Origin of the sequence: Rhizobium sp. ERR 1071 (genome assembly GCF_007828675.1) — a bacterium.
Taxonomy (GTDB): Bacteria; Pseudomonadota; Alphaproteobacteria; order Rhizobiales; family Rhizobiaceae; genus Rhizobium; species Rhizobium dioscoreae.
Genome location: NZ_VITM01000016.1, coordinates 1 through 55,689, shown reverse-complemented (window position 1 = coordinate 55,689; position 55,689 = coordinate 1). Strand labels below are relative to the sequence as shown.

56 protein-coding genes and 3 tRNA genes (1 of these 59 only partly in view) are annotated in these 55,689 nt (G+C 60.8%); 24 read left to right on the top strand and 35 right to left on the bottom strand.

Going from position 1 to position 55,689, the window contains the following annotated elements; all coding sequences use genetic code 11:
* The 12 genes from FBZ99_RS30420 to FBZ99_RS30365 all read right to left on the bottom strand — a co-directional run.
* On the bottom strand, window positions 1-82 hold the 5' end (the start) of the coding sequence (locus FBZ99_RS30420) for a YeaH/YhbH family protein (protein WP_069615950.1). 1,190 nt of this gene lie to the left of the window's left edge; the window shows 82 of its 1,272 coding nt (coding positions 1-82); its start codon is at window positions 80-82; its stop codon lies off the left edge, out of view.
* An 18-nt stretch (window positions 83-100) separates the two neighbouring features.
* The gene (locus FBZ99_RS30415) at window positions 101-2,047 is read right to left on the bottom strand and encodes a PrkA family serine protein kinase (protein WP_069615949.1); all 1,947 of its coding nucleotides are present in this window, start codon (window positions 2,045-2,047) and stop codon (window positions 101-103) included.
* A gap of 334 nt (window positions 2,048-2,381) precedes the next feature.
* Window positions 2,382-2,457, bottom strand: a tRNA-Phe gene (locus FBZ99_RS30410).
* A 195-nt stretch (window positions 2,458-2,652) separates the two neighbouring features.
* Window positions 2,653-2,868 (bottom strand): DNA gyrase inhibitor YacG, encoded by a 216-nt coding sequence (gene yacG / locus FBZ99_RS30405; RefSeq protein ID WP_075851761.1) that lies wholly within the window; start codon window positions 2,866-2,868, stop codon window positions 2,653-2,655.
* A 5-nt stretch (window positions 2,869-2,873) separates the two neighbouring features.
* Window positions 2,874-3,494, bottom strand: coding sequence for a Maf-like protein (locus FBZ99_RS30400; protein WP_095435914.1), 621 nt, complete (start codon window positions 3,492-3,494; stop codon window positions 2,874-2,876).
* An 89-nt stretch (window positions 3,495-3,583) separates the two neighbouring features.
* Window positions 3,584-3,802, bottom strand: a complete 219-nt coding sequence (infA, locus tag FBZ99_RS30395; RefSeq protein WP_004117876.1) for a translation initiation factor IF-1 — start codon at window positions 3,800-3,802, stop codon at window positions 3,584-3,586.
* Between the two features lie 141 nt (window positions 3,803-3,943).
* On the bottom strand, window positions 3,944-4,426 hold the full coding sequence (locus tag FBZ99_RS30390) for an arsenate-mycothiol transferase ArsC (RefSeq protein WP_145636614.1): 483 nt from the start codon (window positions 4,424-4,426) through the stop codon (window positions 3,944-3,946).
* Between the two features lie 5 nt (window positions 4,427-4,431).
* Window positions 4,432-4,905, bottom strand: coding sequence for a UPF0262 family protein (locus tag FBZ99_RS30385; protein WP_069615945.1), 474 nt, complete (start codon window positions 4,903-4,905; stop codon window positions 4,432-4,434).
* Window positions 4,906-4,908: 3 nt separating this feature from the next.
* Window positions 4,909-6,207, bottom strand: a complete 1,299-nt coding sequence (hisD, locus tag FBZ99_RS30380) for a histidinol dehydrogenase (protein ID WP_113354484.1) — start codon at window positions 6,205-6,207, stop codon at window positions 4,909-4,911.
* Between the two features lie 58 nt (window positions 6,208-6,265).
* Window positions 6,266-6,709 carry a DUF2948 family protein gene (locus FBZ99_RS30375; protein ID WP_145636612.1) on the bottom strand — a complete coding sequence of 148 codons (444 nt, stop codon included), beginning with the start codon at window positions 6,707-6,709 and terminating at the stop codon, window positions 6,266-6,268.
* A 442-nt stretch (window positions 6,710-7,151) separates the two neighbouring features.
* On the bottom strand, window positions 7,152-8,444 hold the full coding sequence (murA, locus tag FBZ99_RS30370) for a UDP-N-acetylglucosamine 1-carboxyvinyltransferase (RefSeq protein ID WP_113354483.1): 1,293 nt from the start codon (window positions 8,442-8,444) through the stop codon (window positions 7,152-7,154).
* 145 nt (window positions 8,445-8,589) lie between these two features.
* Window positions 8,590-8,808: a hypothetical protein gene (locus FBZ99_RS30365; RefSeq protein WP_113354620.1), complete on the bottom strand. Its 219-nt coding sequence runs from the start codon at window positions 8,806-8,808 to the stop codon at window positions 8,590-8,592.
* 221 nt (window positions 8,809-9,029) lie between these two features.
* Between FBZ99_RS30365 and FBZ99_RS30360 the strand changes: the two genes are divergently transcribed.
* A tRNA-Thr gene (locus tag FBZ99_RS30360) sits at window positions 9,030-9,104 on the top strand.
* On the opposite strand, the gene FBZ99_RS30355 is transcribed toward FBZ99_RS30360, so the two are convergent.
* Window positions 9,083-9,523: a hypothetical protein gene (locus FBZ99_RS30355; RefSeq protein WP_145636610.1), complete on the bottom strand. Its 441-nt coding sequence runs from the start codon at window positions 9,521-9,523 to the stop codon at window positions 9,083-9,085. The genes FBZ99_RS30360 and FBZ99_RS30355 overlap by 22 nt on opposite strands.
* Here FBZ99_RS30355 and FBZ99_RS30350 point away from each other — a divergent pair.
* Both FBZ99_RS30350 and FBZ99_RS30345 read left to right on the top strand, forming a co-directional pair.
* Window positions 9,503-10,057: a hypothetical protein gene (locus FBZ99_RS30350; protein ID WP_145636608.1), complete on the top strand. Its 555-nt coding sequence runs from the start codon at window positions 9,503-9,505 to the stop codon at window positions 10,055-10,057. The two genes, FBZ99_RS30355 and FBZ99_RS30350, sit on opposite strands and share 21 nt — an antisense overlap.
* A gap of 126 nt (window positions 10,058-10,183) precedes the next feature.
* A complete protein-coding gene (locus FBZ99_RS30345) occupies window positions 10,184-11,248 on the top strand; it encodes a D-alanine--D-alanine ligase family protein (RefSeq protein WP_145636606.1) in 1,065 nt (354 codons plus the stop codon).
* Window positions 11,249-11,283: 35 nt separating this feature from the next.
* Here the strand turns inward: FBZ99_RS30345 and FBZ99_RS30340 are convergent, their stop codons facing one another.
* Window positions 11,284-11,631 carry a CAP-Gly domain protein gene (locus FBZ99_RS30340; protein WP_113332530.1) on the bottom strand — a complete coding sequence of 116 codons (348 nt, stop codon included), beginning with the start codon at window positions 11,629-11,631 and terminating at the stop codon, window positions 11,284-11,286.
* 118 nt (window positions 11,632-11,749) lie between these two features.
* Window positions 11,750-12,628, bottom strand: a complete 879-nt coding sequence (locus tag FBZ99_RS30335; RefSeq protein WP_113354480.1) for an AraC family transcriptional regulator — start codon at window positions 12,626-12,628, stop codon at window positions 11,750-11,752.
* A 182-nt stretch (window positions 12,629-12,810) separates the two neighbouring features.
* Between FBZ99_RS30335 and FBZ99_RS30330 the strand changes: the two genes are divergently transcribed.
* From FBZ99_RS30330 to pdxA, 3 genes are all read left to right on the top strand, one after another.
* On the top strand, window positions 12,811-13,662 hold the full coding sequence (locus FBZ99_RS30330; protein WP_113354619.1) for an oxidoreductase: 852 nt from the start codon (window positions 12,811-12,813) through the stop codon (window positions 13,660-13,662).
* A gap of 199 nt (window positions 13,663-13,861) precedes the next feature.
* On the top strand, window positions 13,862-15,046 hold the full coding sequence (locus FBZ99_RS30325; RefSeq protein WP_113354479.1) for a four-carbon acid sugar kinase family protein: 1,185 nt from the start codon (window positions 13,862-13,864) through the stop codon (window positions 15,044-15,046).
* Entirely contained in the window at window positions 15,043-16,056 is a 1,014-nt protein-coding gene (gene pdxA / locus FBZ99_RS30320; RefSeq protein ID WP_113354478.1) for a 4-hydroxythreonine-4-phosphate dehydrogenase PdxA, read from the top strand. The genes FBZ99_RS30325 and pdxA overlap by 4 nt, the downstream gene beginning before the upstream one ends.
* An 8-nt stretch (window positions 16,057-16,064) precedes the next feature.
* Here the strand turns inward: pdxA and FBZ99_RS30315 are convergent, their stop codons facing one another.
* Window positions 16,065-16,979 carry a LysR family transcriptional regulator gene (locus FBZ99_RS30315; RefSeq protein ID WP_145636603.1) on the bottom strand — a complete coding sequence of 305 codons (915 nt, stop codon included), beginning with the start codon at window positions 16,977-16,979 and terminating at the stop codon, window positions 16,065-16,067.
* Window positions 16,980-17,091: 112 nt separating this feature from the next.
* Between FBZ99_RS30315 and FBZ99_RS30310 the strand changes: the two genes are divergently transcribed.
* The 3 genes from FBZ99_RS30310 to FBZ99_RS30300 all read left to right on the top strand — a co-directional run bounded on the left by FBZ99_RS30310 (window position 17,092) and on the right by FBZ99_RS30300 (window position 19,384).
* The gene (locus FBZ99_RS30310) at window positions 17,092-17,838 is read left to right on the top strand and encodes an SDR family oxidoreductase (RefSeq protein WP_113354618.1); all 747 of its coding nucleotides are present in this window, start codon (window positions 17,092-17,094) and stop codon (window positions 17,836-17,838) included.
* 99 nt (window positions 17,839-17,937) lie between these two features.
* Window positions 17,938-18,411, top strand: coding sequence for a VOC family protein (locus FBZ99_RS30305; RefSeq protein ID WP_113354476.1), 474 nt, complete (start codon window positions 17,938-17,940; stop codon window positions 18,409-18,411).
* Window positions 18,412-18,640: 229 nt separating this feature from the next.
* Complete coding sequence (locus FBZ99_RS30300; protein ID WP_113354475.1) at window positions 18,641-19,384, top strand: metallophosphoesterase family protein; 744 nt, start codon at window positions 18,641-18,643, stop codon at window positions 19,382-19,384.
* Window positions 19,385-19,440: 56 nt separating this feature from the next.
* Here FBZ99_RS30300 and FBZ99_RS30295 read toward each other — a convergent pair whose 3' ends face one another.
* The 5 genes from FBZ99_RS30295 to FBZ99_RS30275 all read right to left on the bottom strand — a co-directional run bounded on the left by FBZ99_RS30295 (window position 19,441) and on the right by FBZ99_RS30275 (window position 25,697).
* On the bottom strand, window positions 19,441-22,599 hold the full coding sequence (locus FBZ99_RS30295) for an efflux RND transporter permease subunit (protein ID WP_173002422.1): 3,159 nt from the start codon (window positions 22,597-22,599) through the stop codon (window positions 19,441-19,443).
* A gap of 23 nt (window positions 22,600-22,622) precedes the next feature.
* Complete coding sequence (locus FBZ99_RS30290; RefSeq protein ID WP_113354474.1) at window positions 22,623-23,771, bottom strand: efflux RND transporter periplasmic adaptor subunit; 1,149 nt, start codon at window positions 23,769-23,771, stop codon at window positions 22,623-22,625.
* 60 nt (window positions 23,772-23,831) lie between these two features.
* On the bottom strand, window positions 23,832-24,440 hold the full coding sequence (locus tag FBZ99_RS30285) for a TetR family transcriptional regulator (RefSeq protein ID WP_113332469.1): 609 nt from the start codon (window positions 24,438-24,440) through the stop codon (window positions 23,832-23,834).
* 228 nt (window positions 24,441-24,668) lie between these two features.
* A complete protein-coding gene (locus FBZ99_RS30280; protein WP_145636601.1) occupies window positions 24,669-25,148 on the bottom strand; it encodes a hypothetical protein in 480 nt (159 codons plus the stop codon).
* Between the two features lie 117 nt (window positions 25,149-25,265).
* The gene (locus FBZ99_RS30275; protein WP_004117925.1) at window positions 25,266-25,697 is read right to left on the bottom strand and encodes an OsmC family protein; all 432 of its coding nucleotides are present in this window, start codon (window positions 25,695-25,697) and stop codon (window positions 25,266-25,268) included.
* Between the two features lie 359 nt (window positions 25,698-26,056).
* On the opposite strand from FBZ99_RS30275, the gene FBZ99_RS30270 reads away from it, so the two are divergent.
* Together FBZ99_RS30270 and dgoD are read left to right on the top strand one after the other, a co-directional pair.
* Window positions 26,057-26,851, top strand: coding sequence for a FadR/GntR family transcriptional regulator (locus FBZ99_RS30270; RefSeq protein ID WP_145636599.1), 795 nt, complete (start codon window positions 26,057-26,059; stop codon window positions 26,849-26,851).
* A gap of 30 nt (window positions 26,852-26,881) precedes the next feature.
* Window positions 26,882-28,030, top strand: coding sequence for a galactonate dehydratase (gene dgoD, locus FBZ99_RS30265; RefSeq protein ID WP_145636597.1), 1,149 nt, complete (start codon window positions 26,882-26,884; stop codon window positions 28,028-28,030).
* A 324-nt stretch (window positions 28,031-28,354) separates the two neighbouring features.
* Here the strand turns inward: dgoD and FBZ99_RS30260 are convergent, their stop codons facing one another.
* The 6 genes from FBZ99_RS30260 to FBZ99_RS30235 all read right to left on the bottom strand — a co-directional run bounded on the left by FBZ99_RS30260 (window position 28,355) and on the right by FBZ99_RS30235 (window position 32,588).
* Window positions 28,355-29,071, bottom strand: a complete 717-nt coding sequence (locus FBZ99_RS30260) for a Bax inhibitor-1/YccA family protein (protein WP_112341769.1) — start codon at window positions 29,069-29,071, stop codon at window positions 28,355-28,357.
* 22 nt (window positions 29,072-29,093) lie between these two features.
* A complete protein-coding gene (locus FBZ99_RS30255; protein WP_113354470.1) occupies window positions 29,094-29,864 on the bottom strand; it encodes an anti-sigma factor family protein in 771 nt (256 codons plus the stop codon).
* Complete coding sequence (locus FBZ99_RS30250) at window positions 29,851-30,390, bottom strand: sigma-70 family RNA polymerase sigma factor (protein ID WP_113354469.1); 540 nt, start codon at window positions 30,388-30,390, stop codon at window positions 29,851-29,853. The genes FBZ99_RS30255 and FBZ99_RS30250 overlap by 14 nt, the downstream gene beginning before the upstream one ends.
* 64 nt (window positions 30,391-30,454) lie before the next feature.
* Window positions 30,455-31,378 (bottom strand): bestrophin family protein, encoded by a 924-nt coding sequence (locus FBZ99_RS30245; protein ID WP_145636595.1) that lies wholly within the window; start codon window positions 31,376-31,378, stop codon window positions 30,455-30,457.
* A gap of 130 nt (window positions 31,379-31,508) precedes the next feature.
* A complete protein-coding gene (gene msrA, locus FBZ99_RS30240) occupies window positions 31,509-32,258 on the bottom strand; it encodes a peptide-methionine (S)-S-oxide reductase MsrA (protein WP_113354467.1) in 750 nt (249 codons plus the stop codon).
* A 120-nt stretch (window positions 32,259-32,378) separates the two neighbouring features.
* Window positions 32,379-32,588 (bottom strand): SlyX family protein, encoded by a 210-nt coding sequence (locus FBZ99_RS30235; RefSeq protein ID WP_113354466.1) that lies wholly within the window; start codon window positions 32,586-32,588, stop codon window positions 32,379-32,381.
* Window positions 32,589-32,822: 234 nt separating this feature from the next.
* Between FBZ99_RS30235 and FBZ99_RS30230 the strand changes: the two genes are divergently transcribed.
* Genes FBZ99_RS30230 through FBZ99_RS30210 form a run of 5 tightly spaced genes read left to right on the top strand, consistent with a single transcriptional unit; the run spans window position 32,823 to window position 37,863 of the window.
* Window positions 32,823-33,656 (top strand): metallophosphoesterase family protein, encoded by an 834-nt coding sequence (locus FBZ99_RS30230; protein WP_145636593.1) that lies wholly within the window; start codon window positions 32,823-32,825, stop codon window positions 33,654-33,656.
* Window positions 33,653-34,816 carry an ABC transporter ATP-binding protein gene (locus FBZ99_RS30225; protein ID WP_145636591.1) on the top strand — a complete coding sequence of 388 codons (1,164 nt, stop codon included), beginning with the start codon at window positions 33,653-33,655 and terminating at the stop codon, window positions 34,814-34,816. Before FBZ99_RS30230 ends, FBZ99_RS30225 begins: the two co-directional genes overlap by 4 nt.
* Window positions 34,809-35,732, top strand: coding sequence for a carbohydrate ABC transporter permease (locus FBZ99_RS30220; RefSeq protein WP_145636588.1), 924 nt, complete (start codon window positions 34,809-34,811; stop codon window positions 35,730-35,732). The genes FBZ99_RS30225 and FBZ99_RS30220 overlap by 8 nt, the downstream gene beginning before the upstream one ends.
* Window positions 35,729-36,565 (top strand): carbohydrate ABC transporter permease, encoded by an 837-nt coding sequence (locus FBZ99_RS30215; protein WP_145636586.1) that lies wholly within the window; start codon window positions 35,729-35,731, stop codon window positions 36,563-36,565. Before FBZ99_RS30220 ends, FBZ99_RS30215 begins: the two co-directional genes overlap by 4 nt.
* A gap of 32 nt (window positions 36,566-36,597) precedes the next feature.
* Window positions 36,598-37,863: an ABC transporter substrate-binding protein gene (locus FBZ99_RS30210; RefSeq protein ID WP_145636584.1), complete on the top strand. Its 1,266-nt coding sequence runs from the start codon at window positions 36,598-36,600 to the stop codon at window positions 37,861-37,863.
* A gap of 71 nt (window positions 37,864-37,934) precedes the next feature.
* Here FBZ99_RS30210 and FBZ99_RS30205 read toward each other — a convergent pair whose 3' ends face one another.
* Window positions 37,935-38,918, bottom strand: a complete 984-nt coding sequence (locus FBZ99_RS30205) for a LacI family DNA-binding transcriptional regulator (protein ID WP_145636582.1) — start codon at window positions 38,916-38,918, stop codon at window positions 37,935-37,937.
* A 251-nt stretch (window positions 38,919-39,169) separates the two neighbouring features.
* Here FBZ99_RS30205 and FBZ99_RS30200 point away from each other — a divergent pair, with 251 nt between their 5' ends.
* Window positions 39,170-40,084 carry a YncE family protein gene (locus tag FBZ99_RS30200; RefSeq protein WP_113332532.1) on the top strand — a complete coding sequence of 305 codons (915 nt, stop codon included), beginning with the start codon at window positions 39,170-39,172 and terminating at the stop codon, window positions 40,082-40,084.
* A 186-nt stretch (window positions 40,085-40,270) separates the two neighbouring features.
* On the opposite strand, the gene FBZ99_RS30195 is transcribed toward FBZ99_RS30200, so the two are convergent.
* Window positions 40,271-41,857 (bottom strand): aldehyde dehydrogenase (NADP(+)), encoded by a 1,587-nt coding sequence (locus FBZ99_RS30195; RefSeq protein WP_145636580.1) that lies wholly within the window; start codon window positions 41,855-41,857, stop codon window positions 40,271-40,273.
* 224 nt (window positions 41,858-42,081) lie between these two features.
* On the opposite strand from FBZ99_RS30195, the gene FBZ99_RS30190 reads away from it, so the two are divergent.
* Window positions 42,082-43,596, top strand: a complete 1,515-nt coding sequence (locus tag FBZ99_RS30190) for a mechanosensitive ion channel family protein (protein WP_145636578.1) — start codon at window positions 42,082-42,084, stop codon at window positions 43,594-43,596.
* On the opposite strand, the gene FBZ99_RS30185 is transcribed toward FBZ99_RS30190, so the two are convergent.
* Window positions 43,593-44,204: an NAD(P)H-dependent oxidoreductase gene (locus tag FBZ99_RS30185; protein ID WP_145636576.1), complete on the bottom strand. Its 612-nt coding sequence runs from the start codon at window positions 44,202-44,204 to the stop codon at window positions 43,593-43,595. The two genes, FBZ99_RS30190 and FBZ99_RS30185, sit on opposite strands and share 4 nt — an antisense overlap.
* Window positions 44,205-44,283: 79 nt before the next feature.
* On the opposite strand from FBZ99_RS30185, the gene FBZ99_RS30180 reads away from it, so the two are divergent.
* Entirely contained in the window at window positions 44,284-44,889 is a 606-nt protein-coding gene (locus FBZ99_RS30180) for a TetR/AcrR family transcriptional regulator (protein ID WP_145636574.1), read from the top strand.
* Window positions 44,890-44,935: 46 nt separating this feature from the next.
* Here FBZ99_RS30180 and FBZ99_RS30175 read toward each other — a convergent pair whose 3' ends face one another.
* On the bottom strand, window positions 44,936-46,462 hold the full coding sequence (locus FBZ99_RS30175) for a S10 family peptidase (RefSeq protein WP_145636572.1): 1,527 nt from the start codon (window positions 46,460-46,462) through the stop codon (window positions 44,936-44,938).
* Window positions 46,463-46,670: 208 nt separating this feature from the next.
* Between FBZ99_RS30175 and FBZ99_RS30170 the strand changes: the two genes are divergently transcribed.
* Entirely contained in the window at window positions 46,671-47,402 is a 732-nt protein-coding gene (locus FBZ99_RS30170) for a dienelactone hydrolase family protein (RefSeq protein WP_145636568.1), read from the top strand.
* Between the two features lie 60 nt (window positions 47,403-47,462).
* On the opposite strand, the gene FBZ99_RS30165 is transcribed toward FBZ99_RS30170, so the two are convergent.
* Complete coding sequence (locus FBZ99_RS30165) at window positions 47,463-48,167, bottom strand: cysteine hydrolase family protein (RefSeq protein ID WP_145636565.1); 705 nt, start codon at window positions 48,165-48,167, stop codon at window positions 47,463-47,465.
* 217 nt (window positions 48,168-48,384) lie between these two features.
* A complete protein-coding gene (locus FBZ99_RS30160) occupies window positions 48,385-48,867 on the bottom strand; it encodes a MarR family winged helix-turn-helix transcriptional regulator (protein WP_145636563.1) in 483 nt (160 codons plus the stop codon).
* Window positions 48,868-48,943: 76 nt separating this feature from the next.
* Here FBZ99_RS30160 and FBZ99_RS30155 point away from each other — a divergent pair, with 76 nt between their 5' ends.
* From FBZ99_RS30155 to FBZ99_RS30145, 3 genes are all read left to right on the top strand, one after another.
* On the top strand, window positions 48,944-49,807 hold the full coding sequence (locus FBZ99_RS30155; RefSeq protein ID WP_145636561.1) for a haloalkane dehalogenase: 864 nt from the start codon (window positions 48,944-48,946) through the stop codon (window positions 49,805-49,807).
* A 144-nt stretch (window positions 49,808-49,951) separates the two neighbouring features.
* Window positions 49,952-50,842, top strand: a complete 891-nt coding sequence (locus FBZ99_RS30150) for an amino acid ABC transporter substrate-binding protein (RefSeq protein WP_145636558.1) — start codon at window positions 49,952-49,954, stop codon at window positions 50,840-50,842.
* A gap of 201 nt (window positions 50,843-51,043) precedes the next feature.
* On the top strand, window positions 51,044-53,605 hold the full coding sequence (locus tag FBZ99_RS30145; RefSeq protein ID WP_145636554.1) for a GcvT family protein: 2,562 nt from the start codon (window positions 51,044-51,046) through the stop codon (window positions 53,603-53,605).
* A 65-nt stretch (window positions 53,606-53,670) separates the two neighbouring features.
* Here the strand turns inward: FBZ99_RS30145 and FBZ99_RS30140 are convergent, their stop codons facing one another.
* The gene (locus tag FBZ99_RS30140; protein ID WP_145636551.1) at window positions 53,671-54,534 is read right to left on the bottom strand and encodes an alpha/beta fold hydrolase; all 864 of its coding nucleotides are present in this window, start codon (window positions 54,532-54,534) and stop codon (window positions 53,671-53,673) included.
* Window positions 54,535-54,739: 205 nt separating this feature from the next.
* Between FBZ99_RS30140 and FBZ99_RS30135 the strand changes: the two genes are divergently transcribed.
* Window positions 54,740-55,546, top strand: a complete 807-nt coding sequence (locus FBZ99_RS30135; RefSeq protein WP_145636625.1) for a class I SAM-dependent methyltransferase — start codon at window positions 54,740-54,742, stop codon at window positions 55,544-55,546.
* A 49-nt stretch (window positions 55,547-55,595) separates the two neighbouring features.
* Here the strand turns inward: FBZ99_RS30135 and FBZ99_RS30130 are convergent.
* Window positions 55,596-55,672: transfer RNA gene (locus FBZ99_RS30130), tRNA-Met, on the bottom strand.
* Window positions 55,673-55,689 lie beyond the last annotated feature (17 nt).

Here is a 55,689-nt window from a genome sequence, read left to right as displayed (position 1 = left end):
GCGCTTTTGCTCTTCGCAAAAACCGTTGACGATTTTCCAGACTTTTTCCGCCTGGGTTCAGGCGTCTGTCAACAATGTGCATTCCTTCTTCCTTGGTGGCTCATCCCGCCTGTTTCACACGCATGTACCATTCCACAAGCCGCCGGACCTGCCGTTCGGTGTAACCCCGCGCGACCATCCGCTCGACGAATTCGCCATGTTTCTTCTCCGTCTCGCCATCCTTCTTGGAGCCGAACGAGATGACGGGCAGAAGGTCCTCGACTTGAGAGAACATCCGCTTTTCGATGACTTCACGGATCTTCTCATAGCTGGTCCAGGACGGGTTCTTGCCGCCGTGGCTCGCCCGTGCCCGCAGGCAGAACTTGACCACCTCATTGCGGAAGTCCTTCGGATTGGCAATACCTGCCGGCTTTTCGATCTTGGTGAGCTCCTGGTTCAAAAGCTCGCGGTCGAGAAGCTGCCCGGTATCCGGATCCTTGAAATCGACATCCTCGATCCAGGCGTCGGCATAGTCGACATAGCGATCGAAGAGGTTCTGTCCGTAATCTGCATAGGATTCCAGATAGGCCTTCTGGATCTCGTTGCCGATGAACTCCGCATAGCGCGGCGCCAGTTCGCTCTTGATAAACTCGATATAGAGCTTTTCGGTTTCAAGCGGCAGCTGTTCGCGGCGGATTGCCTGCTCCAGCATGTACATCAGATGCACCGGATCGGCACCGACTTCTGTCGTATCGTAGTTGAAGGTCGCCGCCAGCACTTTGAAGGCAAAACGGGTGGAGGCTCCATCCATGCCTTCGTCGACACCGGCCGAGTCACGATATTCCTGCACGCTGCGCGCTCTCGGATCGGTCTCCTTCAGGCTCTCGCCGTCATAGACCCGAAGTTTGGAGAAGGCGGTCGAATTCTCGTGCTTGGAAAGCCGCGTCAGAACCGTGAAGCGGGCGAGCGTCTCCAATGTCGACGGCGCGCAGGGCGCGTCGCTGAGCTCGGATTCCTCGATCAGCTTCTCATAGATCTTCTGCTCCTCGGTGACCCGCAGGCAATAAGGCACTTTCACCACGCAGATGCGGTCGATAAATGCCTCATTGTTCTTGTTGGCCTTGAATGTCTGCCATTCCGATTCGTTTGAGTGCGCCAGGATGATGCCGGAGAAGGGTATCGCACCGATATTTTCCGTACCGATGTAATTGCCTTCCTGCGTCGCCGTCAGCAGCGGATGCAGCATCTTGATCGGTGCCTTGAACATTTCAACGAATTCGAGAATGCCCTGGTTGGCACGGTTCAATGCACCGGAGTAGCTGTAGGCATCCGGATCGTTCTGCGCGAGGCTTTCGAGCTTGCGGATATCCACCTTGCCGACCAGCGAGGAAATGTCCTGGTTGTTCTCGTCGCCCGGTTCCGTCTTGGCGACGGCAATTTGCCGCAGCCTTGAGGGCTGCATCCTGACGACACGGAAGCGGGAAATATCGCCTTCGAACTCTTCCAGCCGCTTGAGGCACCAGGGACTCATCAGCCCGGTCAGGCGCCGGCGCGGAATGCCATAGCGCTCCTCGATCATCGGCCCCATGGTGACGGGATCGAACAGGCTGAGCGGGCTTTCGAAGACCGGGCTAAGCTCGTTTCCGGCCTTGAGCACATAGATGGGATGAACTTCCATCAATGATTTCAGCCGCTCGGCGAGGGATGACTTGCCGCCGCCGACAGGCCCGAGCAGATAGAGGATCTGCTTGCGCTCCTCCAACCCCTGGGCCGCATGGCGGAAGAAGGCGACGATGCGTTCGATCGTCTCTTCCATGCCGAAAAAGCCCGAAAAAGCCGGATAAGTCCGGATGGTCCGGTTCATGAAAATACGCCCAAGCCTTGTATCCTTGGCCGTATCGATCAGCAGTGGTTCGCCCATGGCTGCCAGTAGCCGCTCAGCCGCATTTGCATACATGAGCGGATCATCCCGGCACGCTTCCAGGTATTCTGAGAATGACATCTCGACTTCGCGCCGTGCTTCAAAAGTACGGGCGAACGTGTTGAACAGAACATCGTTGTTTAACATGGCGCCTCGGTAGCTTGCTATTGCAATTAACGCCGGCTTTTACGAGATCACTTTATCCCGCTGTATCTAAAGTGCGGTATGACTCGCTACGAATCAATAGGTGATCTGTCAATAATTCGTACGCTTGATTCCAAATGTCATCAATATCTTGATGGGGTCATGCACCGAATTAATGAAACACAACCAGAAGATTGTTGTGGCAATACAACGCACTCAGTGGTTATGCAACCTCAACCGGCCTATTGCCGCATATTTTTGCAAATACACGATCTCGGCGAAGAATTGATCGAAGCCAGCGTCAAGCTTCATTGTCCGCATGATTGGGGAGAAAAGATGGTGCCCAGAGCCGGAATCGAACCAGCGACACGCGGATTTTCAATCCGCTGCTCTACCAACTGAGCTATCTGGGCATCCGAGCTTCCCGTTGAAGGAAGAGCCTTGGCAGGCGCTGGGCGGTTGGTTCGCCCCGGAAGCGAGCGGGGTTATAGCATCTTGTTCGGCCATGTCCAGCCGCAAATGACTCTTTTTTGACAGGAAATCGAATTTTGCCAATTCGCGAACAAAATGAAAGGGTTCGTGAGATCCTGCCCCTTTGGAAAACGCACTCAGTCCTGGTCGGAGCCGTCGGCCTTCGTCTCGTCCTCGGTGACGGGGATGGCATAGGAGCCGTTGAGCCACCGCGAGAGATCGACGGAGCGGCAGCGATCCGAGCAGAAGGGATAATGTTCACGCAGCGAAGGACGGCCGCATTCCGGACAGGGACGCGTCTTTCGCAGCGGCTCGACTTTCGAACCGACCTTGATCTCTTCAGCCTTCGTCATGACGACTATCCTTCCTGCCATCCGGCATGGACATCGAAGCCCTCGCCTGCCAGCAGCAGCATGGTTTCATAAAGCGGCAATCCGACGACATTGGTGTAGGAACCGACAAGCTTTTGCACGAAGGAGCCGGCAAGCCCCTGAATGCCATAGGCCCCCGCCTTGCCCCGCCACTGGCCGGAGGCGAGATACATGTCGATATCCCGGCTGGAAAGCCGCTTGAAACGCACCTTGGTTTCCACCACCTTCTGGCGGGCCTTGCGGTCGGGAGTGATCAGGCAGATGCCGGTATAGACGACATGGCCGCGCCCGGAGAGCAGATGCAGCGCCGCAGCCGCCTCATCGACGAATTCCGCCTTCGGCAGGATGCGCCGCCCGACGGCGACGACCGTATCGGCGGAAAGAATGTAGCTCCCCTGCCAGGCGGCGTCGCTCTTGATGGCCGCAAAGGCGGCATCACCCTTCTCAGCCGAAAGCCGCCGCGCCAGCGAGCGCGGATGCTCCGATTTCTTCGGCGTCTCATCGATATCCATGGGCATGAGACGCGCGGGCTCGATGCCTGACTGATGCAGGAGCTCGACGCGACGCGGCGATCCGGAGGCCAGTATCAGCTTGTGTTTCAACGCCATCAGATCTCGACCTGTCATGCGGGAATGAGAGCCGGTCCGGAGCATGATGCCGAAAATGTCGGCGGCATCCGGCTCCAGCGAACGGCGGATTACTTGAAACGGTAGGTGATGCGGCCCTTGGTCAGGTCATAAGGGGTCATTTCCACCAGCACCTTGTCGCCGGCCAGAACGCGGATGCGGTTCTTGCGCATGCGGCCCGCGGTGTGGGCGATAATCTCGTGCTCGTTTTCCAGCTTCACGCGAAAGGTCGCGTTCGGTAGGAGTTCGGTGACGACACCGGGAAATTCGAGGACTTCTTCTTTCGGCATTAAAGCTTCTTTTCCTGTCGGTTGGGGCCAGCGCTCCTGTTAAAAGGCTGGGGCGCCGGAAATTTGCGCGGAAACTACACAATCGCCGCGGTTTTGTGAACCACGTTGATAAGGGTTTCTGCATTTGTTTCATTTGCGGCTCTAAAGCGAGCCGCGATGTTCCACAAGCCTGCTCTCTATGAGGCCGAGAAGATAGTCCCTCACCGCGCGATAGGCATCCAGAACCTGCTCACGCGTTCCATCCGTCGGCGACGGGTCCATCGTCGGCCAATAGATGACGTCGACAGCGTTCGCCCGCGTCAGTTCCAGCGCGGCATGATGCGCCTCGGGAGACAGCGTGATGATGACATCGAAGAAATCATCCTCCAGCTCTTCCATGGTCTGCGGCTGACGGCGGCCAAGCGAAAGCCCGATCTCGGCAAGCACCACATCGACGAAAGGATTGCGCTCGCCGGCTCGCACCCCCGCCGAGGCGATATACGTGCCCTGCGGCAGCATGCTGCGCGCCATCGCCTCGGCCATGGGCGAACGGATGGCATTGAGGCCGCACATGAAGAGGATGGCGCCGGGGGATTTGCCCCCGGGCGACCTGCCATTCTGCTCGATCGCCTGCGGCTCATCCATGGCAATCACCCGCGCCAATAGAGCACGCAAACGAGCGTGAAGAGCCGGCGCGCCGTATCGAAATCCACGCTGATCTTGCCGTTCAACCGGTCCATCAGCGTCTGCGAGCCTTCGTTGTGAATGCCGCGCCGGCCCATGTCGATCGCCTCGATGCGGCTTGGCGTGGCCGAGCGGATCGCCTCGTAATAGCTCTCGCAGATCATGAAATAATCCTTCACGATCCGGCGGAACGGCGTCAGCGACAGGATATGAGTTGCGACAACGCCGCCATCTTCCATGCGGATGTCGAAGACCAGCTTCTGGTCGACCAGCGACAAGTTCAGGAGATAGGGGCCGCCCTGATGTCCCACAGGCTCGAAGCTGTTTTCCTCAATCAGGTCGAAGATGGCGACGGCGCGCTCGTGCTCGACATCAGGCGTCGAGCGGCCGATCGTGTCGTCCAGGACCACATCGCTCAGCCGGAAGACGCCCTTCGCCATGCCTTACCCCTCGAGATTGAGGCGGATCGCAACCGACCGCGCATGCGCATCCAGCCCCTCGGAATTGGCAAGCGCGATCGCCGCCGGCCCGAGTGCGCGAAGCTGCTCCGACCCCAGCCGGAGAATAGAGGTGCGCTTGACGAAATCGAGCACCGACAGCCCGGAGGAGAAGCGTGCAGAGCGGGCCGTCGGCAGCACATGGTTCGAGCCGCCGACATAATCGCCGATCACTTCGGGCGTATGACGGCCGACAAAGATCGCGCCGGCATTGCGAACACCGGCCAAAAGCGGCTCGGGATCATCGACCGCCAGTTCCAGATGCTCGGCCGCGATGCGGTTGGCAAGCGGAATGGCCTGCTTCACTTCGGCGACCAGGATAACCGCGCCGAAATCCCGCCAGCTCGTCGCTGCCGTCTGCGAGCGGCTGAGCTGCTTCAGCTGCCGCTCTACCGCCGCTTCCACGGCTCTGCCGAATTCGGCATCGTCGGTAATGAGGATCGATTGGGCGCTTTCGTCATGCTCAGCCTGCGCCAGCAGATCGGCGGCGATCCAGTCCGGATCGTTGTTCTTGTCAGCGATGACGAGCACTTCGGAGGGGCCGGCAATCATGTCGATACCAACAGTACCGAACACCTGGCGCTTGGCTGCCGCCACATAGGCATTGCCGGGGCCGGTGATCTTATAGACCGGCTTGATCGTCCCTGTGCCGTAGGCAAGGGCCGCGATCGCCTGCGCACCGCCGATGCGGTAGATCTCCTTGACGCCGGCCATGCGCGCCGCGGCAAGCACGGCCGGATTGACGGCGCCGCCGGTCGCCGGCACTGCGATGACGACACGGTCGACGCCAGCGACCTTGGCCGGCACGGCATTCATCAGAACCGAGCTCGGATAGCTCGCCGTGCCGCCGGGCACATAGAGGCCGACCGCTTCGATCGCCGTCCAGCGCGATCCGAGGCCGACGCCGAGATCGTCTTCATAGATATCGTCCTTCGGCAGCTGCCGGCGGTGATGCGATTCGATGCGGGTGGCGGCGACCTTCAGCGCGCCCAGAACCTCTGCCGGAACGGCCGCGATCGCCGCATCGATCTCCGCTTCGCTGACGCGCATCGGCGTTACGGCGAAATCGACGCCGTCGAACTTCTTAGAATAGTCTGCAAGGGCGGCATCGCCGCGCGCCCGCACATCGTCGATGATGCCGCGCACGACGGCATTCACATCCTCGGACACTTCCCGCTTGGTCGTCAGGAACGCGGCGAACTGCTGCTCGAACCCTTCCGACGCCTGATCCAGCCAGATAGCCAAACTGATATTCCTCTTTCACTGCGGCCGCCTGCGGCGGCAAAAATCCAACCGTCGCTGCCTATTCGCCCGCATCCGGATGTCGGGGCTTGTGGGCCGTTTCCCATGCGCCGCCGATATCTGCAAGCTGGGCCTCGATGCATTCGACATCGAGCGCAATCGTGGCGTTGGCGGCTAGGGCAAGCTCTATCGTGCCGTCCGGCCCCTCGCCCTTCTGCTCGAAGCGGATGGCGAGCAGCGAGAGAACATCGTCGCGGTTGCGCCGGTCGAAGCCGCTGGAGCGCACGGCCTGCACGCGCTTGAACACCAGCGCGGAACGATGGCGTTCGTAAGGCTTGCTGCGCTGGTCCGATTGTTCCCAGACGAAACGGTTGGCCGCGAGCGAAAACTGCTCTTGCTTCGGCGCATAGGACATGTCGCCGACCTTGAAGACGCTATCCTGCATATAGGCAGAGATGACATCCAGGTCCTCGGTGTCGAGTGCCATTAGCTTGAGATCGCTCATTCGTCCTTTATCCCTGATCGCGCCATTGGAACCCCCGGCAAGCACGATTGCCGGCGTTCCCTCATTCTGGACATAGGATGGGAGCGCAAAAGACGCAACCGAAGAAAGCGGGCTGGCCCGCTCTCTTCGCGCCGATGGATGGAAATAAGCCCGATCATCCAAAATGCTGTCGCGCTTTTGCGACAGCGGAATGCAAAAACCGGAGGACTGCCCGGGAGGCAGGACAATCGCATATGAGCTGAAATCGTTGCCGCCACCCTTCTCCCCTCGGGAGAAGGTGCCATCAGGCGGATGAGGGGGTGCCTGCCAGGAGTACGAAAACTCGTGAATTCAAATCAGCCAGCCCCCTCATCCGACCCTTCGGGCCACCTTCTCCCCGAGGGGAGAAGGAGTTTCCGAAGATGATCCCACCATATGCGATTGTGGGGGGCAGCGATGAGCCTTAGTCGCTGATGCGCTCGACTACGGCGCCGCAGCGCGTCAGCTTGTCTTCCAGCCGCTCGAAGCCGCGATCGAGGTGATAGATGCGCGACACCACCGTCTCGCCTTCGGCGGCAAGGCCGGCGATGACGAGCGAGACGGAGGCGCGAAGATCGGTCGCCATCACGGGCGCGCCCTTCAGCTTCTGAACGCCTTCGACGCGGGCGGTCTGACCGGAAAGCGAGATCTTGGCGCCGAGGCGGGCGAGCTCCTGCACATGCATGAAGCGGTTTTCAAAGATGGTCTCGGTGATGTTGGAGACGCCCGAGGAGCGGGTCATCAGCGCCATGAACTGCGCCTGCAGGTCCGTCGGGAAGCCGGGGAACGGATCGGTGACGACGTCGACCGGCTGGATGCCGCCGCCATTGCGCATGACGCGGATGCCGTTATTGGTCGGCGAAACCGTGGCGCCGGCCCGGCGCAGGCTTTCGAGCGCGGTGTCAAGCAGCGCGACATCGGTGTTTTCAAGCGTGACGTCGCCGCCGGCCATGGCAACGGCCATGGCATAGGTGCCGGTCTCGATACGGTCGGGCAGCACGCGGTGGCGGGCGCCGGAGAGCGAGGTGACGCCCTCGATGGTGATCGTGCTGGTGCCGGCGCCGGAGATCTTGGCGCCCATGGCGATCAGGCAATTGGCGAGATCGACGATCTCGGGCTCGCGGGCCGCATTGCCGATGACGGTGGTGCCGCGTGCAAGCGTGGCGGCCATCATCATCACATGCGTCGCACCAACGGAAACCTTCGGGAAGTCATAACGTGCGCCGATGAGGCCGCCCTTCGGCGCGGTGGCATTGATATAGCCGCCATCGATTTCCATGGTGGCACCGAGCGCCTGCAAGCCCTCAATGAAGAGATCGACCGGGCGCGTGCCGATGGCGCAGCCGCCGGGCAGCGACACGCGCGCCTGGCCCTCGCGGGCGAGCAGCGGCCCGATGACCCAGAAGCTCGCGCGCATCTTAGCGACCAACTCATAAGGTGCGGTCGTATCGACGATGGTGCGGCAGGTGAAATGGATCGTGCGGGAATAGCCGTCTTCCTGGCGCTCGCGCCGGCCGTTGACGGCGACATCGACGCCGTGATTGCCGAGAATACGCATCAGGAGCTCGACATCGGCGAGATGCGGCACGTTTTCCAACGTCAGTGTATCGCTTGTCAGCAGCGAGGCGATCATCAGCGGCAGGGCGGCATTCTTGGCGCCGGAGATCGGAATGATACCGTTGAGCTCATTGCCGCCGACAATCCTGATACGATCCATATAAGCAATACGGGCGAGGCCCGCCTTTCCTGATAGTCCCGGGCGCCTCAAATCGCGGGCGCCAGGTTTCGTGCACCTTGGTAAAAGGCGCTCTTTAGACGAAATAGATTAACGCATCAATTCGATTGATGATGGGCGACATCAATCATTGCGATTCGTCCCTTTTTGCGGCGGAATCGGCACTATCCCCAGGCTTTGCGCCCGGCAGCCCATCCGTCTCGTCCGCCTGCCCGGCGCGCCGCGCCCGGACCTGCTGCTTGCGCCGCGCCAGATTCTCGCGCAGCTTCTGCGCCGCACGCTCGCGCCGCCGATCCGCCTCCGTGACCTGCTGGGCATCCGCCCGCGCGCCCGCCTCGCCGCTCACCCCGCTGGGGGTCGAACCGCCCTGCAAAGCCTGCCCTTCATCGATTTTCGTCTTATCCGCAGCCATGAATTTCTGATAGCCGAAAACCCCGGCCTTCAAAAGACCGACACATTTTTTCCAACGAACTTTCACAGAACTTGCAATTTGCGGCTTGCACTCCGCCCCGACCTATGGCAATAGCCGCCTCGCCCAATACGGCGCACCTATCAGCGCCACGGAATGCTGCTATAGCTCAGGGGTAGAGCACTCCCTTGGTAAGGGAGAGGCCGAGAGTTCAAATCTCTCTAGCAGCACCAGTTTTCCTCCGGAAATCTCTTAATCCGTTGAGCTGCAGCGTAAGATTGCGCGTTACCTGAACTTGGCGTTTGCGCCATAATACACCAATCAGATTCGTTGTGGCCGAGGGTGAAATTCGATCATGATTGGCGGAGAACTTCGAGCGATTTTTGAGACGACGGCTCCGCAAAAGGGAGAATTGCTCTCGGTTGTCCGACAAAATCGCTCCAATAACCTGATCGTCTACTTCAATTCCTATGGTGCGGAGAATCGCCCCCGCAAACAGCCCGGCAGGCCCTTCGGAACAAAATTCCAGAATTATCGAAAAATCATCCGCTACGATGCGCATGCCATCTGGTTCGTGGAAGAGAAGGGTTCCTGGTATCTTGAGCATCAGGACCGCATTCTCGGCATCCTTATGCGTTACATCGTCGAACATGACATTGCGGCGATCAAAATGATTGGCTCCAGCGCCGGCGGATACGCGGCGATCAGAATGGGGTTACTGCTGGATCAACGGCTTAAGCACAGCGGCAGCGACGCCACGATTCTCTCTTTCGCGATCAATCCCCAAACCGGCTTTCGGCCTGAATTGTTCGCCCGCATCGAAAGGACGACACTGGAAAGCCGCTGGCAGGGTGCGCGGCTTGGACAGGATCCCATCGTGCTCGCAAAGGACTATATTGACGCCTACGCACCCATGCAGATCGATCTCGTCGAGCTTGCGCGGAACTACCAACCGCGAAACGTCGGCATCGTCCTGATGTACGATAATCTTAATCCGATCGAGACCACCTTCTGTGGCGACCTTGCAGGTATTGATTTCATTCTGCACTTCCCCGTGCCGCTTGGTCTAAACCACTTCGATGGCGCAACGAAAATCCTACTCAACGAATTGTGGCCGGTCTTCGATCAGGCTCTGCCTTTCCCCAAATTGGACAATGCAGATGGGGAGCTGCGCGCCCTGGCATGATACGAACTCCGGCACGTACAAATCTGTTCTTGTGACAGCACACCTCATCCCTCCCCAATTCCGCTGCAATCCCCCGTTTAAACCTTTCTCTCATCACATCCTTCTTGGCCCGGGAGAAAAGCCTCAATGTCGAAACTACGCGTCGCCGTTCTGTTTGGCGGTCAGTCTACCGAGCATGAGGTTTCCGTCATGTCGGCCCGCAATGTCGTCAAGGCGATCGATGGCGGGCGATATGAGATCGTGCCGATGCTGATCGATCGCGGCGGGCGCTGGCTGCTGGTGGAGGAAAAGGGTGGCGCGCTGCCGGAGCCGGTTGCCTATGAGGGCCGGCAAGTCTGCCTGGTTCCGGGCGGCAAGGGCCGGCTGATGGCGCTGGAGGGGTCTGGCGCACGTGAGCTGCCTGCGGTCGATGTGCTGTTTCCGGTGCTGCATGGGCTGAACGGCGAGGATGGCTCCATTCAGGGGCTTGCCCAGATCGTCGGCCTGCCCCTCGTCGGCTGCGGCATTCTCGGCTCGGCCAACGCGATCGACAAGGATATGGCAAAGCGCCTGCTGCGCGAGGCCGGCCTGCCGGTGGCACGCTCGGTTACGCTCACGCGTGGCGAAAAGCCTGATTTCAATGAGATTGCCGCCACGCTCGGCTCGCCCGTCTTCGTCAAGCCGACGCGCCAGGGCTCGTCGGTCGGCGTCAGCAAAGTGCAGGATGCCACGGCCTTCGGGGCAGCACTGGCCGAGGCCTTCCGGCATGACCGCAAGGTGCTGGTGGAAGAATTCGTGCGCGCTCGCGAGATCGAATGCGCCGTGCTGGAAGAGCCTGACGGTTCGCTCTTCGTCTCCGTGCCGGGCGAGATCGCCACGGCCGCGACCCACGGCTTCTATTCCTACGAGGCGAAATATCTCGATCAGAACGGCGCCGTCGTCACCGTGCCGGCGGATATTCCGGCCGACACGGCAGAGGGGTTGAAGCGCATGGCGGCGGATGGTTTCCGGGCGCTCGGATGCGAAGGGCTGGCGCGCGTCGATTTCTTTCTGCGGCCGGATGGTAGCACCGTCATCAACGAGATCAACACCATGCCCGGCTTCACCAATATCAGCATGTATCCCAAGGCCATGGATGCCTCGAGCATTTCCTATCCGGAGCTCGTCAGCCGCCTGATCGAGCACGGTCTGGCGCGGGCGCGGCAGGTGTAATCCAGAGGGGCGGCAAGCCTCGATGCCGCCTGCCCTCAGACCTTTTCCGTCTTCTTGGTCTTCACCTTTGGCTCGGCAGGCGCATCCGGCGTCGGCGCGAGTAGCTTTCTGAGCGAGGCGATCTTGTCCTTCACCAGCGGGCGGAAGCGGCTGGCGCGATAGGGCATGTCGGCGGCGCCATAGCCTTCCGGGCCGTCGTCATTGCCGCGATGGATCTCCTCCAGCTTCACGCCGATGAACGTGCCATCGACATAATGCGTGTATTCGCCGACCCAGCGGATGGTGTAGATCGTTCCCTTGCGGATCAGCTGATCGATGCTGACATGCTTGAACGTATCGTCGATGCAGACGACCTTCTGGCCCACATGAAAATCGTAGCTCACCCTGCCCTCCTTAAGGCGACGAAACATGATCGCTCCTGCCGCTAAGGCAGGAACATGGCCAGATATCGGCAAACCCGGTGCGCTTCACTCTCCAGAACAAATATCCTGCGAATCTCGGTCATCTGCCGCTGAGAAAGGCCGCGTCCGTCGCCGGCGGCCGACCGAACAATTTGCGGTATTCACGCGTGAACTGCGTCTGGCTGTCATAACCGACCTCAAATCCGATCTCCCGTGCATTGCCCTCGCGAAGAAGCAGCCGGCGACGCGCTTCCTGCAGCCGGATGAGCGCCCGATATTGCAACGGCGTCATCAATGTCACAGCCTTGAAATGCCGGTGCAGCGATGTGGGGCTCATTCCCGCCATGTCGGCTAGTTTGCCGATACTCATGGCCTCGGCGAAATGGCCCTTGATCCAGTCGGTGACGCGGCCGATCTGCGCCAGATTTGTGCCATGCGTGGCAAGCTGCCGCAGCATCGGCCCGAGCTCGCCGCGCAGCAGCCGGTAATAGAGTTCAAGCTTGGCAAGCTTTGCCATCATCTCGATATCGTCAGGCGCGTCGAGACAGGAGACAAGGCGCAATGCAGCACTCACGATCTCCGGCGTCTGCTGCGACACCGCAATTCCGGCGTGATCGCGAGGCTCCGCCGCATGGATCACCGGAGCCTCCGCAAGGAGCTTTGCGATCTCCTCCCTCTCCAGTTCGAAGGAAAGCGCCAGGTGCGGGCTGGCAGGATCGGCCTGCTCGATCCGCGCAGACACCGGCAGATTGACCGTCGCGATGAAATATTGCGAGGAATCGACGCTAAAAACCCGCTCTCCGAGCCGGATCGTCTTCGTCCCCTGCAATACCATGCAGATTCTCGGACTGTAGACGGTATCCGTCGGCAGCGTCGGCTGCTCAACTCTATAAAGCGTCAGCCCCTGTACTTCGGTCGCCTGCTTCGGAGCGGCGGCGTGGCGGCTGATCAGCTCTAGCAGCTGTGTCGACGGGTCCATAAATTCGGCTTTCGATGATGGCGACATTTCCTACACATGATATCGCCAACAGGCAAAATTGGAAGGATCGTAGGAAACTCTGGTCCTTCTGCCCTAACGCCTGGGCATCAGTCGCCCCTAGTTTTGCTCAAGGCAATCCTTCGACGGAAGGCTACCAAAACATGCAAACAAAGGAGCAGACCATGAGCGACACACCCGTATGGCTTATCACCGGATCCTCCGCCGGCCTTGGATATGAACTTGCAAAATCCGTACTCGAGCGGGGCTGGCGGGCCGTCGTAACGGCAAGGCAGCCTGAGAAACTTGAAGCCCTTGTCGCGGAACACGAAGGACGCGCTTTGGCGCTGCGCCTCGATGTCACCGACATCTCCACGATCCGCGCGGCCGTGGCCGCTTCCATCGCCGCTTTTGGCAGGATCGACGTGCTCGTCAACAATGCAGGCTATGGCTATCTCGCCGCCATCGAGGAAGGCGACGATGAGGGCGTGCGCAAACAGTTCGAAACCAATCTGTTCGGTCTCATCAATGTCACCAAGGAAGTATTGCCCGGGATGCGCGCCCGCAGAAAGGGCCATATCGTCAATATCTCTTCATTGGGCGGCTTGGTCGCATTCGCTGCGACAGGCTATTATCACGCGACGAAGTTTGCCGTTGAAGCGATCTCGGAATCCCTGTCCTATGAGGTTGCGCCACTTGGCTTGAAGGTGACGATTGTCGAGCCGGGCGCGTTTCGCACCAATTGGGCCGGAAGCTCGATGGTCGAATCCCCGATCCGGATCGAGGACTATGACGACACCGCCGGAAAGCGCCGCCAATCCACGAAAGCATCCTCCGGCAATCAGCCGGGTGACCCCTCGCGTGCCGCGGCCGCCATCATAAAGGCGGTCGAAGCCGAGGTGCCGCCGCTTCGCTTGCTGCTGGGCGCTCCGGCACTCGATATCGCCTACAAGCGCCTCGAAGCGCTCAAGGCGAATTTCGATGCCTGGAAGGATGTTACGCTGAGCACCGACTTTCCTGACTTGCGGAAGGACTGACTTTCTCGCAGGCGCGAGCCGTCGTTAGCGACACTCGGTTAGGCGCCTGCGAGAACACGATGATTGTCACGGTCCCGATCAATGAAACGATGACAAAGCAAGCGTTGACAAGGCCCCTGGAAGGCTGAAGATTGCGCTTCGTTCAAGCAGCCGTAAGGCCTTGCTTCCATATCCCATACCCGCAAGGCTCGTTGAGTTCATGCCCACCCTCCGCCTCATTGCCGACGACTTGACCGGCGCACTCGATACCGCCGTCGAATTCGTGGGTGTCTACGGGCCGATCGACGTGGAGCGCAGCGATGCGCTTTCCGAGAACCTGCCGGATTGTCTCGCGATCGACAGCGGTACTCGCGAGAAAACGGCCGCCGAAGCAGAAGTGATCGTCGGCGGCATTGCGCCGCTGCTGCAGGGCGCCGATCTCGCCTTCAAGAAGGTGGACAGCCTGTTTCGCGGCCCCTGGGCTGTGGAGCTCGCAGCCTGCTTCCGGCTCGGCCACTGGCGCCACTGCATCCTCGCGCCGGCATTCCCGCATCACGGGCGGCACACGCGGGGCGGACGGCAGGTGCTTTATGCCGGCAAGGACGCCTGGCGCGACATCAGCGGCGATATAACAGCGCATTTGCGCGCCGAGGGTTTGCCGGCTTTTAACACACCACTCGATAGGCTCGAAGGCCAGTCCATCCCGGATGGCATCCATGTTTTCGATGCGCACACGGATGATGATCTCGATGCCATCATCGCATGGGTCTCATCTGAGCTGAAGGGGCCGGTCCTCTGGAGCGGCACAGGCGGCCTTGCCCGGGCTCTAGCGCGTAATATCGAGCTGGCGACTCATCACCTGCCTCGCGCAAACAAGGACAAAGGCGAACGCCACTCAGCGCCATCGGTCCCTATCTCGCGCAAGCTGCGGAGGCCGGTGCTCGGTCTGTTCGGCTCGGATCAGCCAATCACGCTGGCGCAGCTCCAGGCCTGCGGCCCCAATTGGCTGAAGCTTGCGGAAGGGGCCGATGCCGATACTATCGATCATCAAATCCGGCAAAGCGGCGTCGCCATGGTCAGCCTCGACCTGCCGACGGGGCTTGAACGCGATGATGCTGCAAGGCGGATCGCGGCGAGCTTCGGCGGCATGGTCAAGGCACTGCCCGCCCCAGGGACATTGATCGTCGCGGGCGGCGAGACCCTGCGCAATCTCTGTTCGGCGCTCAACGTGTCAGCCCTCAGCATCACCGGCCAGGCAGCACCCGGCCTGCCGCGCTCGACGATCGTCGGCGGTCCCTGGGAAGGCACGACGGTCATCTCGAAATCAGGCGCATTCGGCGGCCCCACCCTATGGCGCGATCTCTTGAGTGAAAACGGGCTGATTGCCGGAGGAGAAGAACCATGACGCAACATCTTGCAATCACCATGGGCGACCCCGCCGGTATCGGCCCGGAAATTATCGTCAAGGCTGCCGCCCGCTTGAAGGGCAGGCTCGACGATGGTAAGTTGAAACTAACCATTATCGGCAGCGGCCCTGCCCTGCGGCTTGCCGAAAAGCAGTTCGGCCTCGATATCGAAATCCCCGAAGCTGAGATGGAGGGCGACTGGCCGAATCTCTGCTTCCTCCAGGCCGATGCGGAAGGAGAGCCGATCCTGCCGGGCCGGCTTTCCGCCGATGGCGGCCGCATGGCCTTCAAGGCGATCGAAAAGGGCGTTCAGCTGGCGCTATCGGGCAAGGTCGGCGGCATCGTCACCGCACCGCTCAACAAGGAAGCGCTGAACAAGGCCGGCTTCCATTATGCCGGCCATACCGAACTGCTGGCGGAGCTTACCGGCGCGCGCGGCTCCGTGATGATGCTCGCCCACGGCAATATGCGCGTCAGCCACGTCACCACCCATGTCGCGCTGGAGGATGTGCCGAAGCGCCTGACGCCCGAGCGGCTGCGGCTCGTCATCGACCTCACGCACAAGGCGCTCAAAAACCTCGGCATCGCCAGCCCGAAGATCGCGGTGGCAGCGCTCAATCCGCATGCCGGCGAAGGCGGCCTCTTCGGCCGGCAGGATATCGATATCTCCGCGCCCACCATCGCCAAGGCGGTATCCGATGGGCTCGATATCGTCGGCCCGGTTCCCGGCGACACGGTTTTCGTCAAGCTGCGCGCCGGCCAGTACGACGCGGTCATCGCCATGTATCACGATCAGGGGCATATTCCGGTCAAGCTGCTCGGTTTCGAGATCGATCCGGCGACGGGCAAATGGATTGACCTTTCCGGCGTCAACATCACCCTCGGCCTGCCGATCGTGCGCACCTCCGTCGACCACGGCACCGCCTTCGACATTGCCGGCAAGGGCATTGCCAATGAGCGCAGCCTGATAGAGGCGATCGAATTCGCGGAGAGGCTGGCAGGCGGTTGATAGGTCCTTCAAGAAGGCTCATGTGCCTCGCCAAGGAGGAGATCCATCCGCTCGGCGAGTAACGCAAGGAAAGCCTTTGTCCGGGCAGCCGGTCGCGGTCCAGGCGGATAGATGGCATGGACACCCACTCGCCTGAACTCGTAGGAAGGAAGTACGGGCACTAACTTGCCATCGGCGATCTCCCGGCCGCAGACAAATGTGAACAGAGCGCCTATTCCCCTTTCCGCCAATACCGCCTCCATGAGGGGCCGCCAGTGGTTGACGCGCCACGCGGTGCGGATGGGCACCTCCACCGGGCCGCCGTCGGGACCGATTAGATGCAGCCGCTCATCCGCCGCGAAGCCTGGGAAACGAATGAAAGGGTGGGCTGCCAACTCTGCCGGTTCGCGCGGCAACCCATGCCGCTCGATATAGCCGGAAGCGGCCAGCATGAGTCGCTGCATAGTCCCCAGTCGGCGGGCGATGAAATTGCCGCTGCCAACCTCACCGATGCGGATGGAGAGATCCACGCCTTCGGTCATCGGATCGACGAAGCGATCGTTCAGGATCACATCGATGGCCAAAGCTGGATGCCGCGTCTGAAATTCGACGAGCAGCCTCGGCAATGTCATCTCTCCAAGCCCATGCGGCGCGGCGATCCGGAACGTTCCGGTCAGCGATGTCTCGGCCGAGGCGACGGAAGCCTCAGCCTCTTCGGCTGCTTCGATGGCGCGCTTGGCATAATCATAGAAGCGCGCACCGGCATCGGTCGCCTGCACAGAACGCGTCGTGCGGTAAAGGAGCCGCGCCCCCAGATGCTTCTCCAGCTTTTCGACACGCTCGCTGACGGTGGGCTGGCCAAGGCCAAGATCGCGCGCGGCGGCCGAAAGGCTGCCGCGTTCCACGACGCGGGTAAAGATGCGCATGGCGGAAAGCATATCCATGACCACATCTATTCGTCTTTTACGATAAATGACATCGCTATTCGCTTTCTTCCCGAGCATATGCCGATCGACGATCTTCCGGCCGGTCAACAACCCAATCGGAGAACCAGTCTTGCAGACCAGCACCATTCAAACGGGCAATCCGCAGCCTCAATCGTTCCAAGGTCAGAACATCGTCATCATCGGCGGCTCCTCGGGGATCGGCTTGGCAACGGCCAGACAGGCTAAGGAAGCCGGCGCAAATCTCTTTCTACTATCCCGCAACCCTGAGCGTCTTCGGGAAGCCGCCGGGGCGATCGGTGGCGCGGTCCAGATCGTCTCTGATATTGCCGCCCCGCAGCCGGCGATGTTTGCGGGGATCGAAAGAATCGACCATCTGCTGATCACGGCGGGGACCGTGCACCTGCAGTCGCTGAAGGATCAGTCCGAGGCTGATCTCTCGAAGGTCATGAACGAACGGCTGATCGGGCCCTTGCTCGCCATCAAGGCTGCTCTTCCCCTGCTGCATCCTGCAAGCTCGATCACCATGACCTCCGGGCAGTTAGCCTCCCGTCCCGCCGCCATCGGTGCGGTCGTGGCGGCCGCCGTTTCCGCGGTCGAAAGCACGGTTCGCGCCCTCGCCATCGAATTGTCGCCAATGCGCATCAACGCGGTTTCGCCGGGATGGGTGGATACCCCGCTGCTCGATGGCCTGATGGGCGAGGCCAAGCGGCAGGTGCTCGAACAGACCGCCTCGACCCTGCCGAGCCGCAATATCGGCCGGCCGGAAGATATCGCGCAGGCGATCCTCTTCCTGATGGCCAACCGCTTTGTGACGGGAGAGATCTTGCATATCGATGGTGGCGGCCGCTTGGTCTAGCCGCTCGACTGTCGGCACGAACTCGAAAAATTCCGCAATCCTGTCGGCTTTGCCGCTCCTCTTTCGTCCTTGGGGTACCCAACGAGAGAGGAGCACCCGATGTCCAAGATTGCCCCATGCCTGTGGTTTGCGCGCGAAGCCGAGGAGGCTGCGAATTTCTATGTTTCGCTCTTCCCCGATTCCCGGATCGATCACGTGCAGAAGAACATTGTCGACATGCCCTCCGGCAAGCCCGATGAGGTTCTGGTCGTTACTTTCACGCTCGCCGGTCAGTCCTTCATGGCACTGAACGGCGGCGACCGCATCGAATATAATCATGCGATCTCGCTGGAGGTGGATTGCGCCGATCAGGCTGAGGTCGACCGCCTTTGGGATGGCCTTGTCGATGGTGGCGCGCCGGTGGAATGCGGTTGGGTTACGGATCGCTACGGCGTCTACTGGCAGGTCGTGCCGGCGGTGCTCCGCAAATATATCGCCGATCCGGATCCCGCCAAGGCCGCTCGTGTCATGCGAGCCTGGATGGGCATGGTCAAGCTCGACATTGCCGGGCTCGAAGCCGCCTATCGCGGCTGAGCGACCGTTCTGGGGATCGCGTTATGGACGAGGTCCGCCGAAGATGTTCTGAATTTCCCTGCAATTTCAGCGGTTCAGACCAATGCCTGTGCCCGTAAGACTTGCGGCGGATCGACGCTTGGAATACCGTCTACTATGGGCTCGCCACAGGCGGGTTTCTCGACACCATGTCAAGCAATTGGACTGCCGCGGCCGTTCAGGCGCGACCCGGCAGGAAACGGTCGATTTCATGCAGCATCAACGAGACCGCATCGATCTCACCGGACGTGATTACACGGCGATCTACGCGCTCAGCGACATCCATGGCTGTTATGATGAGATGATGGAGGCCGAAATGCACATCATCGCGGATGCGCGCACCCTTCCCGGCCGAAAGCTTCTGCTGTTTCTCGGCGATTATGTCGATCGCGGCCCACGTTCCAGCGATGTCCTGGCGCATCTTAGCGCGCCGCCGCCTGAAGGCTTTGATCGCTATGCGCTTTGCGGCAATCACGACGACGTGTTCCTGCGCTTTCTGGACGATCCCGATGGCAACATCCATTGGCTGGAGTTCGGTGCCCTGCCGACGCTCGCATCCTACGGCATCGACGCCAGACATATGCTCTTCGACCTAGGCTACAGCGTGGCGGAGTTGCGCGACATGACGCTTAAGGCAATGCCGGCAGCGCATGTCGACCTGTTGCGTTCGCTAACTATAGCTGTCACTTACGGCTCGATACTCTTCGTCCATGCCGGCATCATACCCGGCCTTCCTCTCAGTGAGCAGACGGATGAAGATCTGATGTGGATTCGTGAGCCGTTCCTGTCGGGCGGACCGCAATTGCCGCTGCTGGTGGTCCACGGCCACACACCAGGTTCGCATCCCGTTTTTGGTCTCAGCCGCATCGGTATCGATACGGCCGTTTCGATGGGCGGAACTCTGACGATCCTCAAGATCGCCGAAGGTAAACAGACGATCCTGCCATCGATCTGAACGGTTCAAACAAATATCCCGGCTCGAAGCCGGGATATTTGTTTCTTTCAGGTGCCTTACTCCGCCGCCACGGCCGGCGGCAGCTGGATCGTATTCTGCTCCTCCGCGTCGGCCTGCTCCTTGGCCGGCGGTTCCGCCGACTTGCTCCTCGGCTCGCGGCCGAAGAACAGGGCGTAGCCGGCGGGCAGGACGAAGATCGTCAGCACGGTCGCGACCAGAATGCCGCCCATCATGGCGTAGGCGAGCGGTCCCCAGAAGACGCCGCGCGAGATCGGGATCAGCGCCAGAACGGCCGTCAGCGCCGTCAGCATGATCGGGCGGAAACGACGTACGGCCGAGCCGATGATCGCCTCCTTCCTATCCATCCCGGCCGCGATATCCTGGTCTATCTGGTCGACGAGGATGATCGAGTTGCGGATGATGATGCCGAGCAGAGCGATGACGCCGAGGATCGCGACGAAGCCGAAGGGCGCACCGCTGATGAGCAGAGCCCCTGCTGCGCCGATGATGCCGAGCGGGCCGGTCGCCAGCACCAGCATTGCCTTACCGAAGTGCTGCAGCTGCGCCATCAACAGCAGGACGATGATGACGAGCATGATCGGCGCCTTGGCGGCGATCGAGGCCTGACTTTCGGCGCTGTCTTCGGCGCCGCCCTGGATCTCGATCTTGTAACCGGCTGGCAGGCTGCTCCTCAGATCAGCCATATCGTTGTAGAGCTTGGCCGTCACGTCGTTCGACTGCACGTTATCAGGCAAGGTTGCCCGCACTGAGATAGTCGGCAGACGATCGCGGCGCCATTCGATGCTCTGCTCCATGACGGGCACGATCTTGGCGACTTGCGACAGCGGCACGAACCCGCCCGAGTCGGTCGGGATATAGACGGAGTTGACCGAGGTCAGCAGATGACGGCTTGCCTCCGGCTCGCGGGCAACGATCCCGACGGTTTCCTCACCCTCGCGATAATTGTCGAGCGTGAAGCCGGACATCGAGGCCTGCAGCATCTGGCGGATGCGCTGCGAGGTAACGCCGAGAGCGCGGGCACGGTCCTGATCGATCACCAGCTTCATCGCCGGCACCGGCTCGAGCCAGTCATCATGGATGGCGCCGAGCAGCGGGTTTTGGGTAAAGCGCTGCTTCACCTGGTCGGCAATACGGCGAACCTCCTGCCGGTCCGGACCCATGACGCGTAGCTGCACGGGCCAGCCTGTGGGCGGGCCGAGGAACAGGCGGTCGACCTTGCCACGGACGGAGGGGAAATCCGCCGCCAGGATGCCTCGCATCTTGGCGATCAGCCGCTCGCGAGCCGGCTCGTCCTTGGCCATGACAAGCATCTGGGCATAGTTCGGGTTAGTAAGCTGCTGATCGAGCGGCAGGAAGAAGCGCGGCGCGCCCTGGCCGACATAGGTAGCGATGAAGCGCTTGTCCGGATCATCGGCCATACGGGCTTCCAGCGCTTGAGCCTCGCGCTCGACCTCCTTGATGCTGGTGCCCTCAGGCAGCCAGAGATCGACGAGGATTTCCGGACGCGACGATTGCGGGAAGAAGTTCTGCGGAATGAACTGGAAGGACCACAGGCTGCCGATAAAGGCGGCAAGCGTCAGCAGCAGAACGATGACGCGATGGCGTACGGCCCAGGCGACCGAGGAGTGCAGGCGGCGATAGAAGCGCGTGTCGAACACATCATGATGCTCGCCGGCATGGTGGCGCTGCTTGAGGATCATGTAGCCGAGCCATGGCGTGAAATACACGGCCACGAACCAGGAGACGACGAGCGCGATGCCGACGACGTAGAAGAGCGTGCGGACATATTCGCCTGCTGTCGACGCTGCAAAGCCCACCGGGATGAAGCCGGCTGTGGTGATCAGCGTGCCCGTCAGCATCGGGAAGGCGGTCGAGGAATAGGCGAAGCTGGCCGCATCGAGCTTGACGAGGCCTTCCTCCAGTTTGCGCTCCATGAGCTCGACCACGATCATGGCGTCGTCGACCAGCAGGCCGAGCGCGATGATGAGCGCGCCGAGCGAAATGCGCTGCAGGTCGATGCCGAACTCGTACATGATGGCGAAGGTCGCGGCCAGCACCAGCGGAATGGCGATGGCAATCACGAGGCCGGAACGCCAGCCGATCGAGAGGAACGAGACGATCAGCACGATGACGAGAGCTTCGCCCAGCGCATGCATGAACTCGCTGATCGCGTCGGTGACGACATCAGGCTGGTTGGCGATCTGATCGACCTGAACGCCGACCGGCAGCGAGGCTTCGAAGCGCTTATAGGTTTCCTCAACCGACTTGCCGACATCGGTCACCTTGAAGCCAGGAGCCATGACGACGCCGAGCTGAACGCTCGGATGGCCATTGTAGAGGAACTTGGCTGTATAGGGATCCTGCAGGCCGGCGGTGACGGTAGCGATATCGCCGAGACGAGTCACCTGCCCGCCGGCGTTGAGCCGCAGGTTCTTGATGTCCTCGATCTTGTTGACGTCACCCTCGACCGAAATACGCACGGAGCGCGTGCTCGTATCGACATTACCGGCCGGATCGACATTGTTCTGGCCGACAACGGCGTTCTTCAGATCGTTGAGCGTCAGCCCGCGCTCCGCCAGAACCTTGGAGGAGACGTCGATATAGATCTGCTCCGCCTGATCGCCGATGATGGTGGCCTTCTCGACGCCAGGCGTCGAAAGCAGCATGTCACGGGCCTGGATGGCGAATTTCTTCAGCTCCGGATAGGTGTAGCCGTCGCCGCTGATCGAATGCAGCGTGATGAAGGTATCGCCGAATTCATCGTTGAAATAAGGCCCAAGCAGGCCGGACGGCAGCTCGTTGCCGATATCGCCGACCTTCTTGCGGATCTGATAGAAGGCGTCCTTCACCTCGGCGGTGTTGGTGTCGCCCTTGATCTGGATGGTGGTGATGGCAAAACCGGCGCGGGTGTAGGATTTGACCCAATCGAGATGCGGCGTTTCCTGCAGCTTGCGCTCGATCTTGTTGACCACCTGGTCTTCCATGTCCTGCAGGGAGGCGCCGGGCCAGACGGTCTGCACGACCATGACGCGGAAGGTGAAATCCGGATCTTCCTTCTGACCCATATGGGTCAGGCCGAGCGCGCCGGCGATAATGATGAGCCCGAACAGGAAGCGCGCGATGCTTGGATGGGCGATCGCCCAGCGCGACAGGTTGAAACGCTTCCTCTCGCCAGAGGTGCTATTGATGGACATGACGTCGTCCCCCTCTATCCGGATCAGCGTACGATATCCGCCGAAGCGGCTTTGGTGTCAGCGGAGGCCTGCTGAGCGCCGACGCTCGGAAGCTTGACCTTCATGTTTTCGCTCATGAACTGGGTGCCGGCTGCAACGACGACATCACCGGTCTTGAGGCCATCGGCCACGCGCACGCCGTCATCGGAAAAGTCCGCGACCTTGATGGTCCGGGAATGCACAGTGCCGGCACTGCGGTCGACAAGCCAGACGATCTGTTGCCCGTCCCTCTGTGCAAGCGCGCTCAGCGGAATGGAAACATAGGGCTGCGTATTGTCGGCAAGCGCCTCGATCGTCGCGGTCATGCCAAGCAGAACGCGCGGATCGTTCGGCACGCTCACACGCACCGCGAAGGTGCGCGACTGATCGGCACTCCCGGACACTTCACGCACCTTTCCATCCAGCACGAGCGCCGCGTCGGACCAGAAGCGCGCCTTGACGTCCTTGCCGACCTTGAACTGGGCGATGTCCATTTCCGGGACAGCGACCTGCACTTCCTTCTCGCCATCGACGGCAACGGTGATGACTGGTGTGCCGGAACTGACCACCTGGCCGACATCGGCATTGATTGCGGTCACGATACCATTCATGTCGGAGGTCAGGTCAGCATAGGCGACCTGATTCTTCGCCTCGGTCAATGCCGACACCGCGGAATCGCGCGTCGAAACGGCCTGCTCATAGGAAAGCTCCGCCTGCTCGAGCTGCGACTTCGAGGTGACATTCTTGTTAAAGAGCGTCTGTGCACGCGTGCGGGCAAGCTCGGTCGTCTGCACCTGCTTTTCGGCCGCATCCAGATCGGCCTGCGAGCGGCGCACGGCGAGGATATAGTCGGTGGCATCTATGCGGGCGATCACATCGCCGGGCTTTACCCTCTGGCCGATATCCACCTTGCGCTCGATGATCTTGCCATTGACGCGAAAGCCGAGATTCATTTCCGTCCGCGCACGAACGGCGCCGGAATAGTCGAGCTTGCGCGTCGTGTCCGCCTGGGCGATTTCGACGACCTTGACCGGCCGGATCACCTCCGCCGTCTCTTCCTTCTTCTCATTGCAGCCCGAAAGCCCGAGCCCCAAGGCTGCAAGTAGAACCGCACCGGCAGCGGCCCGTAGAGTGTTGGTCGTCAGCGAAACCATGTCGCTCTCCTAAAATCGAACAAAAAGTGGAAACACGCCGGCCATCCGGTGCGCGCATTGCTATTTCTTCAAAGCCCTGATGACGAATGCGATGATATCTTCGGGATCTGCCTGGTAGGGCTTGGCAAGGCACTGGGCCACCATTTGCGGGTGACAGAGATCGACGGTCGCCGCAGCGAAGCATTTGGCGGCAAGATGCGGGTCCTGTTCGGCGAATTCGCCGGCAGCAATCCCCTCCGCGATGATTTCGGCGACCAGCGCCTGCGTACGCTCGATATGCTTTTCGATGACATGCCAGTCGCGCTCGATGGCGACGATGACCATCTCGTGAACCTTCTGCTCATCCAGCATGGTCTCCAATATCATCTTGTACTGAGATAGCGCGTAAGCCCGTAGCCGCTCGGTCGCGCTGATCGGCTGATTACGGATACCAAGAGCCATCTGATAGCTCTGGCCGAGCATGCGCCCGCAAAGAGCCTGGTGGATTTCCGTCTTGGAGCCGAAGAACCGGTAGATATTTGCCGTCGACATGCCGAGATCCCGGGCGATATCGGCGACGTTCGTCTTGCTGTAGCCATAGTGGCGAAACAGCTTTTCGGCGGCATCGAGAATGCGCGTGATGTTTTCCTGGCGGGCAGGATCGGCGCTAACGTCGGAAAGATCGAGCATAAGCAGGCCTGATGGTTTACGAGTGACGATTTTCAATTTTCGTCACTCGTAAACCATCAGAGCGCCGATGTCAATAAAGCCGACCACAACTTGGGCGGCTTTTAGATGCTATTCAATAAACCGAGAATGCGCCGAACTACTTGAAGCAACAGTTAAACGATCGACAACAGCCTCGCGGGGCGAAGCCGAAAGTGTCCGAAATTTTATCGCGGCACCGCCGCTGCGTTGTCAGGCGCTCAAGAGTGTCGGATGAAAACGTCGAAGGCTGAAAAAGCCGACGAAGACGATGACCACCAAAAGCGCCACCTGCGCCGCGAGAATCGGCGGCTCGTTTCCGGTGGGCGCCAGCGCATTGAGCTCCGGTATCTTCTGGAACGATTGAATGATGAGCACCAGACAGTTGAAGAACAACAACACGAGCGCGCCGATCACGAAAATGGCACGCCATATGCCGGCAAGGTGGAATGTGTAGCGCGCCAGCGCCGTCGGAATGAAGATCAGCAGACAGATAATGCCGACGATGATCGCCGGCGTCACGCCATGAAACGGGAACAGAAAACCCGTCAAGCTGGTGAGAGCCGTCGTCAGCATGTAGACGAGCGTCGAACGATTATGACGGTCGGCGGTGAGAAAGCCGTAGGCTACCACGATGCCGCTGATGATGGCGACCAAGCTGATGACGACGTGAATCAAGAGAATTCCAGACATTCGCCCCTCCAAGTGAGCATTGCATTTCGATGGAAATGACAGCCCAATGCCCCGAATGCGGAATATATACGAAACGCGCCGCGCCAGCCAGCGCGACGCGAAGACCTTAGAGGCCGCTCAGGCGGCGTGAACTTCCAGAGAGATCGGAACGGAGGCAAGCGCCTTGGAAACCGGGCAGCCGGCTTTCGCCTTGTTGGCAAGCTCGGTGAAGGTCGCTTCATCGGCGCCGGGCACCTTGCCGGTCAGCGTCAGGTGGATTGCGGTGATGGCGAAGCCGCCTTCGACGCTTTCAAGCGTCACCTTGGCCGTCGTCTCCATGCTTTCGGCGGTGAAACCGGCTTCATTGAGGATCAGCGACAGGGCCATGGTGAAGCAGCCGGCATGCGCCGCGCCGATCAGCTCTTCCGGATTGGTGCCGGCAACGCCTTCGAAGCGGCTGGCAAAACCGTAAGGATAGTGATTGAGCGCGCCGCTCTGCGTCGAGATCTGACCCTTGCCGTCCTTCAAGCCACCGGACCATTGAGCCGAACCTGTGCGATTGATCTGCATGTCATCCTCCTTGTCGTTGAATGAATTTCGGGAGCGGAACCGCGCCTCCCGTTGATGATCGACGGCAAGCGGCTTGACCGCCTGCATCGTCACCATAGTTCTTCTATCCGCCCAAGACGACGCCGCCGTAACAGCAGCGAGGCCGATTTCGAAAAGCATGGGACGAGGGATTGTTCCCGGATAGCCTCATCGAAGCCTTTTTAAATCATCATACAAGCATATTGCCAATGTATGATGATTACCATATCATCGCGTTCACCTGGGCGCGAAGCGCGGCAAGGCATCGCCCGCATGGAAGCCCCTCTCGTCGAAAGAGAAGGTATTCGGAAAAGCATGCGAAACGGTGTGGAGGAGATAGGGTGGAATCGCTCGAAAGACAGGGGCACGAGTCATCGGCTCAGCCCGGCCGCCGTCCGCGCGTGCGCAGAAACGTGACGGCGGCGATCGCCGAAGATATCTGTGCCGAACGCTACCCCTCCGGCTCGACCCTGCCGCGCGAAAACGATCTCTGCGAAATGTACGGCGTCAGCCGCACGGTCATCCGCGAATCCCTCAAGGTGCTGGAGTCCAAGGGGCTCGTGCGTGGCAAGCCGCGCATCGGCACCACCGTTTGCGACAAGGACGATTGGAACATTCTCGACCAGGACGTGCTGGCATGGATGGGTCCCTATATCGCCGATTTCGATATTCTCGGCTCCATTCTCGAAGCGCGCCGCACCATAGAGCCCGCCGCCGCAGAATATGCGGCCGAGCGCGCCACGGCCCGCGAAATTGCCGACCTGGAGAGTGCATGGCAGCAGATGCGCGACAGCGGCGATGATCCGGAAGGCTTTACCGAAGCCGACGTGACCTTCCACAGCGTACTTCTGAGCGCCAGTCACAACCAGGTGTTCCGGCGCCTCTCCAGCGCCATGCATGCCGGCCTGAAATATGCTCTGCACGCCTCCAACGTCGCCGCCGATAGCCGCGACGAAGCGATTGCCGTTCACGGCGAACTTGTCGAGGCACTGCGCCTGCGCGACCGCGATGCCGCACGCGCCTGTGCCCATCGCATGCTCGATCTTGCGGCCCGCGATCTCGCTGTCGAACGACGGCTGGACGAAGGCCGGATAACCAATCCCGAAACCCGGAGATCTGCGGCCTCGCGCCGCTGACACAACCCAAAGCCAAACGGAATCATTCCCATGAAAATCACCAAGCTGACGACCTATATCGTTCCCCCGCGCTGGCTGTTCCTGAAGATCGAGACCGATGAAGGCATCGTCGGCTGGGGTGAGCCCGTGGTCGAGGGCCGTGCGCTGACCGTACAGGCCGCCGTGCACGAACTGGAAGACTATCTGATCGGCAAAGACCCCTTCCTGATCGAGGATCACTGGACCGTCATGTACCGCGCCGGTTTCTACCGCGGCGGCGCCGTTCACATGTCGGCGCTGGCCGGCATCGACCAAGCTCTCTGGGACATCAAGGGCAAGGCGCTGGGTCAGCCGATCCATTCGCTGCTCGGCGGTCAGGTGCGTGACAAGATCAAAGTCTATTCCTGGATCGGCGGCGACCGCCCCTCCGACGTCGCCAACAACGCCAAGGATGTGGTCGCCCGCGGCTTCAAGGCGATCAAGCTCAACGGCTGCGAGGAAATGCAGATCGTCGATACCTATGACAAAGTGGAGAAGGCCGTTGACACCATCGCCACCATCCGCGAGGCAATCGGCCCCTATATCGGCATCGGTGTCGATTTCCACGGCCGCGTCCATCGTCCGATGGCCAAGGTACTCGCCAAGGAACTGGAACCCTACAAGCTGCTCTTCATCGAAGAGCCGGTGCTGTCGGAAAACCGCGAGGCGCTGAAGGAAATCGCCAATCATTGCTCGACGCCGATCGCTTTGGGTGAGCGTCTCTATTCGCGCTGGGACTTCAAGTCGGTCCTGTCGGACGGTTATGTCGACATTCTTCAGCCCGATCTCTCCCACGCAGGCGGCATCACCGAATGCCGCAAGATCGCGGCCATGGCCGAAGCCTATGACGTGGCGCTCGCCCCGCATTGCCCGCTCGGCCCGATCGCGCTTGCCGCCTGCCTGCAGGTCGACGCCGTCAGCTACAATGCCTTCATCCAGGAACAGAGCCTCGGCATTCACTACAACAAGGGCAACGACATCCTCGACTACATCTCCAACAAGGAAGTGTTCCACTATGCCGATGGTTTCGTTTCGATCCCGCAGGGACCCGGCCTCGGCATCGAAGTCGACGAAGCCTATGTCATCGAGCGTGCCAAGGAAGGCCATCGCTGGCGCAACCCTGTCTGGCGCCATGAGGACGGCAGCGTCGCCGAATGGTAAGATCAGGCTCGTCTCCTGACGGACGAGAAACCGCATATCTCCAATGATGAAAGGCCCGATGGCAGCAGATCTGCGCTATCGGGCCTTTTCTTTAGACAGTGCTCTTTTAATCCGGCACCTTCCCCTTTGCCGCGTGGCGGCGAATATCGGTGCACATCCCGTGTGCCGTTCTCCCAAAAAAGTTGCGCCTGCAGTATCGGCGCAGATACTGCAGGCGCGTCATGCGTCTCAACAAGCCCCCAGGGAGACGCATTACCGGAGCATGATCACCAAAGGCGTGGAGTGCCCTTTAGCTCTGACCATGCTCAAGCAGGCAATTTCAAACTACTCCCGCTCGCCGGTGAAATTCAGCAGCAACTGGAAGATGTTGACGAAGTTCAGATAGAGCGACAGGGCACCGAAGACGGCGAGCTTCTGCTGCGATTCCTGATCGTAGTTTTCGGCATACTGCTCCTTGATGTTCTGCGTATCCCAGGCGGTCAGGCCGACGAAGACGACGATACCGATGATCGAGATGGCGAACTGCAGTGCGCTCGAACCCAGAAAGATATTGACGATGCTGGCGATGATGACACCGAACAGACCCATCATCAGGAACGAGCCGATGTTCGAGAGATCACGCTTCGTCGTATAGCCGTAGAGGCTGGTCGCGCCGAACATGGTCGCGGCGATGAAGAAGGTACGCGCGATGCTCGTGCCGGTGAAAACCAGGAAGACGGAGGCCAGCGACAGGCCCATGACGGCACAGAAGGCCCAGAACATCATCTGCGCCGTGCTGGCCGACATCGACTGGATGCGGAACGAGAAGAAGAACACGAAGGCAAGCGGCGCCAGCATGACGACCCACTTCAGCGGGCTCTGGAAGATCGGCACATAGAGCGCCGGCGTCGTGCCGACGATCAGCGCGACGATACCCGTCACGACAAGGCCGATACCCATGTAGTTGTAGACGCGCAGCATATGCCGGCGCAGCCCCTCGTCGAAGAGCGCCTGAGAGCCGGCGGCGGCTCCGTAGCCGTATCGCGGATTGGTCGGGTTCATGGTCGTTCTCCTTTAATCCAAACTAGTAGAGGCTGCGGGCAAGCTTTTCGGCATCGCCGTCAAGCTGACCCGCCTTGCCGTTGCCGATCAGCGCATAGGCGACTTCCCCGATCTGCCAATAGGCAGCCTGGACATCGTCACGCTTGATGTGACTGACATCCTGCACGGCGAAATTGCCCGGACGGACGGCAAACAGTGACAAATGTCCGTCTGCGCCGGCATCGACCATCATTTCGACGCTCGGACCGAATTCGGACGGATAGATTTGCGCATCGGTGACGCGCCAGTCGCCCGGCAGCTGCGGCAAAATGATTGCCGTCGATGCGCGGATTTCATCCGGATTGTAATTTGCAGCCGCCGACTGCGGCTTGATTTCTTCGCGCACGGCCGTGGTCTTGTAGGCGCGCACAGCATCGTCGACGAAGGCCGGCGGCCGTGTCGACGCGCTGACCTCGCTCGCCGTAAAGGCGCCGAAGGACGTATGCGCAACCCAGCCGGTCGTGACCAGCACGGCAACGGCCGCAACACGCTGGAAAGAGCCCAGCATACGGCCGTAGACCAGCCCGCGTTCCAGCCGCCGTGCGGCCTCACGCGTTTCCGCCCGAACCACATGGCCTTCTCCGGCCAGCGCCATGCGCAGCTCGCCGCGGATGCTCATATCGGCCATTACCTTGGCGGCGATCTCCGGATGCTCCGAGAGATAGGATTCCACCTCGACACGGCGCGCAAGCGTCAGTTCGCCGTCGACATAGGCGTCGAGATCGGTATCGATGATCGGATCAACGATTTTCATTGCCGCCTCCCTCGATAAGCCTGAGATGTGAAACCTTGGAGGTCGCCTCCTCAAAATTGCGCAGGCTCGCGCGAGCCCGGGCAATGCGGGACATCAGCGTGCCCAGAGGAATGCCAAGTGCTGATGCCGCCTCCTGATAGGAGAGATCCTCGATCGCCACCAGATGCAGCGCCTCGCGCTGCTCCTCGGGCAGACTGAAGAAAGCTTCGCGGACCTGGTTCAGGCGAACCGTGTGATCCTGCGATGCCGGCAATGCCGTTTCGAGGTCGGCCGCAGCCTCCTCGTGACGGCGGTTCAACGACTTCTTCTGGCGCAGGCGGTCGATATGCACATTGTGCAGGATCGATAGCAGCCAGGTGCGCAGATTGCCGTCGCGCCTGAAAGAAGCCTTGCGCTCATAGGCCTTGACCAGCGCGTCGTGCACCAGATCCTCGGCCTCGTCCGCATTGCGCACGAGCGAGCGGGCATAACGTCTCAGCGAACCGAGCTGCCCTAAAACATCGAATGTGCGTCCTTTGCGTTCCATACACCTATATACGGAAGCACTCCGGATTCTATTCCATCGCCCAAAGAATATTTTTTGCCGATTTTCACATCAGCAGAAAGTCCTTGGGCTGCGGCAGCGGCGGCAGGTCGGTTTCTCCCAGCGCTTCGCGCAGATCGATCTCGATCGTATCCGCAAGCGCACCGATGGCGAGCGCATTGGGGCGATGGCCGAAAGGGTCTTCCAGCTCGTCGCCCAGCGCATCCAGGCCAAAGAAGGTATAGGCGATCAGGGCGGTCACGAAGGGCGACCCCCAGCCGAGCGTATCGACATAACCGAAGGGAAGCAGGAAACAGAAGAGATAGGCGGTGCGATGCAGAAGCAGCGTGTAGCCAAAGGGCAGCGGCGTATTGCGCAGCCGCTCGCAAGCCGCCTGGGCCGCACCCATCTGGCCGATCGTGATATCCAGCATCTGGTACTGGATATCCGAAATCGTGCCCAGTGCCTTCAATCGCGCCAGATCGGCAGACATGAGGCGCAGAATGAGATCGGGCTTGTTGCGGGCCGCATGGTAAAACTCCGCCTCGCTCGGAGCAAGCAGGCGAAACACCTTGCCCTCGTCGCTGCCGGGCCGCAGAAGACAGACCAGCGCCTGCGCGAAGGCCATCGTCAGGCGCAGCAGGTCCTTGCGCGCTTCGATGCCGGCCTCCCCTGCACTCTCCAGCACCAACGTCTGCCGGGCGAAGCCACGCGCGAGATGGACGAGCTGCCCCCAGTCGCGCCGCCCCTCCCACCAACGGTCGTAGCAGGCATTGTTGCGAAAACCGAGGAAGATCGAAAGCGCGATACCGAGCAGCGATAGCGCCGAGCCGTTGAAGGAGACGATGAGGTTCGGCCGCTCCTCATGGCCCCAGACGATCAATGCTGACAGCAGAAAGATGGCAATGATCTGCGGCAGGATACGCCGGATGATCGACCCACGAAGGATGAAGAAAAGCTGGAAAAGATTCGGCCGGTCGCGGACGATCATGGCGAAGCGCACTCTCGATGAATGTCAGGTGGCGCAGCAATACACCAGACGCGCTGAGAGTAATGAGCATTTCTTGCAAGGCGGCCGTGACCGGCGGGCATCGCTCGCCGGTTAGCTCATCGGCTATCGGTCAGTTCGCGCCGGCGCTCGCGGTCACCAGAACCGGGTCGGGGCGATAATCCCTAGGAAAGAGATGCTCGAGGTTCTTAATCTTCGGCAGATCGTTGATGACGATGTACGGATACGTCGGATGCGTCGTCAGGAAATCCTGATGATAGCTCTCGGCGGCATAGAATTGCCGCGCCGGCTCGATCTTGGTGACGATCATGGCGTCGAAGACCTTGGCATGGTTGAGCTGATCGATATAGGCCTTGGCAATATCGGCCTGTGACTGGCTGGTCGGGAAAATCGCCGAGCGATATTGCGTCCCGGTATCCGGCCCCTGATAGTTCAGCTCCGTCGGATCATGTGCCACTGAGAAATAGATCTGCAGCAGATGGCCGTAGCTGATCTTGTGCGGATCGAAAACGATGCGCACGGATTCGGCATGGCCGGTATCGCCACCGCTCACCATTTCATAATGCGCCGCATCCTTGCTGCCACCGGTATAGCCTGACGTCGCGCTGATGACGCCATTGACGTGCTGGAAGACGCCCTGCACGCCCCAGAAACAGCCGCCGGCAAGCACCGCCGTCTCCGTGTTGGCAGAGGCTGCCTTCTCGTCCATGCTCGGTGCGGGAATGACACGCGCGTCCTCGGCCGAAGCACGGCCGACAAATTGCAGCGCAACGCCGCCAAGCAATACTGCCGCTGTCAGGCCGGCGAAGCGAACAAAGCGTGCTGAACGGAATCGGATCATGTCCGTCGATAAAATCTTCATGGTGATTTCCTCTCGACCGCGATGCAAATGCTCCGGTCACAAAGAAATACGGGAAGACAGGCTCTTTTGTTACACACGCCCGCGTGTAACACCGAAACGTGAATGACGCGGTGACCTGATTCAGTAATGCGGCGGCTTGGTAATGGCCGGCGCTTCGAGCGATTGTTCCTCCAGCGTCAAAAACCGCTCGGTCAGCCGGTCGAGCTTCTGCCTGGTCTGTTCGACGACCTTCCATTGCTCGGCAATCTGGTCGGACAGTTCCTCGATCGTCTTGGCCTGATGAGCGACCATCTCCTCGAGTTTGGTGATGCGGCTCTCTTCGTATGACATATCGGACCCCTTTCGCAACGATCTATAGCACCGACATCGCCGCGTACAGTGCTTCCATTTGGCACGAAGCGAAAGGCGGCGCCATTTGACGGCGATATGACAAAACTGAAAAACAGCTGAAAAGACCTGTTACCTGACTGACATGGGCGCCTTCTAAAGAGAGCGCATAGACGCGCCCATTTGAAGGCAATCCCTTCCACAGGCGCACCATTCTGAAGACCTCGGAGAAGCGCCGTGAAGATCATCCAGATCACCGACACCCATTTGAGCCCCAACAAGCCACATTTCAACGGCAATTGGGAGCCGCTGGCGAAATGGATCGAGGCAAGCGGCGCCGATCTCGTCGTTCATACCGGCGATCTCAGCGTTGACGGCGCCGATAGGGATGAAGATCTCGTCTTCTCCATGGAGATGATGCGGCAGGTCTCCGTGCCAATGCTCATCGTCCCCGGCAACCACGATGTCGGCCACCTGCCCGGCTCCTATCAGCCCGTCAATCCCGAACGGCTGGACCGCTGGCGCCGCCTCGTCGGCCCGGATTATTGGGCGAAGGATGTCGGCAACTGGCGGCTGATCGGCCTCAACAGCCTGCTCATGGGCGTCGAGGATGCCGAGGAGCAGAAGCAGTTCGACTGGCTGCAGGAGATACTCGAAAGCCGTGGCGAGCGTCGCATTGCCCTTTTCGCCCACAAGCCGCTCTTCGTTGATGCGCCCGATGAGGGCGATACCGGTTACTGGAGCGTGCGCCCGGCCCAGCGCCGCCGTCTCTACGATCTGATCGCGGCCCACGACGTCGCCCTCTTCGGCAGCGGCCACCTGCACTGGACCTGGGAAGGCCGCTTCAATGACACCAACCTGGTATGGGCACCGCCCGGCGCCTTCATCCTCGACAAGATGGAACGCGAAATGCCCGGCGAACGGCTGATCGGCGCAGCGATCCATGAACTTAGCGAAACGGTCTCTACGGAGCTCGTCGCCGTACCCGGCATGACTGCCTACTTCCTCGATGATGTTGTCATGGAAGTCTATCCGCAGGCCGCCCCCAAGGCAAAGGAGCCGACCGAATGAGCGCACTCTCGCTTCGCGGCATCGCCAAATCCTTCGGCGGCAACGCCATCCTCAAGGGCGTCGATCTCGACGTCCAGCCCGGCGAATTCATCGCCCTCGTCGGCCCCTCGGGCTGCGGCAAGAGCACGCTCTTGCGCATCCTCGCCGGTCTCGACCATGCCGACAGCGGCGAAATCATCCTCGGCAGCAGCGACGTTTCCGGCGTTGCAGCTGCCGATCGCAACATCGCCATGGTCTTCCAGTCCTACGCTCTCTATCCGCACCTGACGGCCTCGGAAAACATTGCCGTGCCGCTCGCCATGCGCCGCCTGTCGCGCGTCCAGCGCCTCCCCTTCATCGGCTCGCTCATCCCCGGCCAGCGCGCGGCTCGCGCCGGCATCATCCGCGATGTCCGCGACATGGCCGTCTCGCTGAAGATCGATCACCTGCTCGATCGCAAGCCGGGCCAGATGTCGGGCGGCCAGCGCCAGCGCGTGGCGCTGGCCCGCGCCATGGTCCGCCGTCCCGCCGTCTTCCTCATGGACGAGCCGCTTTCCAATCTCGACGCCAATCTGCGTGTCCATGCCCGCGGTGAGATCGTCGATCTGCATCGCCGCGCCGGTGTTCCCACGGTCTACGTCACTCACGATCAGGCCGAGGCGCTGTCGATGGCCGACCGCGTCGCCGTCATGATCGGCGGGCAATTGCTGCAGATCGCCTCGCCGCAAACGATCTATGACGACCCGGCTCATGTGGAAGTCGCCCGTTTTGTCGGACAGCCGCGCATCAATCTGCTGCCGGCGCTCGCCGAAAACGGCACCGTCGCCTTCGGCGGCATCCGGCTGGCGCTCGACGACAGCAGCTTTGCCGGCAGGAATGTGACCCTCGGCATTCGCCCGGAATTCGTCCAGCTCTCCCAGGACCGCCAGGATGCGCTCGCCGCCCATATCGAGCGCATGGAATTCCTAGGCTCGGAAGTCATCCTCTATGCCAAGCTCGACGCCATCGGCGAAACCATGGTCGTCAAGCTCGCACCGGCAGAAGTCGCCGGTCTATCCGCCGGTGCGCCGGTTGCGCTGACGCTCACGGCCGAGCAAGCCTTGGTCTTCGCCGAAGACGGCCGCCGTTTGCGCGCGAGCCCGACGACGGTCGATGCCACGCGGGAGAAGGCGCATGGCTAGCATCGCTGCCACCTCCCTGCCGATGCAGGCGGCCGCGGCACGCGAACGCAGCGAGGCCCGTACGGCTCTCCTCTTCGCTCTGCCCGCCATCATCCTGATCGTGCTCTTCATCATCGTGCCGATCGTCGCCGTCGTCGTACTCGGCTTCACGGATTTCCAGCTCGGCGACAAGAGCCTGCGTTTCGTGGCTTTTGAGAACTACGCGCATCTGCTTCGCGACCGCGCCTTCCAGAAATCGCTCTGGAACACGGCGACCTACACCGCCATCGTGGCACCCGTCTCGATCGTGCTCGGCCTCGGCGTCGCGTTGCTGATCGAGAGCGAAGGCATCGGCCGCAGCTTCTTCCGCACGGCCTATTTCCTGCCCGTCGCCTCGCTGATCGTCGCGATGGCGACCGTCTGGCAATATCTCTTCCATCCGACGATCGGCCCGATCAACGCGCTGCTCGGCGAGATCGGCGTGCGTGGCCCTAACTGGCTTGGCGCCTCGGCGACCGCGCTCTACAGCCTGTCGATCATCGGCGTGTGGCAATCGGTCGGCTTCAACATGGTGCTGTTTCTCGCAGGCCTCACCGCCATCCCGCGTGAACTCTACGCCGCAGCCGAAGTCGATGGTGCGAAATCGGCCTGGGACCGCTTCTGGCTCGTCACCTGCCCGATGCTCGGGCCGACGACGCTGTTTGTGACCACAATCAGCATCATCAATGCGGTGAAGGTCTTCGACACCGTAAAGGCCCTGACCGACGGCGGCCCGAACCATGCCTCCGAAGTCCTGCTCTTCACCATCTACCAGGAAGGCTTCGTCTATCTCCGCGTCGGTTATGCCTCGGCAATGACCACGGTGTTTCTCGCTATCCTCGTGGTGCTGACCTTCCTGCAATATCGCGTCCAAGACCGGCAGGTGCATTACACATGACCTCGACAGGCTACACTCCCGGCCGCATCCTGCGCCTCTCTCTGCTGATCCTGGGCTCGCTCGTCTTCCTCGCGCCCTACATCTTCATGATCTCGACCGCCGGCAAGGCGCAGGACGATATCTTCACTTCGGCACTAAAGCTGATCCCGACGCATTTCTATTACGTCGAGAACATCGCCAAGGCGCTGAGCAAGGTTTCGATGGGCACGCTGCTGTTCAACGGCGTCTTCGTCTGCGGCCTGATCTTCTTCTTCCAGGTGCTGATCGCCATCCCCTGCGCCTATGCCATGGCGAAGCTGAAATTCCCGGCGGCGCGCATGATGATGGTGCTGGTCATGCTCGGCCTGCTGATCCCGATCCATGCGACGGCGCTGCCGCTCTATGTCGGCTTCAACAGCCTGTCGCTCTTGAACAGCTACGCCGCCCTGGTCGCGCCCTTCTCGATCTCGGTCTTCGCGATCTTCATGTTCCTGCAGTTCTTCCGCGCCATGCCCGACGATCTGATCCACGCCGCCCGCCTCGATGGCATGTCTGAAATCGGCATCGTCGCCCGCGTCATCGTGCCGAATGCCTGGCCGGCAGTCACGGCTTTCGCGATCTTTTCGGTGGTCGCGCACTGGAACGATCTCTACTGGCCGCTGATCGTCATCACCAAGCAGGAATATTTCACGCCGCCGCTGGGTCTCATGTATTTCCGCGCCGCCGAAGCCGGCGACGACTACGGCGCGCTGATGGCTGCAACCCTCATCATCACCCTTCCCCTCGTCGCGGCATTCCTTCTGGCACAGAAGCGTTTCGTCGAGGGCATCACCATGACCGGTCTCAAAGGCTGACCGGTTCGAAATTCGAAAACGGAGAACGAGCGATGAAGCATATCACCCAGATTCTCGCCGCCGCGGTCATTTCGATGGTCGTGTCGGTCCCGGCCTACGCCGAAACAACCCTGACGGTTCACTATCCCATGCCGGGCTTCTTCAAGAACGTGATGGACACGATCTCGAAGAAGTTCATGGAAGAAAATCCCGACATCAAGATCCAGTTCGCCGCTCCTTCGGCCACCTATGAGGAAGGCATCCAGACCATCCTGCGCCAGGCCGGCACCAGCGAGATGCCCGATGTCACCTTCATCGGCCTCAACCGCCTGCGCATGATCGACGAGCGCAATGTCGCCGTCGACCTCGGTCCCCTCGTCAAGAAAGAGGGCAATATGGCCGAGCAAGGCTTTTCGGACACGATCCTGAAGCTCGCCCAGGTCAAGGGCAAGCAGGTCGGCCTCGCCTTCGCGACGTCCAACCCGATCATGTATTACAACGCCGACCTGGTGAAGGCTGCCGGCGGCAACCCGGACAACCCGCCGAAGACCTGGGACGAGGTCATCGCGCTTGCCGGCAAGATCAAGGCGCTCGGCAATGGCGTCGACGGCATGGACTTCCGCTGGCAGGGTGACGACTGGATGTTCTCCGCCCTCCTCTTCGGCGCCGGCGGCAAGATGCTGAGCGACGACGAGACGAAGGTCGCCTTCAACGGTCCCGAGGGCCAGAAGGCCGTCGAACTGATCCAGCGCTTCGTCAAGGAAGGCGGCATGCCGGTCTTCACCAAGGCTGCCGGCGAACAGGCCTTTGCAGCCGGCAAGGTCGGCTTCGAATTCCAGACGACCGGTGCTCTCGTCAACACCATCAAGAATGTCGGCGCCAAGTTCGACCTGCGCACCGCCAAGCTGCCGCTGATCGACCCGGTCAACGGCCGCCTGCCGACGGGCGGCAACGCCGTCGTCATCCTGACCCATGATCCGGTCAAGGAAGAAGCTGCCTGGAAATTCGCCAAGTTTGCCGCTGGCCCCTATGGCGCCTCTGTCGTCGTTCCCGGTACCGGCTATGTTCCGAACAATGAGCTTGCTGCCAAGTCGGCCGAATATCTCGGCGACTTCTACAAGAAGAACCCGCTGTTCCAGGCCGGCCTCAGCCAGATGTCGATCATGGTTCCCTGGTACGCCTTCCCGGGCTCCAACGGCGTCAAAGTCACGCAGACTATCGTCGACAACCTCTCGCGCATCGTCGATGGCTCGGCAGAGCCGAAGGAAGCACTCGACGACGCCGCTTCCGACGTCGAGGGCCTGCTGCCACGCAGCTGATCTTTCGAACCCATCTGAAACATCCGCGCCGCCTCTTAACGAGAGGCGGCGTTTTCATATGCAAAGGTATGTCAGGATTGGAGGGTGAGATTGCGCACCGTTCCGCCGAAACGCAGCCGATAGGGCACGGTCAGATGACGCGGCGGCGCGGCATTCTCAGCCATATCGAGCAGCAGCGAGGCGGCAGCGGCACCCATGGTTCCATCCGGAATTTCCACCGTCGTCAGGGACACCTCACCCAGAAAACCGAGGGAAATCCCGTCGAAGCCGGCGACGGAAATATCGCGCGGGATCGAAAGACCCTGACGCCGGAGCGCGCCCATGACGCCGAGCGCCAGAAGATCGTTGGAGGCAATGATCGCCGTCGGACCGAACCGGGAAACGGCATCCGAAAGATCGAGCTGTTCCAGGCTATTCACGAAGGAAATCTCCAGGGCATCGAGAGGCTGTTGCCCCGCCCCTTCCATCGCCCTGATATAGCCGAGATAGCGTAGCTTGGCTCGATCCGATGCCGCGAAGTGGCCTGATATGAACAGGATGCGGCGGTGTCCCTTGCCCAGAAGATGCTCCGTCAGGTGCCGGCCCGCACCGAAATTATCGGTCGCGACCGCAGCTGTGAAGCGGCTGGTCGGAAGATTTCCGAGCAGCACGGTCGGCGGGAGGGCGGATGACAGGACCAGACTGCGTTCGGGATCGCAGAGCGTGAGGATCAACCCAGTCGGCTGCTTCTGGAGCAGCGAGGCGACGGCATCGACCTCCTGTGCTGGATCGTAGTTCGATTGCGCGATCAGCACGCTATGCCCCGCGTGAAGGGCTCGGTTCTGGATACTCGAGAGCGAAGCTGCGAAAACCGGATTGGTGATGCTGGGAATGAGCACGCCGATCGCCGGCCGGCCATTGGCGCTACGACTGCCGGCGCGATAGCCAAGCTCTGCCGCCGCCCGGCGCACGCGCCGTACCATCTCGTCGCTGACCGGACCGGTGCGATTCATCACCCGGCTGGCGGTCGCGACCGAACAACCGGCGCGAAAGGCGACCTGCTGGAGCGTCGACATGATATCAATCACCTCCGGCTTCGGTGTCAGCCCTCGACTGGTGCAGCCCTAAGGGAATGTCGGGGATTTATATCAGGCCGATGACACTTATTTGACAGCCCTCCGCGCGCACCGCGACAATCCGGCCCTTGATCTTTGCTGCAGCGCAGCAGATGCTCGTCCCGCTCGCAGCCGCCAATGATGCTGTCATCAACCGATGCCATGATTGCCGCGCTGTGATCCGCAGATCCGCCCCTCGAAAGGATGCTCTCATGTCAGAAGCACGGACGCCTGCCTCCACCACCGACAAGATCGAAAGACTGTTTTTCCTCGATATCAACGACGGACGAATCCTCTCCTCCGCCATCGACGGCACCGATCTCAAGCTCATCGTCCAGCGGGCCGGCCGCAGCCCGGACGGCATTCTCGTCGATAGCGAGAACGGCTGGATCTACTGGACGGAGATGGGCAACGACTACAACGCCCATGACGGCTCCATCGAGCGCATGGACCTCGACGGCGGCAACCATATCACCCTGATCCCGCCGGGCAGCACGCTCGTCACGCCGAAGCAGATCCAGCTCGACCGTGACAACGGCAAGCTCTATTGGTGCGACCGCGAAGGCATGCGCGTCATGCGCGCCAATATCGACGGCAGCGATATCGAAACCCTTGTGCAGAACGGCGACAGCCCGGAAGATAGCGCCGATATCGAACGCTGGTGCGTCGGCATTGCCCTCGATCTGCCGCTTGGGCAGATTTATTGGACCCAGAAAGGACCGCCGGATGCCGGTCTCGGCCGCATCTTCCGTGCCGGCATCAATATTCCCGCCGGCGAAACCGCAACAAGCCGCAGCGACATCGAAACCCTGCTCGACAAACTGCCGGAACCGATCGACCTCGAACTGGATCTCGCCACCCGCACGATCTACTGGACCGACCGTGGCAATCTCCCCCGCGGCAATACCGTCAACCGCGCAGCGATGAACGATATCGCCGCAACCTCCGAAGTCGTCCTCGAGGGCCTGGACGAAGGCATCGGCCTCTCACTCGATCTCCCCAACAACCGCATGTTCTTCACCGACATCGGCGGCAATCTCTATTCCGCCAGCCTCGATGGTTCGGGCGAGCGAGAACTGCTGCATCATGCCGGCTCGTTCACAGGGATTGTTTACGCGGAGGTTTGAGAGCTTACCGTGTGGCCGACCTCGTGGTTCGAGACGGCCCTGCGGGCCTCCTCACCATGAGGTCGGAGCGAATTCGGCGGCACCGAGTATGCTTGCTCGTTTTGGCCGCGCGACGAACTGATTAGCCCTCACCCTGAGGAGGGTCCGAAGGACCCCTCGAAGGGCGAGGGCGGATGGAGCTCCCGATCAGTTGCCCCCGCGCACACCATCCAGCAGATGCGGCAGCGACTTCACCCCATCGTCACGCAGCTCCGCCGGCAACAGCCCTTCCGGCAGATCCTGATAGGAGACCGGGCGCAGGAAGCGGCGGATGGCGAGCGTGCCGACCGAGGTCGTGCGGCTGTCCGAGGTCGCCGGGAAAGGCCCGCCATGCACCATGGCATGGGAGACTTCGACACCGGTCGGCCAGCCATTGGCGAGGATGCGCCCCACCTTGCGTTCCAGCACCGGCACCAGCTTGGCGGCCGTCGCATAGTCATCCGCTTCGACCTGCAGCGTCGCGGTCAGCTGGCCCTCGAGCTTTTCCGCAACGGCGATCATCTGGTCGACGTCCTTGCACCGCACCAGAAGGCTTGCCGCGCCGAAAACTTCGTGGCCGAGGCGCTCATCGGCGAGGAACTCCTCCGCTTCTGTCTCGAAGAAGATACCGGGGCTGCGATTGACGCCTTCGGCCGGAGCACCATGAGCGACGGTCTTGACCGCCTCATGCTCCGCCAATGCGGCAACGCCCTTGTCGAAGGCGGCGTGAATGCCTGGTGTCAGCATCGGCGCGGGCGCGCGGCCGGTCAGGGCACCGCTGGCCGCCTGGACGAAGCGGTCGAGATCCGGGCTCTCGATCGCGAAGAGCAGCCCCGGATTGGTGCAGAACTGGCCGGCACCGAGCGTCAGGGAATCGATGAAGCCGGTCCCGATCGCCTCGGCACGCGCAGCAAGCGCGGCCGGAAAGAGGAAGACGGGATTGACGCTGCTCATCTCGGCGTAGACCGGGATCGGCTCCGGACGGGCCGCGGCAATGGCGCCAAGCGCCAGGCCGCCACCACGCGAGCCGGTGAAGCCGACGGCCTTGATACGCGGATCGCGCACCAGTGCTGCGCCGGTTTCGTTGGCACCGGTCAGCAGCGAGAACGTGCCTTCCGGGAGGCCGCAGGCGGCAACGGCGGCGCGGATGGCGCGGCCGACAAGCTCGCCCGTGCCCGGATGGGCAAGATGGCCCTTGACGACGACGGGGCAGCCGGCGGCAAGAGCCGACGCCGTATCACCACCGGCGACCGAGAAGGCGAGCGGGAAGTTGCTGGCGCCGAAGACGGCGACCGGGCCGAGCGGGATCTGGCGCAGACGCAGATCAGGGCGCGGCAGCGGCTTGCGCTCCGGCAGTGCCGGATCGACGCGCAGGTCGAGCCACTCGCCGGCGCGGACCACCTGTGCGAACAGCCTGAGCTGGCCGACAGTGCGGGCGCGCTCGCCCTGCAGACGCGCCACCGGCAGGCCGGTCTCTTCCGTCGCCCGCTCGATCAGTGCATCGCCGATCTCCATGATGTTGTCGGCGATCTTTTCGAGGAATGCTGCGCGCTCTTCGGGGCTGGTCGCACGGTAGACGTCAAACGCCTGCGCCGCCAGTTCGCACGCTTTGGCAACGTCGCTCTCGCCCGCGATCGCAAAGGCCGGTTCCAGGTTTGCGCCGGTCGCCGGGTTGATGGCACGCACGGTTCTGTTGCCGCCGGTGGAATCTGAGCCGATCAGCAGATCGCCGCGAATCTCGAAAGACTGTGTCATGGGTATTCCTTAATGAAGTCGGAGCGCCGGGGATTGCGCTGCGAGAGCAGATAGCAGGATGGGATGACAGATATAAGATGATAATCGTCATCTAATTATCAAGGTACAAGTCCTGAGATCAAGGCGTCCGCGTCAATTAATCATACTTTTTCCAGATATGGCGCTGCGGCCTCTTTCGTGCCAATTTAGCGCCCATCCGAAAGACCGAGTGCGACCAAGTCCCCATGTCCATTGCACTTCTTGGCGATCCGATCGTCCAGTTCTTCATTCTGGTTGTCGTCGGCACATTCGTCAGCCGCGTCATGCTGCGTCGTCAGCGGGCCGGCCGCCTGATCGGTCAGGTCGCCTTTTTCGTCTGCCTGACCGCACTTTTGTTCTATCACGGCATCGTGCCCTATGAGCCGAGCCCGCCGCAGGACTCGGTGACGCTGCGCACCTTCACGGGCTTTGCCAAGATCGTCTGGTGGGTCAATGGTGCCTGGGTACTGATCGCCTGCGTGCGGCTGTTCCTGATTTTCGAGCGCAAGCCCCGCGAAGGCCGGCTGCTGCAGGATCTGATCGTCGGTGTCATCTATCTCGGGGCCATTCTCTCCATCGTCGGCGATGTTTTTAGTGTGCCCATCGGCACCTTGATCGCGACATCGGGCGTCTTCGCCATCATTCTCGGCCTTGCCTTGCAGAGTACCCTGAGTGACGTCTTCTCCGGCATCGCTCTCAATCTCGGCCGCCCCTACTCCGTCGGCGACTGGATCGTGCTCGAAAATGATGTCCAGGGCCGCGTCGTCGAAACCAATTGGCGCGCCACGCAATTGCTGAGCGGCACCAACGATCTGGTCGTCATTCCGAACAGCATCCTTGCCAAGACGCGGCTGACCAATCTTTCCGCGCCCGATGAGAGCCATGGCGCCACCGTCACCGTTCGGATTCAACCCACCACTCTGCCGCGCATCATCGCGGATGTGATGCAAAACGTCTTGATCAGCTGCAATTCGATCCAGAAGAACCCGGAACCCAATGTCGCCATCAATTCCATCGATGGGCAAGCGATCGAACTGCAGCTGTCTTTTCGCGTGCGCGACATGTCGCTGACCCAAGCCGCGAAGAACGAGATCTATGATCTGCTATTTCGTCACGCCAAGGCGGCAAACTTGAAATTCGCCGATCCCCCCGGCACGATCATGCTTCCGATGGAGCAAAAACCCGAGGCGGCCGATGAGAAGCAACATGCACCCGGAACGCCTTGGCGGCTTGTCAGCAATATCCCCCTGTTCTCTTCGCTGACCGAGGATGAAAAGGAACATCTGGCGTCACATATGCAGCGCCGGACCTATCGCAAGGATGCCGTCATCGCTGAGCAGGACGCCCGCATGCGGGCACTCACGATCGTCCGCTCGGGCGTCGTCAGCATCACCCGCCGCGAAGGACATCGCCAGATCGAGCTGACGCGCCTTGCGCCAGGGGATTATTTCGGGGAGAACGGGCTGCTGATGGGGTCAGGTGAAGTCGGGACGGTTCGCGCCCTGACCTTTGTCGTCACCTACGAAATCGGCGAGGAATGTCTGGCGCCGCTATTGCACGATCGGCCGACCCTTGCCGAAGAGCTCGGCGCCATTCTGGCAAAACGCATCGAGGCGGAGCAGCATCTATTCGCCAATGTCGATATGCTCGGCCATGGCACTCACGTGACCTCGCTAAGCTCGCGCATCAAGCATCTCTTTCAACTGCAGCAGCACGATTAGGCCGCGTCCGCTGCCTTCGTCGATCGCGAAACAGCAAAGAGATTTCGCCCGATGGCGCGGGCGGTGTCGAGATGGGAACTCATATCCTGCGTCTCCGTCAGCAACAATTCGGAGGTCGCGACGGGAGCGCCGCAATAACCGAAAATTCCATGATCGATCTGCGTCCTCATGGCGCCGAAATAGCCGTGGCGCGCATAGGTACGCATGGTCGCACCGCCGATAGCGATCAGATGGACGCGGAGATGGCGTAATCTTTTGATCGTTCCGTTACCCGGTATGTCGTCATAGGCCCAGCCATTGCTGAACACTCGGTCGATCCATCCCTTGAGAAGCCCGGGCATGGACCACCAATAGACGGGATAGACGAGCACCAGTGCATCCGCGCGATCGATCCGCGCTTGCTCGGCAAAGACATCCTCGGGCGATGGTCCTTCTCTGAGATGGGCGGTAATATCAGCAGCGCTGAACCTAGGATCAAAACCTTCCGCCGCAAGATCCGCGATTTCATACGAGCCGCCCGAAGCCGTTACACCCTCGGCGACTTTGGCCGCGACGCTGTGGCCGAAAGAAGCCGAATTCGGATTGGAGACGACGATAAGCGCGTGCATGTGAAAAACTCCGGCTGACACATTGTGAGCGGCGGCTCAGTCTTATATACTTTTAGTAGGTTACTTTTGGTATATAGCGATGTCAAGCATGCAGACAAAGAAACCGGAGTCCCGCAGCCGGCTGACGCGGGAGGAGCGCTATCGGCAGCTCATCGAGGTCGCCTGGCAAATCGCCGGAGAGGAGGGAACGGAAGCCCTGACGCTGGGGCGGCTCTCTGAGCGCGCCGGTGTGACGAAACCTGTGGTCTACGACCATTTTGTCACCCGTTCCGGCCTGCTGGCCGCCCTCTATCGCGAGTTCGATATCAGGCAGACGGAGGTGATGGACAAGGCGCTTGATGCAAGCACCCCGACACTGGCAGGTCGGGCGGAGGTGATAGCGGCCTCCTATGTCGATTGCGTGCTGCTGCAGGGGCGCGAAATACCCGGCATTATCGCCGCGCTCGCGGGCTCGCCGGAGCTTGAAAAAATCAAGCGCGAATATGAAACGGCCTTCCTCGAGAAGTGCCGTGCGCTGCTTGCTCCCTTCGCTACTACCGGTTCCATTGCATCGGCGGGCCTCTGGGCGATGCTGGGTGCGGCCGAAGCCCTGTCCTATGCCGCGACGACGGGGGATATCAGCCCGCAGCAGGCAAAGGACGAACTCTTTGAAACCATCAAGGCCATGGTTGCGAGAAACAGATGAAGGCCAGCCAACGCCGCCGCATTCCAGGTAGAGCCCCGCATGGCGGTCAGTTCGATTGCGGTGTCGGCACCGCCTTGACCTGCCCCGTATAAAACGACTTGGCATCGCCCGTGAACTGCTCACGCGACGCTGGCCGCGTGTAGAACATATGGCCGCCGCGATAGAGCTTCATCTCCATGCGATCCGCAAAAACGGGTGGCATATGGTCGAGCACATATTTGTTCACGCCGAAGGGAATGACGAGATCGCTGTAACCCTGCCCAATCATCACCCGGAATGATGGCGAGAGCGACAGCAGCTCCTTGAGATCGTCACCAACGCCCGCGGTCCCGCGCGAGCCGCCATTGCGCCCACCCCATTTCCATTCCCTGTTCACGGATGACGACAGCAGTGTGTAGGTCATGTCGGTATGGAAGCCCAACTCGTCACGGGCATAGCCGGAAAAGGCACCACCATAGGCGCGGACGAAGCCATCCAGAACCGGATCGCCGCCATGCTCGGCCTCCGACTGCGGATAGGGGTCGGGCGCCAGAAAGGAAGCATCATAGGCGCTCGCCACATCCGCGCCATCGCCATCGGAATGCTTGCGATAGACCCCGCCAAGAAAGCCCTGGTTCTTGGCGACGACATCCTGCGGTATGCCGGCCAGCTTCGCCACGCGCCCGTAGAAGGCTTGGCCGGCATCTGCCGAGGGCGGCCGTCCGGCAAGAGTTGGCAGATATTCGTTTAGGGCAAACGCCTCGGCATCCTGAACCGCCTTCTCGCTGAAGGCGTTTTGCCGTTCCAGCTCGGCCGCCGCCAGCGACGGCAGTTGCAAGGCTGCGCCAAGCGCATCCTCACCGCCGCCAAAGACAAACCGGCCCTCCAGCAGGGGCGACAGCATCACGACGCCGGAAATCAGAATGCCCTGATCCTCGCGCAGGCTGTTGGCAACCTTGATCGAACGAAATCCGCCATAGCTCTCCCCGAGAATATATTTCGGCGATGCCGCCCGGCTGTTATGGGCGACGTAGAGGGCAATCGCCTTGGCAAGGCTTTCGGCATCGCTGTCGACGCTATAGAAATCATTCTGATCATCGGGCTTTGCGGTGCGGCTCCAGCCGGTGCCGATCGGGTCGATCAGCACGAGATCGGTAAATTCGAGCCAGCTTTGCGGATTGTCGACCAGCTTGGCATGGGCGCCATCGCGCCCATCCGCGCCGAAATCGACGATGCGTGGGCCGACGAGTCCGAGATTGAGGAAGGCCGAAGCCGCGCCCGGCCCGCCATTGAACACGAAGGTCACGGGGCGGCTCGTATCGCGGTTCTTGGCGACATAGGCAGTGTAGAAGATCGCGGCACTGCGCTGACCATCCTGGCCGAAAAGATCGAGCGTTCCGGCTGTCGCCGTGTAGGGAATGGTCTTGCCATCGGCATTCAGCACATGATCGCTCACCGCGTCAGGCGGCAGGAGCGAGAGCACGCCACCAGCGCTTGGCGCGCCATGGCCTTGCTCGGGCGGAGCGGCTGACGCTGTTGCCGATAGCAGCGAAAGGGCCAGCGCCAGGCCGGGAACCATCTGGCGAAAAGACATGAAATCAAATCCTCCAAGGGGATCGTCGCATAGACGTCATTACCGGCGATACTATGTCACGAACGACAAGCGCCGAAACTCAAGAGATGTTGATTGATGGTCTCGGCCTTTTCGAAGAGCCATGATCTTGAGGGTCTATATATCGTTTGCCAAAGTGGTATGTGCCGCGGGGACATCAGCCGATAATGAGATCGCAAGGGAAACGACGATGAAACAGGATATCGAAATCAAGACGGCCGACGGCACCGCCAAAGCCGGCATATTCCGCCCCGAGAATGGCACGTCAGCCGAGCATGGCGTGATACTCTATATGGATGCCATGGGTCCCCGCGCGGCGCTCGATGGCATGGCGCAGCGGCTGGCTGATGCCGGCTATATCGTGCTGCTTCCCGATCTCTTCTATCGCTTCGGCGCCTATGGCCCCTTCGACGGCGGTGCCTTTGGCAATCCGGCCTCCCGCGAAACGATCATGACGATGCTGCGCGGCACGACGCAGGAAATGACCAAAGTCGATAGTGCCGCCTTCCTCGACGCTCTCTCAGCTGCCGGAGCCAAAGGTGCGGCCGGCGTGGTAGGCTATTGCATGGGCGGGGGCCGCGCGCTGACTGCCGCTGCCTCTTATCCCGATCGCATCGCGGCAGCCGCAAGCTTCCACGGCGGCAATCTTGCGAGCGACGCGGAAGACAGCCCGCACCGGCTCGCCGCCAATATCAAGGCGCGCGCCTATATCGGTGTCGCCGGCGTCGACAACAGCTTTCCGCCGGAACAATCGGCGCGTCTTGCCGAAGCGCTCCGCACTGGCGGCGTCGATCACACCATCGAAAACTATGTCGGAATGGCGCATGGATGGACCGTGCCGGATCATGGCGTCTATGACGAGACCGGCGCCGAAAGGCATTGGAAGCGGCTGCTGAACCTGTTCGAGGAAGCCCTGGTGTAATCGATCGATGACGGCATCCCGTTGGCATCACGAGCGGGATGCCGCTATCCGATCCAGAGATCAGAACTTGATCCTGTCGATGCTGGTCAGCGTCGTCTTCTGGGAGACGCCGGGCGCATTGACCATGTGCCAGGCCACATATTGCTCGCCATAGAGCTCTGTCGATGACATGCCGTCGACGGGCAGCACGATATTCATACCATTCAATGCGGCATCCGTTGCCGTATCGAGCACCGCGCCCTCCGAGGCCGTACCCGTGACGATGACGGTCTTGATGCCTTTGTCGGAAAGAATGCTGCGCAGGTTGGTGCCGATAAACTTGTCCGGGCCGGATTTGACGATCGGTTCGCTCGCCAGAGGCGCCAGTGTCGTTGCTATATCCTGCGCCTCGCCAGCGCCGGCCAGACTGAAGACGACGAGCATCTCCTTGGCGCGCGCCTGATCGAGCAGGATTTTGACCTTGGGGACGGACGCCAGACAACGCGGCTTGGTTTTTGCGTTGCACGGCCCTTTGGTCGGGTCCTGTGTGCCATTGAAATCGAGGATCAGAAGCGCCGTCGTTTTCGGATCGACAGTCACCTGCTTCAGCTCCGGCGCCGCCGGCGGCTTCACCTTCTGCCAGTCATCGATGATCGTCTGGGCGGCTGCCGGCGAGATCAGCGCAGAACTGAAGCCTATGCATAGGATTGCAAAACCCGCACCGAATGCAAAGCTTGTCTTGCCAACCCTGCCGCTTGTTTTTCTGATCGAGTTCCTCTCCTGCATCGACGTCCTCTTGGATTGACGGTGGTGGAAGAGAGATAGGCCATAAATTCCGACAGGGCACCGAAACTCTTCGTGATGCGCCGCCCGCCCAGATCACGGCGAGCAACAGGAGCCGCTAGAGCGGTTCAGTTTTTCACGGAATCTCTGAGCCGCTCTATCCCTTTGTTTTCACGCAATCCCAGACGGAAAACCGCTGCGCATTTTTCACGCAATTGCTTTAGGCGCCGGCATCGTCGGACGGCTGTTCGCTACCTTTTTCGCCACCACGCAGCGTCTCCAGCAGATTTTGCAATCCCTGCCTGATCACTTCGATTTCGCCCGAACCGGCCATGTCGGACCAACGCTGCTCCACCATCTTGCCCGCGGCCATGGCGACCGGCCGCACACCCTTGCCGCGCTCGGTCAGAAACACCAGCCGCGCGCGCCGGTCGTTCGGATCCGGTCGCCGTTCAACATAACCCAGGCGCTCCAGTTCCTCCACCGCCTGCGTCATCGTCTGCTTGCGCACATGAGCAAGCCGGGTGAGTTCGCTCACCTGGATGCCTTCCGGACGCGCGAAGGTGAAGACGTTGGAATGCGGCGGGCGGATGTCACGGAAGCCGGCCTCCTCCAGCGCGGCATCGACAGCCTGCGCATAATGCTGATGAACGAGCCGCAAAAGCAGGCCCAGCGACAGATGGGGGGAAATAGGTTCTTTCATGAATATAGACAGGCGCCTGACTATTATGGTAGATAGACAGGTACCTTACCATTCTTACCAAGGAAAGGATATCCACATGCCCTCGCTTAACGTGCTGGATTCAACCATTTTCTATCAGGACACGGGAACGGGAACGCCTTTCGTGTTCCTGCATGGCAATCCCACCTCATCTTACCTCTGGCGAAATGTGTCGCCTGGCGTCACCACGCCGGGCCGTCGTCTGGCGCCTGACCTCATCGGCATGGGCCGCTCCGGCAAACCGGATATTGCCTACAGCTTCCACGATCACGCCCGCTATCTCGACGCCTGGTTCGACGCCCTGGCGCTCGACGATGTCGTGCTCGTCGGCCACGATTGGGGCGGTGCGCTCGGATTCGATTGGGCAGCTCGCCACCCAGAGCGCGTGCGCGGCATCGCCTTCATGGAAACGATCGTCCGGCCGATGACCTGGGACGATTTTCCGGGCGCGCGTCCTCGTTTTGAAGCGCTCCGGTCGCCTGGTATCGGTGAGACCAAAGTGCTGGACGAGAATTTCTTCATCGAGCAGGCATTGAAGGTTACCGTTCTCAACGGCCTCAGCGAAGAGGATCATGCCGTCTACGCGGCACCCTATCCGACGCGCGACAGCCGACGACCGCTGCTCGCCTGGCCCCGCTCGATGCCAATCGAAGGAGAACCGGCCGACGTGATCAAGCGCATCGAAGCTTATGACGCCTGGCTGGCACAAAGCGCTGATGTCCCGAAGCTACTGCTGACCTTCGAAGGACCGGCAGAGACATTGCTAATCAGCGAGGTGATGACCGCCTGGTGCCGGGAGAATATAGCCGACCTCGAGATCAGGAATTGCGGGCCGGCCAGGCACAATGCGCCGGAAGATCAGCCGGAGGCCATCGCGTCAGCGATTTCCGACTGGGCGGATCGTCACGCCTTCTCCAGATAGGCCTCGTAATCGAACAGGAGCCTTGCGCCACTCGTGCTCGATCACTAACCACCGGGAACAATCCATCGTTGACAAAAACCTGCCAGCCCATAATCTGCGCCTAAGCCCTTGCGATTGCCCATTTTTCTTTTGGAGATCGGGATCATGCCGGCAAACTGCATGAGACGACTGGTTCTGGCAGGCATTCTCCTAGGCATGTCTGCCTATACGGCGGTGGCCGCACAGACACTCGACACTATCGCGCAAAAGGGCACGATCCGCATCGGCTATATCAGCGACGAAGAACCCTTCTCCTTTAAGAAGAAGGATGGCAACCCAACGGGATATGCCATCGACCTCTGCGGCAAGATTGCCGATGCTGTCGGTACCAAGGTCGCCAATCTGAAGCGGGACTATGTCGAAACCACGCTTGCCGATGGCTTCGATGCAGTCAAAAGCGGCCAGGTCGACCTTCTCTGCGGCGCCATCACCATCAATCTCGGGCGACGCCAAAGCGTCGATTTCTCGCAGCCGATCTTCATCACCGGCGCAAGCGCCCTGCTGCGCAAGGATTCGCCCGATTATCTGATGGCTTTGTTCCTCGACAAGCGGCTGGCGCAAGTCTCCGCCAAGCCCGCCCCCGCAACGAGCACGATCGGCGTTCGCGCCGACACGACGACGGGTGCGACCCTGCGCGAGGCGCTAGGCTCCGACGTGCCGAAGACACGGATCGCCGATTTCGCTACGCATCAGGAGGGCCTAGTCGCGCTCGAAAACCACAAGATCGATGCCTATTTTGCCGATCGCGCCCTGCTCTTCGATCTCGCTTCTCATGCCCGCAATCCGTTCACACTCGCCATCGGCAACCGCCTCTTCACACATGAGCCCTATGGCATCGCCCTCCGGCAGGATGACTCCGCCTTCCGCCTGCTCGTTGATCAAACGCTGACCGAGATCTACCAGTCGGATGATTTCGCCAAGCTGCTGACCACCTATTTCGGCGAGGAAGGCCCGATCCTGCGCCGCGAGATCATGATGCAATCTATCCCGCAATAATGCGGCAGCAACTTTCCGGTTGTCACAAAGTCGCCTTTGCGACAGTTCTCCTGATCATATGTCGCCGACAAACCCAGCCACTTCCTGACGGGACAGCGTGACAGTCGTCGTGCAAGCATCTTCAATATGTCGTAGACAGGCTCTGGTCGGCGTCGCACACGTCATAAAATCCGTCTTCAATATCAATCAGGGTCGCACGCAATGGCAGTATTTCCTCAAAAGGCGAAGGTCGTCATCATCGGTCTCGGCGGTATCGTCGGCGCATCGATCGCCCACCATCTGATCGAGCGCGGCTGGGACGATATTGTCGGCATCGACAAATCAGGCATCCCGACGGATATCGGCTCGACGGCCCATGCCTCCGACTTCTGCTACACGACCAGCCACGATTTCCTCTCCTGCTGGACGACCCTCTACTCGATCGATTTCTACGATAAGCTCGGCCACTATGCCCGCGTCGGCGGACTGGAAGTCGCCCGTGTCGGCGATGACGACCGCATGGCGGAAATCAAGCGCAAAGTGACCTCGGGCAAGGCTTTCGGCACGCGCGCCCGCCTGATCGAACCCGCCGAGATCAAGGAGAAATTCCCTCTGATCGAGGAAAGCATGGTGCAGGGCGGCATGTGGGACCCGGATGCCGGCCTCGTCATTCCCCGTTCGCAGACTGTTGCCGGCAAGCTGATCGATCAAGGCGAGAAGAGCGGCAAGCTGCAATCCTTCGCCAATACGCCGGCCCAGTCGCTGATCGTCAAGGACGGTCGCATCTCCGGCGTCGTCACCCATCGCGGCACCATCGAAGCCGAATATGTGATTGTCTGTGCCGGCCTCTGGGGCCGCCTGATCGCCGAAATGGTCGGCGAAGATCTTCCGGTCATGCCGGTCGACCACCCGCTGACCTTCTTCGGCCCCTACAATGAATTCGCCAATACCGGCAAGGAAATCGGCTTCCCGCTGATGCGCGACCAAGGCAATTCAGCCTATATGCGCGACACCGGCGATCCGAAGACCGCCGAGGGTGGCCAGATCGAATGGGGTTATTACGAAGAGAAGAACCCGCGCCTCTGCCATCCCCGCGATCTCCTTGAAAAGCACGAGGCCCGCCTCTCGCCCTCGCAGCGCGATCTCGAAATGGAGCAGATCATCGAGCCGCTCGAGCGCGCCATGGAACTGACGCCGATCCTTGGCGAACTCGGCTATAATGAAGGCCATTCCTTCAACGGCCTTCTGCAGGTCACGACCGATGGCGGCCCATCCGTCGGCGAAAGCCAGAAGGTCCGCGGGCTCTGGTATTGCGTCGCCATCTGGGTGAAGGACGGCCCGGGCTTCGGCAAACTGGTCGCCGACTGGATGACCGACGGCCGCACGCCGATCGATCACAACAGGATCGATTATTCCCGCTTCTACCCGCATATGCTGGAAGAGAAATTCATCGAAGGCCGCTGCACCGAGGCCGCGCAGAAGATCTACAATCCCGCTGTCCATCCGCGCGAGCCCTACGCGACCGGCCGCAACATCCGCCGCTCGCCCTTCTATGAGCGCGAAAAGGAGCTCGGCGGCTACTTCATGGAGCTTGGCGGCTGGGAGCGTGCGCATGGCTATGCCGCCAACGAGCACCTGCTGGAAAAATATGGCGATCGCATCCCCGTGCGCGAAAACGAATGGGATAACCGCCATTTCTGGCGCGTCTCCAATGCCGAGCATCTGGCGCTCAGCGAAGATTGCGGCATCATCAACCTCTCGCATTTCGCCATGTACGACATCGAGGGCCCCGATCATGTCGAGCTGCTGGAATGGCTCTGTGCGGCCAAGATCGGTGGCGATGCCAATATCGGCAAGGGCATCTACACCCACTTCCTCGACGACGAGGGCATGGTGCGGGCCGATTTTACCGTCATCCGCATGGCCGACCGTTGCCGCCTGATCGACGGCGCCGATGCCGGCCCGCGCGATTTCCACTACATGCGCCGCGTTGCCGAGGACAAGGGCTTTGACGTCACCATCACCGACGTCACCGAACGCTATGTCACGATCGGTATCTGGGGACCGAATGCCCGCACCAACCTGCAGAAGGTCGTCGAAAGCCCGGAAAGCCTCTCGCACGAAAACTTCCCCTTCGCCGCGATCAGGCAGATCCGCATTGCCGGCAAGAACGTCACCGCATTCCGCATCTCCTATGTCGGCGAACAGGGCTGGGAACTGCACATGGCCTATGGTGATGCGCTGGCGGTCTGGGATGCGCTGCGTTCGACCGGCGCCATTGCCGTCGGCGTCGAGACCTATGCCAACAGCCGCCGCATGGAAAAGAGCCTGCGCCTGCAGAATGCCGACCTGCTGACGGAATATAATCTTCTCGAAGCCGATCTCGCCCGCCCGAAGGTCAAGGAGGCCGATTTCCGCGGCAAGGCGAAGCACCTCGAATACCGCGCCCGCGAGCATCAGCCGGCCATGCTCTGCACGCTTGTGATGACCGACAATATCGACTCCAACGGCGTGGCCCGCTACCCCGTCGGCATCCTGCCAGTCATGGATCCCGAAACCGGCGAAACCCTGGTCGACGAGCTCGGCCGCCGCTCCTTCACCACCTCGATCGCCTACGGCCCGACCATCGGCAAGAACATTGCGCTCGCCTATCTCCCCTGGTCCTATGCCCAGGAAGGCCGCAAGCTGAAGGTCGAATATTTCGGCGAGACCTACCCGGTCGAAGTCGCCGGCGTCGGCTACAAACCGCTCTACGACGCAGAGAACCTGAAGCCGAGAAGCTGATCTCCAACAGACCGGAAAGCGAGGTCATGCCTTGCTTTCCGGTCGTCTGTCGGGCCGGACGCCTGTCAGGTCGTGTGATCGATGATGGCCTGCGCAATCTCGTCAATATCGCGCTCGTGGATTTCGTGCCCTCCACCCTCGACCCGGTGCAGCCGGGCATCTCGCACGACCTTGGTGAAGGCCTCGCCGTGTCCTACAGGAAACAGCGGATCGGCCGTGCCATGGATCGCAAGCACCGGCAGCTTGATATCGGAAGCTTGAAGTCTTTCGGGCCTTTCCTCGCTCACGAGCGTGAAATGGTTCGTAGCACTCGCAAATGACGGTGCCCGGGCCATGTCACGGGCGATCAGGGCATTTGCAGCGTCATGATCATGCGGGTGCCGGGTGCCGGCAAGCATGGCCGTATCGCGACGCAAAAAATCGGCAATGGCCTTGAGGTTCGACCAGTCGATTGCTTCGGCAGACCTGGAATGCTCTTGATAGGCCTTTGTCGAGGAAGGCAAGCCCTCGACGCCGAGCGGTGATGTGCTGATCAGCGTGAGCGTCCGAACACGCCGAGGATGGCGCAACGAGACTTCTTGCGCAACGACGCCACCCATCGACATGCCCACCACATGTGCCGTTTCCAACCCATAGCCGTCGAGAATGGCGATGACATCGTCGGCAAGATCGTTGAACGAATAACGCGGCTCGCCTTGTGGATAATGTGTCGAAAGGCCCGTGTCACGCTGGTCATATCGGATCACATAGCGCTGGCGGGCGGCAAGCGCCTCGCAGAACCTGTCCGGCCACCACAGCATCGAAGCCATCATCCCCATGATCAATATGATGGGCGGGCTGGAGGGATCACCGAAAGCCTGGGTCTGAAGTTTCGCTCCCTTGACCTCGATTGACGTCTCGGTGGCGATGAATGATCTCGTTTCTTCCATGACAGAATCCATCCGATTGCAAATCGCAACTGGATTGATATTGCATAACTGATCTTATTATGCAATCAGTTTATGAGGAAGCTGCAACACGGTCATCGACGTCCGTCAGAGCAGTTCCAGAAAAGCGCTCAGCAGTTTTCCATTCGGAATTGCGTGGGAATAATGCCGTTGGAGCTGTTGGAAGATCTTGCAAGAACTGCGCCCGATGGAGATCGAGGCGAGACAAGGGAGGCCTGTAGTGCTGCAATGTGCTGATTTTTACGACGCTGAACTATCACGGCATAACCTGCATTTGCGGGCCGCCGCCCCAGTCCGGACGCATGACCGGATACTCGATATCGGCTGCGGCGCTGGACAAACCACTCGCGAAGCAGCTCTTGCCGCAACACAAGGCAGCGCGGTCGGCGTGGACACTTCCGCCGAGATGCTAGAGATTGCCCGCCAGCGTAGCGCTGAAGCGGGATTGCGCAACGTCAGCTTCGAGCTGGGTGACGCACAAAACCACAACTTCCCAGCAGCCGGCTTCGACCTATGCATCAGCCGGTTCGGCGTTATGTTCTTTGCCGATCCGCCGGTGGCATTCGCCAATATCGCCCAAGCAATCCGCCCGGGTGGACGCATCGCCTGGATGGTATGGCAAAGCCAGGAGCGCAACGAATGGTCTGGCGCCATCAGGCATGCGCTGGCTCCGGGAAGCGCAATTCCAGAAAATGCCGGCAAGCCGTTCTCGCTTGGCAATCCCACCATAGCCAAAGAGCTGCTAAGCGCTGCCGGCTTCACCTCGATCGACTTCACCGAGGTGAAGGAACCAGTGTTTTATGGAGCAAATGTCGAGGCCGCCCTCGATGCCCTTGCCGGCCTCTATATGGTCAAGGACGCACTCATGCACACCAACGAGGCACCCGACCAACCACTGCAGCGGCTGCGTAATTTGCTGGAAGCGCACATGACCTGCGAAGGCGTGCTCTTCGACTCCCGCGCATGGATCATCACTGCCGAGCGAGTCCGTTGACTGAGCAGCAGTCTTCGCGCGAGCGCTATCTAATGTATTTTGGAGAGCTTGGTTGCGGGGGCAGGATTTGAACCTGCGGCCTTCAGGTTATGAGCCTGACGAGCTACCGGGCTGCTCCACCCCGCGTTACCAGCGTAAACCCG

Bases quoted from the DNA above. Each gene is read 5' to 3' on its own strand.
- FBZ99_RS30145 (WP_145636554.1), top strand. From the start codon at position 51,044: ATGGCAGTATTTCCTCAAAAGGCGAAGGTCGTCATCATCGGTCTCGGC.
- FBZ99_RS30220 (WP_145636588.1), top strand. From the start codon at position 34,809: ATGGCTAGCATCGCTGCCACCTCCCTGCCGATGCAGGCGGCCGCGGCA.
- pdxA (WP_113354478.1), top strand. From the start codon at position 15,043: ATGACGCAACATCTTGCAATCACCATGGGCGACCCCGCCGGTATCGGC.
- FBZ99_RS30385 (WP_069615945.1), bottom strand. From the start codon at position 4,905: ATGGCGAAGGGCGTCTTCCGGCTGAGCGATGTGGTCCTGGACGACACG.
- FBZ99_RS30190 (WP_145636578.1), top strand. From the start codon at position 42,082: ATGTCCATTGCACTTCTTGGCGATCCGATCGTCCAGTTCTTCATTCTG.
- FBZ99_RS30215 (WP_145636586.1), top strand. From the start codon at position 35,729: ATGACCTCGACAGGCTACACTCCCGGCCGCATCCTGCGCCTCTCTCTG.
- FBZ99_RS30210 (WP_145636584.1), top strand. From the start codon at position 36,598: ATGAAGCATATCACCCAGATTCTCGCCGCCGCGGTCATTTCGATGGTC.
- FBZ99_RS30415 (WP_069615949.1), bottom strand. From the start codon at position 2,047: ATGTTAAACAACGATGTTCTGTTCAACACGTTCGCCCGTACTTTTGAA.
- FBZ99_RS30375 (WP_145636612.1), bottom strand. From the start codon at position 6,709: ATGAGCGATCTCAAGCTAATGGCACTCGACACCGAGGACCTGGATGTC.
- FBZ99_RS30170 (WP_145636568.1), top strand. From the start codon at position 46,671: ATGAAACAGGATATCGAAATCAAGACGGCCGACGGCACCGCCAAAGCC.
- yacG (WP_075851761.1), bottom strand. From the start codon at position 2,868: ATGACGAAGGCTGAAGAGATCAAGGTCGGTTCGAAAGTCGAGCCGCTG.
- FBZ99_RS30295 (WP_173002422.1), bottom strand. From the start codon at position 22,599: ATGTCCATCAATAGCACCTCTGGCGAGAGGAAGCGTTTCAACCTGTCG.
- FBZ99_RS30255 (WP_113354470.1), bottom strand. From the start codon at position 29,864: ATGAAAATCGTTGATCCGATCATCGATACCGATCTCGACGCCTATGTC.
- FBZ99_RS30180 (WP_145636574.1), top strand. From the start codon at position 44,284: ATGTCAAGCATGCAGACAAAGAAACCGGAGTCCCGCAGCCGGCTGACG.
- FBZ99_RS30390 (WP_145636614.1), bottom strand. From the start codon at position 4,426: ATGGATGAGCCGCAGGCGATCGAGCAGAATGGCAGGTCGCCCGGGGGC.
- FBZ99_RS30315 (WP_145636603.1), bottom strand. From the start codon at position 16,979: ATGGATATGCTTTCCGCCATGCGCATCTTTACCCGCGTCGTGGAACGC.
- FBZ99_RS30235 (WP_113354466.1), bottom strand. From the start codon at position 32,588: ATGTCATACGAAGAGAGCCGCATCACCAAACTCGAGGAGATGGTCGCT.
- infA (WP_004117876.1), bottom strand. From the start codon at position 3,802: ATGCCGAAAGAAGAAGTCCTCGAATTTCCCGGTGTCGTCACCGAACTC.
- FBZ99_RS30195 (WP_145636580.1), bottom strand. From the start codon at position 41,857: ATGACACAGTCTTTCGAGATTCGCGGCGATCTGCTGATCGGCTCAGAT.
- FBZ99_RS30400 (WP_095435914.1), bottom strand. From the start codon at position 3,494: ATGGCGTTGAAACACAAGCTGATACTGGCCTCCGGATCGCCGCGTCGC.
- FBZ99_RS30165 (WP_145636565.1), bottom strand. From the start codon at position 48,167: ATGCAGGAGAGGAACTCGATCAGAAAAACAAGCGGCAGGGTTGGCAAG.
- FBZ99_RS30260 (WP_112341769.1), bottom strand. From the start codon at position 29,071: ATGAACCCGACCAATCCGCGATACGGCTACGGAGCCGCCGCCGGCTCT.
- FBZ99_RS30285 (WP_113332469.1), bottom strand. From the start codon at position 24,440: ATGCTCGATCTTTCCGACGTTAGCGCCGATCCTGCCCGCCAGGAAAAC.
- FBZ99_RS30160 (WP_145636563.1), bottom strand. From the start codon at position 48,867: ATGAAAGAACCTATTTCCCCCCATCTGTCGCTGGGCCTGCTTTTGCGG.
- FBZ99_RS30200 (WP_113332532.1), top strand. From the start codon at position 39,170: ATGTCAGAAGCACGGACGCCTGCCTCCACCACCGACAAGATCGAAAGA.
- FBZ99_RS30350 (WP_145636608.1), top strand. From the start codon at position 9,503: ATGCGTTACATCGTCGAACATGACATTGCGGCGATCAAAATGATTGGC.
- FBZ99_RS30185 (WP_145636576.1), bottom strand. From the start codon at position 44,204: ATGCACGCGCTTATCGTCGTCTCCAATCCGAATTCGGCTTCTTTCGGC.
- FBZ99_RS30150 (WP_145636558.1), top strand. From the start codon at position 49,952: ATGCCGGCAAACTGCATGAGACGACTGGTTCTGGCAGGCATTCTCCTA.
- FBZ99_RS30135 (WP_145636625.1), top strand. From the start codon at position 54,740: ATGGAGATCGAGGCGAGACAAGGGAGGCCTGTAGTGCTGCAATGTGCT.
- dgoD (WP_145636597.1), top strand. From the start codon at position 26,882: ATGAAAATCACCAAGCTGACGACCTATATCGTTCCCCCGCGCTGGCTG.
- FBZ99_RS30205 (WP_145636582.1), bottom strand. From the start codon at position 38,918: ATGTCGACGCTCCAGCAGGTCGCCTTTCGCGCCGGTTGTTCGGTCGCG.
- FBZ99_RS30280 (WP_145636601.1), bottom strand. From the start codon at position 25,148: ATGTCTGGAATTCTCTTGATTCACGTCGTCATCAGCTTGGTCGCCATC.
- FBZ99_RS30275 (WP_004117925.1), bottom strand. From the start codon at position 25,697: ATGCAGATCAATCGCACAGGTTCGGCTCAATGGTCCGGTGGCTTGAAG.
- FBZ99_RS30335 (WP_113354480.1), bottom strand. From the start codon at position 12,628: ATGGACCCGTCGACACAGCTGCTAGAGCTGATCAGCCGCCACGCCGCC.
- FBZ99_RS30330 (WP_113354619.1), top strand. From the start codon at position 12,811: ATGAGCGACACACCCGTATGGCTTATCACCGGATCCTCCGCCGGCCTT.
- FBZ99_RS30175 (WP_145636572.1), bottom strand. From the start codon at position 46,462: ATGTCTTTTCGCCAGATGGTTCCCGGCCTGGCGCTGGCCCTTTCGCTG.
- FBZ99_RS30245 (WP_145636595.1), bottom strand. From the start codon at position 31,378: ATGATCGTCCGCGACCGGCCGAATCTTTTCCAGCTTTTCTTCATCCTT.
- FBZ99_RS30155 (WP_145636561.1), top strand. From the start codon at position 48,944: ATGCCCTCGCTTAACGTGCTGGATTCAACCATTTTCTATCAGGACACG.
- FBZ99_RS30225 (WP_145636591.1), top strand. From the start codon at position 33,653: ATGAGCGCACTCTCGCTTCGCGGCATCGCCAAATCCTTCGGCGGCAAC.
- msrA (WP_113354467.1), bottom strand. From the start codon at position 32,258: ATGAAGATTTTATCGACGGACATGATCCGATTCCGTTCAGCACGCTTT.
- FBZ99_RS30300 (WP_113354475.1), top strand. From the start codon at position 18,641: ATGCAGCATCAACGAGACCGCATCGATCTCACCGGACGTGATTACACG.
- FBZ99_RS30355 (WP_145636610.1), bottom strand. From the start codon at position 9,523: ATGTTCGACGATGTAACGCATAAGGATGCCGAGAATGCGGTCCTGATG.
- murA (WP_113354483.1), bottom strand. From the start codon at position 8,444: ATGGATCGTATCAGGATTGTCGGCGGCAATGAGCTCAACGGTATCATT.
- FBZ99_RS30140 (WP_145636551.1), bottom strand. From the start codon at position 54,534: ATGGAAGAAACGAGATCATTCATCGCCACCGAGACGTCAATCGAGGTC.
- FBZ99_RS30305 (WP_113354476.1), top strand. From the start codon at position 17,938: ATGTCCAAGATTGCCCCATGCCTGTGGTTTGCGCGCGAAGCCGAGGAG.
- FBZ99_RS30345 (WP_145636606.1), top strand. From the start codon at position 10,184: ATGTCGAAACTACGCGTCGCCGTTCTGTTTGGCGGTCAGTCTACCGAG.
- FBZ99_RS30325 (WP_113354479.1), top strand. From the start codon at position 13,862: ATGCCCACCCTCCGCCTCATTGCCGACGACTTGACCGGCGCACTCGAT.
- FBZ99_RS30250 (WP_113354469.1), bottom strand. From the start codon at position 30,390: ATGGAACGCAAAGGACGCACATTCGATGTTTTAGGGCAGCTCGGTTCG.
- FBZ99_RS30290 (WP_113354474.1), bottom strand. From the start codon at position 23,771: ATGGTTTCGCTGACGACCAACACTCTACGGGCCGCTGCCGGTGCGGTT.